We start from the raw sequence: 54,332 nt of genomic DNA, 5'->3' as shown, positions 1-54,332 counted from the left end.
GAGCCGACCTTCTCGACCTGCTTTGGCGCACCCTTCATGCCGCGCCGTCCAGAGGTCTACGGCAACCTGCTGCGTGAAAAGATTGCCACCCACGGCGCATCTTGCTGGTTGGTAAACACAGGCTGGACTGGCGGGGCCTACGGGACTGGATCACGCATGCCCATCCGCGCCACCCGCGCTTTGCTGACTGCGGCGTTGAACGGCGACCTCAACGAGGGTGAATTCCGCAAGGATCCAAACTTCGGGTTTGACGTTCCGGTGGCATGTGCAGGCGTGGCCGACTTGTTGTTGGACCCCAGACGCACATGGGACGACGCTGCGGCTTATGATGCCCAAGCGTCCAAACTGGTGGAAATGTTCGCCGAAAACTTTGGCCAATATGTGCCCTTCATCGACGCCGACGTGAAAGAAGCCGCTATCGGATGAACGGCTCAACGCTCATCGCAGCCCTCATAGTTGGCGCTTTGAGCGTGACACAACAATTGCAGGCGCAACACAGGGATCGTGTTGCGCCTGAAGTCCTTTTTGATGACACTCTCTTCTCCAGCATCGATTACGGGATCGTCTGCCCGTCGGGGACAGCTAAACGGCTTCCCGCCCCAGACACCCATTTAGGGTTCATCACCCAACGCGACCGCACTCAGCAGATCGAGCACACAACACAGATCATCCCACTGTCTAAAGGGATTGGCTTTGGCGTTGACGCAAAGCTGCCCACAGGCGTCAGCATTCATGACGTTGAGATTACCGTTTTGCATCCACCCTATCACGGCACGGACGTCTCTGACGAACGTTGGCGAAGCGATCTCAGAGCGCGGAGATCAAACTTAAATTTCTTCCTCTTTGAATTCCCGTTCGAGATGGTTCCAGGTGATTGGACAATGCAGGCCAACTACCAAGGCAAAATGCTCTATTCGGTCAGTTTCAAGGTAGTTCCGCCATCGCAGGTCACCAATCTATCGAGCTATTGCTCAGGCGCCTTGCTGTCTTAACCCAGCAAACCACGCCTGATTAGATTTAGGCCCGCGATGATCAATACACAGGATGTCGCCCTACGAAACATCGCCTGATCAATACGGTCTTGCACCTTGAATCCCAGCCAAACCCCAATGACAGCTGGCAGCACCAACAGGGCAGAGAACGGGACTGTCGCGGCAATCAAAATACCGGATTTGATATGCGCCGCCAGCAATAGAAGCGCTCCTAACCCGTAAACAACCCCTTGGATACGCATCTGGTCTTGTTTCGGCGTATTAACAGCGTTCAGGAATAAAACCGTTGGCGGGCCCCAAATACCTGAGACGCCCCCAGCCAAACCCGCACAGGTGCCAGCGATCAGTTCTGCGCCAGTCGCGTTTCCCGATAGCTTTGGCCGCCACCCCCACAATTGAAGCGTCGCAAATAGCATCACGAAGGTGCCAATCGCCAAATACAGCGCGCTCGACGGGATGACACTTACAAGTTGCGCACTCATGACCAGCATAACCCCTCCAACACACAAGAATGCCTTAAGCTTTTTCATCGAGGACCAAGCCGCGCCCAGCCCCTGCCTCAAGCCTTGCATCCCGTTGGTCACCACAGTCGGCAAAATCAAACCTGCCAGTGCCAGTTCCGGCGAGATAAAGCTGCTTAAGCCCGAGATAAATATCATAGGCATCGCGAAGCCCACGACCCCTTTCACGAAGCCGGCCGCCACACCAACCACCATAGCAAGCACCAGTAGTTGAAACGAGATTATATCTGATAGAAACTCCACTCCTCTTGGTAACCTGCTTGGTCACCGAGCACAGCCCAAAATTACCCTGCGACACATTTGTTCATTAATGGTCATTTTTTCGCATTAAAGTTGCGCTGCACTTGCAAAAGGATTATCCCATTGAAAAGCCCTATAAAGGATTCGTGACATGGCCCATGATGGACAAGATATGACCCTCGCGACCACAGACGACGCGGTTCTACCAGACCTCTTAACCTTGACCGCCGCGACCATAGCGCCGCTGGACGATTTGCTAGGCAAGGCCAAAGAAGTGGTACGCACCGAGCTTACTGAAAACGGGCGCATTTCCGGCTCATTACTTGAGAAAAACCAAACCGCCGCCCACGGCTTGGCGTGGCTCGCAACCTACGTGCAATCCCTCACGCAGATGCAAAAATGGGCTGAGAAACTTACCGCTGACGGTCGCTTTACCGAAGTGGAGCAGCTCATCCACCAGATCGCTTTTGGCGAATACCTTTGGCAGTTATATGGCGGCATCCCAATGTCGCAGGGCGAAATTCTGCGACTGCAAGATATCGGGCTTACCCAAGACGACCAACGCGCGATGATGGCACCAGAGATCATGACGCTGACCCAAGGCGGCAACACTCAAGCCGCCCGAACGCGCCTTGTTGAGTTGATGCAAGAACGTTCAGCGGAAATCATCGTCGGCGCATCCGGCCTTGATGATGAATTGGAGATGATCCGCGAACAGTTCCGTCGTTTTGCGGTTGAGAAGGTAGAACCGCACGCCCACGATTGGCACCTCAACGACGAGTTGATCCCGATGGAAATCATCGAAGAGCTCGCGGAGATGGGTGTCTTCGGCCTGACGATCCCTGAAGAATACGGCGGGTTCGGCCTGTCCAAAGCGTCTATGGTTGTTGTCTCGGAAGAGCTGTCGCGTGGCTACATCGGTGTTGGCTCCCTCGGCACACGCTCCGAAATCGCGGCCGAATTAATCCTGTGCGGCGGCACTGAGGAGCAAAAGGAAAAGTGGCTCCCCAAACTGGCCTCTGCCGAGACATTGCCCACGGCGGTGTTTACAGAACCCAACACAGGCTCCGATCTAGGCTCCTTGCGCACCCGAGCAGTAAAGGACGGTGACGACTACAAGGTGACGGGCAACAAAACATGGATCACCCACGCTGCGCGCACCCACTTCATGACTTTGCTGGCGCGCACGGACTCTGAGACGACCAACTACAAAGGTCTGTCGATGTTCATCGCCGAAAAGACCCCCGGAACCGACGAGCACCCCTTCCCGACTGACGGCATGACTGGCGGCGAGATCGAAGTGTTAGGGTATCGCGGCATGAAGGAATACGAATTGGCCTTCGATAACTTCCACGTCAAAGGTGAAAACCTGCTTGGCGGCGCGGAAGGCCAAGGCTTCAAGCAACTGATGCAGACCTTCGAATCCGCCCGTATCCAAACCGCTGCCCGTGCAATCGGCGTGGCGCAATCGGCCATCGATGTGGCGATGCAATACGCGCAAGAGCGCAAGCAGTTTGGCAAATCTCTTATCGATTTCCCTCGGGTATCCGGCAAAATCGCGATGATGGCAGTGGAGACGATGATCGCACGCCAACTGACCTATTTCTCTGCCGAAGAGAAGGACAACGATCGCCGTTGCGATCTAGAGGCAGGTATGGCGAAGCTGCTTGCTGCACGCGTCGCTTGGGCGAGTGCAGATAACGCGTTGCAAATCCATGGTGGGAACGGTTTCGCGCTAGAGTATAAAGTCAGCCGCATTCTGTGCGATGCCCGTATCCTCAACATTTTTGAGGGTGCCGCCGAAATTCAAGCGCAAGTGATCGCACGTCGGCTTCTCGACTAAAAATAGGGATTAAACATGAGGTGCAGCCCCTGTAAGCTGCGCCTCATGAAATACATAGCCCTCATAGCACTGACACTTCTGGCGTACTGCAAAGACGAGACCATTTCGGGCTACGCCGAGGAAGACGTTGTCTGGCAATTGAAGACGGTGAATGACCTCCCGTTCCCAGCAAACGCCACCATCACGTTTCCTGAAGCTGGAAAAATCGCGGGGCAGGCACCATGCAACCGCTACTTTGGCGAGCAGACGGCCCCCTACCCTTGGTTCCAAGCAACCGCCATCGGGAGCACCAAAAAGGCCTGCCCCGAGTTGGACGCCGAGACTGCCTATTTTGATGCGCTCAGGGCCATGACCCTATCCGAGGCGGTGGGCGAGACACTTATCTTGTCAACTGACGACGGGCAGGAGATGGTCTTCAAGGCTGTGACGAAATAGCGCCAAGCGCCTCGACCAAGCGCGCCCTCGCGGGCGGCAGGGGTTTGTTGCCCAATTGCGGGGCCATCCAAGTGGTCAGGAAATGCCCCGTCGTGGCCAATGCATCTGGCACCCCGTCCAATGATCCGTCCCCGACCCCGCGCAAGCAGTTCGGCAAACTTAGCAAACGAGACGCCCATTCCCCCGCCCCTTGGCGCGAGACGGCCCGCCCCGTGCGTGGCGACACATAGATCAGCTCTTGCATGCCGCCGGTTACCGCGCAGCTCGACAGGTCCAGCCCGAAACCCAACTCTTCCAGCAAGGCCAGCTCCCACTGAACATATGCCAACGGCCAAGCCTCGCTTTCGCCAAGTAGGTCGAAGACCAGCAGCGTGCGCTCGTATAGGTCAGGGTGTGGGTCGCGTTCTGCCAAGGCGAACTGAAGCAAGCCGCATAGCGCGTTCAAACCCGCCAAGGACTTGCGATCCCCCATCACTGAGGCCGCGCGTGACTTGATCGGCTCAACCGTAAACGCGCCAAGGTGCCCTTCCAGCCTAGCGCGCCACGACACATCCAACTGCGCGCCGGGTTGCAAAACGGGGGCCAGCTTTCGCCCAGCCCCACCGCGCACAACACCCGCATGGCGGCCATATTCAGGGGTGAACACATCAATGATGGCCGCGTGCTCGCCGTGGCGGCGCGCCGATAGCAAAACCCCTTGGCTACGCCAATCCATCATTCATGCTCCGTTAGGCAAGACCGTCTTCATCTAGCAGATGTCGGCCCAATTTGTCTTCGACTTCAATGACCCAAAGGTCTGGATCGAAACTGCGCTGCTTGGCGATGGCGTCGTCCACGTCCCGCTCGGCGCCGTCACTCAGGACCACCCAAGCGCGTGTGCCGGTCATCAGGTCAAAGGATCGCTGATACGCCACCGCCTGCCCGTCCAACGTGTTCAGCTTCACCATTACAACGCCAGCGGTCAGGTCGCCTTTGGACGTGACAAACACCGGAATGTTCGCCAGCCGTAGCCGGTTTAGGTAGGCCGAGACCCAAAAATCTGTGGTCAGGCGATCAGACATTACCGTCTTTAAAGTCCAAGCCCATCTCGGAGTAGCGTTCGCTTTCCTCCAGCCAGCCCGGGCGGACTTTTACTTGCAAGAACAGGTGAACCTTACGGCCAAGGAATTCCACAAGCTCTTCGCGCGCAGCCTTGCCTACCGCCTTAATAGTCTCCCCCTTGTTGCCCAAAACGATGCCCTTATGGCCGTCGCGGACAACGTAGATCAGCTGCTCAATGCGGGCGGAGCCGTCGTCTTTTTCTTCCCAGCTCTCCGTCTCAACTGTCATTTGGTAAGGCAGTTCTTGGTGCAGGCGCAGGGTCAGTTTCTCGCGGGTAATCTCCGCCGCGATGTTGCGCATGGGCGCGTCGGCCAGTTGATCCTCGGGGTAGAGCCAAGGGCCTTCGGGCACTTCGCCCGCCAGCCAGCCGCGCAGGGCGTCGACGCCGTGGCCTCGCTCGGCGGAGATCATGAACGTCTCCTGAAACGCGAAACGTTCGTTCAGTTCTTTGGTTAGCCCAAGCAACACGTCGGATTTCACGCGGTCAATCTTGTTGATCGCCAAGACCACAGGCGCGCCGCTCGTGCGCTCGGCCAAGCCGTCAAGGATGGCGCTGACCCCTTCGGTAATCCCGCGGTGCGCTTCAATCAGCAACACCACGATGTCTGCGTCCGATGCGCCGGACCAAGCGGCTGCCACCATCGCACGGTCCAACCGGCGGCGCGGACGGAACAGACCCGGCGTATCAACGAACACCAATTGCGCCTGACCTTCCATCGCGACACCGCGAATACGTGCGCGGGTTGTTTGCACCTTATGGGTCACAATCGACACTTTCGCGCCGACCATCCGGTTCAGCAGTGTAGATTTGCCAGCGTTCGGTTCCCCGATCAGCGCGATGAACCCCGCGCGGGTTGCTTCAGTCATGTGTCTAGCCTTTCCAAAAGCGCCTTGGCCGCGGCCTGTTCCGCCTGCCTCTTGGCCCCTGCTTTCGCTTGTGCGCTCTCGCCCGAGGCAAGTGTCACTGCGATGGTAAATACCGGCGCGTGGTCGGGGCCTTCGCGCTTGATAATTTCATATTTCGGGGCCTGCTCGCCACGCGCTTGCACAAACTCTTGCAAGGCCGTCTTAGGGTCGCGGGCATCGTCATCGACTTCATGGACCCGCTTACCCCACAGGCGCAAGATCAAGTCGCGGGCGTCATTGAAGCCCCCGTCGCGGTAGACCGCGGCGATCAAGGCTTCCATCCCGTCACCTAGCAAGGCTTCTTTACGGCGCCCGCCCGAAACCATTTCTGATTTCCCTAGTTTCAGCACGGCCCCCAGTTCGATGTCTCGCGCTACGGCCGCACAGGTCTCTTTGCGCACCAGTGCATTGTAGCGTGGAGCCAAAATGCCTTCTGTCGCCGCAGTATCCGCATCCAGCAAGGCTTCCGCCATGACCAGCCCCAACACACGGTCTCCAAGGAACTCTAGCCGCTGGTTGTCGGGCCGCGTTGCTGACGATATTGAGCCATGGGTCAGCGCGCGCACGAGCAGCTCCGGCTCCTGAAACCGGTATCCGATCCGGTCGCAAAAAGCCGATAGTTCACCCGACAGTTTCATAGCTGGCCTACTCAATCGCTTTAAAGAAGCGGTCGCCGCGCCAAGTCCAGAAATACAACATACGTGACCCAGCGGACGAGAAGATCACGCGGTCCGCACGGCCCAGAAGGTTCGCGAATGGCACCATGCCAACGCCGCCACCGGCCTGAGCAAAGCGGCTATCGATAGAGTTGTCGCGGTTATCGCCCATAAAGAAGAAGTGGCCTTCCGGCACGTCAAACACAGGGGTGTTATCCGCCCCCAAACCGTCGCGAATATTCAAGATCGAGTGGCTAACACCACCCTCAAGTGTCTCAATGAAGCGTTCTTTCACGCACTCGCCGCCAAGGCCAACCGCGCCATTGCCACACGCGGGGAAGCCGCCAACGGAACCTTGCGCCTCATAGGTCTCGACAAACGGCTCGACGGGCTCTTGCTTTTGCGCTTGGCCATTGAGGAACAAGACGCCCTCCTTCACCTGCACCTTGTCACCCGGCAGACCGACTAGGCGCTTGATGTAGTCTTGGCCGCTCACTGGGTGGCGGAAAACAACCACGTCGCCACGCTCTGGATCCGATCCAAAAATGCGGCCTGAGATTGGGCACGCGCCGAATGGGCAGCTATATTGCGAGTAGCCGTAGGCCATCTTGTTCACGAACAAGAAATCACCAACCAGTAACGTGTCTTTCATCGACCCTGACGGAATCCAGAACGGCTGAAAGAACAAGGTGCGGAACACGGCGGCAATCGCCAAGGCGTAAACCACCGTCTTCACGGTTTCCATTATGCCTTCGGGTTCTTTTTCGCTGCTGAGTGCCATCAATTTTCTCTTATTTTAAAGGTTGGTTGCTACATGCGGCGGGCTAGGTTCGGAGTCAAGCCGGAGCCTGTACAATTGGTCGTGCTTCTATGACCACAAATGCCTGCGCCCAAGGATGATCGTCAGTTAGGGTGACATGGATTATCGCTTCATACCCAGCGGGCGTCATCTCACGCAATCGCTCCGCGGCCCAGCCCGTGACCTCCATCACGGGCTGCCCCGTACGCAGGTTGCTCACGGCCATATCTTTCCACGAAATCCCCATGCGCAGCCCTGTGCCCAACGCCTTCGAGCACGCTTCCTTCGCCGCCCAACGTTTCGCATATGTACCGGCGACATCCTTGCGACGCTCTGCCTTGAGTTGCTCCACATCCGTAAACACGCGGTTGCGGAACCGGTCGCCAAAGCGTTTCAGTGTGCCTTCGATCCGTTCAATATTGGCCAGATCGGTGCCCACCCCAAGTATCATGTCAGCCTCGCGGTTAGGATTTTGAAGCCCGCGTATCCGAACATGAGACCAAAGCTAATCTCAAACCACCGGCGCATCTTTTGGTAGCCACGGATGAACGCGGCGGTCGAGAACATCAGCGCGTAGCCGAAGAACACAAGGTTTGATACGATGAAGAGTGCGCCGAATGCTTCCCAAACCGCGCGTGGGTCGGACCCGGGTGGCACCGCGATTGCAAAAATCGCCCCCCAGCCAAAGATCGCTTTGGGGTTGGTCAAGTGAAGCAGTAGCCCTTTGAGGTAGACCGCACGCAGTCCGCCCCGTTTCGCTTGCACCTTGGTTAACGGCTTGTCCGATAAACCAGAGCGCAACGCTTTGAAGCCCAGAAACATCAGATAGGCCGCGCCAACATAACGCAAAACTTCAACCAACCACGCGTTGGCAATCATCAACGCGCTCATACCCAATGCGGCCGCAACGCCCCAAGAGGCCGAGCCGCAAACGATACCAGCGGCCACGGCCAGCCCAGCCCGCCGCCCTCGCTCCATCGACGTGCCCGCAATTGCCAAGGTCGCAGGTCCCGGGGATGCCCCGCCAATGGCCCATGCGAAAAGTAACAGCCCGAACTCTACGCCCGTCATGCACGCGCCTCATCCATCAACCGGCGCATTTCTTTGATCGCGGGGCCAAGCCCAATGAAAATAGCCTCACCAATCAAGAAGTGTCCGATGTTCAACTCGACGATTTCAGGAAGGGCCGCGACAGGTTTCACGCTGTCAAAGGTAAACCCGTGCCCCGCGTGAACCTCCAAGCCCAATGAATGCGCCAGCGTCGCCATGTTGCGGAGTTTATCAAATTCGATATCGCTGTCAGCAAAGCGGCCTTCCGCAAAGGCGTCGCAATAGCTGCCAGCGTGAAGCTCAATGATATCCGCCCCGATACGTGCGGAGGCGCGAACTTGACGCTCGTCAGCGCCAATGAACAACGACACACGTGTGCCAGCAGATTTGAACGGGGCGATATATGCTGCCAAACGATTGTCATCACCCGCGACGTCCAACCCGCCTTCGGTCGTGCGTTCCTCACGCCGCTCCGGCACAAGACAAACCGCATGCGGGTTGGTGGCCAGCGCAAGTTTCTGCATCTCATCCGTCGCGGCCATCTCAAAGTTCAACGGTACCGAGATCGCATCTTTGATCGCGGCCATGTCCTCGTCGCGAATATGGCGTCGGTCTTCACGCAAATGCGCCGTGATGCCATCCGCCCCAGCCTCTTGCGCCAAAAGCGCGGCCCGCACGGGATCAGGGTTGTCGCCCCCACGGGCGTTACGGACAGTTGCAACGTGGTCAATGTTGACGCCAAGGCGCAGCTTGCTGGTCATCAAATGAATCCCTTTGGATAGATCTATATTCGGATCATAGGAGAACGCGCGGTAAGCTCAACAACGCTTATTGCGACGACTTGTCCTCGGCCTTTTTTGCCGCTTTGCGTTTGCGGATTTCCTCAAACTTCGCCTTGATCCGGCCTTTTCGGCGGTTTTGATAGGCTGCGATGAAGGGAAGGCTCACGTAATAAATAATCGTCGCCACAACGATACCTGGGATGAGGCTACCGATCATATAGGGGAAGAAGACTTCATCATAAAAGCCCTCTAGGCGGCTCCAATGGGCCACATCATCGGTGAACATCGCGACGAAATTGTCTTTCAGGTCGCGCCAAGCCCCCGCGAAACGGCGGCCTATATTCATGTTCTCTTCGAACTCTGTGCCCAGCAGAAAGTGGCCCGTTTTCAAAGAGACTACCCCGATAGGGAGGTAAGTCAGCGGGTTCCCAAAAAACGTCGCCATCAACGCAGCCAAGATGTTGCCGCGCATAACCTTCGCGATAAAAATCGCGATAAAGAAGTGAAAGCCATAGAAAGGTGTGAATGTCGTGAACACGCCCGCGAAGATGCCGCGTGAAATCCTATCGGGGTTGTCGGGAAGCCGGCGTACACGATGTTTTACGTAGTCAAACGCCCTGCCCCACCCGCCTTGCGGCCAGAGCAAATGCAGTGCCCAAAGGGCCCAGCTTTTTGGCGTTCTACGTTTGAACACGTTGGTATTTCACCTCTTCATCCCGCTCGACGGGGGTACTCGCTATGGTTTTCGGCTTAGATCCCTATGCCGCTCTAGCATTGCCACATCACTGTCTGCCTCGATGGCGGTCATAACGCCGTGCAAATGCTCGGCGTCACGCACGTCTACATCAACCAACAGTTGAAAATAGTCAGGCTTGCGATCAACGAAATGCATGTCGGAGATATTCGCCTTCTGCTCCCCGATCAATGTGCAAATACGCCCTAGGACGCCAAAACTGTTTCCGATTGTCAGCGACAAAGTTACGGCATTACTCGCGGAGTGACGCCCGCTATGCCAGTGGATGTCTAACCAACGCTCAGGTTGTTCCTCAAACTCGACCAAGGCATCGCAAGCGATCGCATGCACAAAAACCCCTTGGCCCTTGTGCTTGATGCCAACAATGCGCTCACCAGGGACTGCCTGACAACAGGATGCCCGCTTAACTTGCAAGCCTTCCGGCAGGCCGACAACAGGACGCTTGGCATCGACCACATCCATATCGGCCTTCTCGACCAATTCAGGATACAGGGCAGTCACGACCTCATGTGCGGACAATTCAGTGGAGCCAACGTACTCCAGAAGTTGCAACGCATCGGTTAAGCTCAGCTCTTTGGCTGCAGTCTCTAGCGCCTTATCGGTGGCCTTCTTGTCGATATGCTCAAACGCCACCCGCGTAAGCTCCCGCCCCAACTTGATGTAGCGGTCGCGATGCTCTTCACGCAGTGACTTGCGGATCGCAGACTTAGCGCGCCCAGTGACCGCAATGTCGATCCAAGTTGGCTGCGGTTTTTGCCCCTCTGCCGTGATGATCTCCACCGATTGGCCATTCCGCAAACGAGTCCACAACGGCACCCGTAAGCCGTCAACCTTAGCCCCAACGCAGCTATGCCCGATCCGCGTGTGGATCGAATAGGCGTAATCCAAAGGCGTGGCACCACGTGGCAGCTTGATAACTTCGCCCTTCGGTGTGAAGCAGAAGACCTGATCCGAATACATCTCTAGCTTCACGTGCTCGAGGAAATCGCCGTGATCGTCGGCCTGATCGAACCGCTCGGTCATCGTTGAGACCCAAGTGGACGGGTCAACAGCAAAGGGATTTTGTACCCGTTCGCCATCGCGGTACGCCCAGTGCGCCGCAACACCGGCTTCGGCCACGTCATGCATCTGGCGGGTACGGATTTGGATTTCGACCCGCTTGCCATCGCGCCCCGACACAGTCGTGTGGATGGAGCGGTAGCCGTTACTTTTCGGCTGGCTAATGTAGTCCTTAAAACGGCCGGGGACAGAGCTCCAACGGCGGTGAAGTACACCCAACGCGCGGTAGCAGTCGTCTTCGGAATTGGTGATCACCCGAAACCCGTAAATATCCGACAACCGCGAGAAGCTTTGCTTCTTCTCTTCCATCTTGCGCCAGATAGAATACGGCTTCTTCGCGCGCCCATAAATCTCTGCCCCAATATCTTCGCGTGAAAGCTCCGTGCGGATGTCGTCGTTAATCTTTGGAACGACGTTGCCGGTTTCTTTTTGCAGCGTGATAAAGCGGCGAATGATCGACGCACGCGCTTCAGGGTTCAGCACGCGGAAGGCCAGATCTTCCAGCTCTTCTCGCATCCAATGCATCCCCATGCGGCCAGCCAGCGGCGCGTAGATGTCCATGGTTTCGCGGGATTTCTGAATCTGTTTCTCAGTGCGCATGTGCTTAATGGTGCGCATGTTGTGCAACCGGTCGGCGAGCTTCACCAAGATCACCCGCAGGTCTTTGGACATCGCCATGAACAGCTTGCGGAAGTTCTCGGCCTGCTTGGTCTCGGTGGAGCTCAGCTCAAGGTTGGTAAGCTTGGTGACGCCGTTTACGAGCTCGGCAATCTCGCTGTCGAAACGGGTTTCGACTTCCGAAAAGGTGGAACCTGTATCCTCGATTGTGTCGTGCAAAAGCGCCGTCACAATCGTGGCGTCGTCCAACCTCTGCTCAGTTAGCAGGGCGGCAACTTCAACGGGGTGGGTAAAGTAGGGCTCACCGGAATGCCGCGTCTGCCCCTCGTGCATTTTTGCACCGTAGGCGTAGGCATCCTTAATCAAGGCTTCGTTTGTCTTAGGATTGTAGGCGCGGACCAATGCGATCAGGTCGCTGTCAGAAATCATCCGTGTGGTCCGTCGCCATTCTTGAGGGCCTTATTTAGGCCCTTGTGCTTCCATCAACGCCCGAAGCAGCTTTTCTTCAGACATGTCATCTTCAGCAGGCTTGTCCTGCTCAACGCCCATGAGAAGTGCCATTGCATCTTCTTCTGGCTCGTCAACTTCGATCTGTGTCTGGTTGCTTTCGATCATGCGCTCGCGCAGCTCGTCAGCGGTTTGGGTCTCGTCAGCGATCTCGCGCAGCGATACGACAGGGTTTTTGTCGTTGTCGCGATCCACTGTAAGTGCGCCACCGGACGCAATCTCACGGGCACGATGGGACGCCAACATAACCAGCTCAAAGCGGTTAGGAACTTTGTCTACGCAATCTTCAACCGTCACGCGGGCCATTGGGGACTCCAGTCATTCACAGGGGATGTCAGACCGCACAATTAGGACCCTTAAAGCGCGAATACAACCTCAAAACCCAACGAAGTGATCACTCCAAAGGGGAAATTGCGTCTTTTTGAGCGTCCGGCAAGGCAGACAGCAGCTCTTGAAGCGATTCACCTGAAATTGGATGCACCCAGTCCGGGGCAACATCAGCCAAAGGAATCAGTACGAAAGCGCGGTCTTGTATCCTTGGATGAGGCAAGATCAATTGCTCTGGTGCTTCAACCATCTGTTGTCCCAACGGCAGGTTGATCCAGTTCCTAGCCGTTGCAACATCTGGGGCAATCTGACCATCAAAGTCTAATAGGTCCAGATCAACTGTTCGTGCAGTCCAGCGGCCATTCCTCTCACGTCCAAAATCAGCTTCGATACCGTGCAAATGCGCCAATAATTCATCCGCTGACAGCGTCGTTTCGATGGTGATTGCGGCATTTACGTAGTCCGGCCCGCTGCCCTCTGGAAAGGCAGGGCTTTGAAAAAAGCGGCTTCCCGACAATACGCTAACAGATTCGCAAGAAATGACCGCCATAACTCTGCGCAGCGTTTCAGAAGGCGTTCCAAAGCTTGACGTGGCGTTAGAACCCAGCGCAACATAGGCTATTATCAGCTCTTTGTGACCCCCCGTGGGTTGCGGCATAGGTATTTATCCTTATGTTCGTTGAGGCGCGTTCGCCTACGCCTCTCACTCGGGGTTATTAATTGGGTTGAGCGTTTATCGGAAGGACAATTAATGTTTTATAAAGACGAACGATTGGCATTGTTTATAGACGGGTCGAATCTATACGCTGCCGCCAAGTCTTTAGGGTTTGATATTGACTACAAACTCCTAAGACACGAATTCATGCGGCGGGGCAAAATGCTTCGCGCATTCTACTACACAGCTTTGCTGGAAAACGACGACTATTCCCCAATACGGCCACTTGTCGACTGGCTGCATTACAATGGCTTCACCATGGTCACCAAACCGGCCAAGGAATACACAGACCGTGAAGGTCGCCGTAAAGTCAAAGGCAACATGGACATTGAGCTTACCGTCAATGCGATGGAGCTGGCGCCGCACGTAGATCACATCGTGATCTTCTCGGGTGACGGCGACTTCCGCCCATTGGTCGAAGCGGTACAGCGCAATGGGGTGCGCGTCTCCGTGGTCTCGACCATTCGCTCCAACCCACCAATGATCTCCGATGAGTTGCGCCGTCAGGCCGACAATTTCATCGAGCTCGACGAACTACGCGATGTCATCGGCCGCCCACCTCGTGAGGGCGACATGAGTTTCAGCAGAGAACGAGACCGCGAAACAACAGAATAACACATCAAACGCCGGGGCAATGCTCCGGCGTTTTTCGTATCAGCCTTCGACATCCATATCATAGGTCACCCAAGACGTTCGCTTTGCCAATTGGTCATACACCCCACGCGCGCGATAGTTGTCGTCAGCGGTAATCCAACGCACAATACCCCAACTTCGATTGCGGGCCTCGACCTTTATGGCAGCAATCAATGCATCACCGACCTTCAAGCCACGTGCATTGGGGCTGACGAACAAGTCGTCCAAGAAGCCGCCTAACCCCGCTGCCAAAGGCCGCGCGAATTGACGGTAATGCGCCAAACCCACCAGCTCACCGTCAACGACAGCGACGAATGCGTTCACCTCATGGGCGCTATCCATCAGCCACTCCCAAACAGCACCGCGCATTTGCGCCGTTTGCTCCACCTGATAAAATTCGGCATAGCTGGCATAAAGAGCATCCCACGATGTCCGGTCTGTATTTTCAATTGCCCTGATAAGAACCGTCATAATTCGCCTCGCATTCCTTGAAGCCGCAGAATGCACACTGGACCCCAGCTCGACCAGACCTTAAATCTGATAGCAAGCAGGAGTGCCAAGACATGACCAAATCCCCGTTGACCCTTTACCTTGCCGCGCCGCGCGGTTTTTGCGCAGGCGTTGATCGTGCCATCAAGATCGTTGAGATGGCTTTGGAAAAATGGGGCGCACCTGTTTATGTGCGGCATGAAATTGTTCACAACAAATACGTGGTCGATGCCCTGCGCGACCAAGGCGCCGTCTTTGTCGAAGAGCTGGAAGAATGCCCAGACGACCGCCCCGTCATTTTCTCGGCTCATGGGGTGCCAAAATCCGTCCCCGCCGCCGCACAACATCGCGAGATGGTCTATGTGGACGCGACCTGCCCGCTTGTCTCCAAGGTACATATTGAGGCCGAACGCCACCATGCAAACGGCTTGCAAATGGTCATGATCGGGCACGAAGGCCACCCCGAAACAGTGGGCACCATGGGGCAGCTTCCAGAAGGCGAGGTCATCTTGGTTGAAACAGCCGAAGACGTCGCGACGATCACCCCGCGCGATCCAAGCAAGCTTGCCTTCATCACCCAAACGACCCTTTCTGTGGACGACACAGCAAGCGTCGTGGCGGCGTTGAACGAGCGTTTCCCAACTATCATTGGCCCACATAAAGAAGACATCTGCTACGCGACGACCAACCGTCAGGAAGCGGTGAAAGCCATGGCCGCAAGAACCAAAGCCATGTTGGTCATCGGTGCCCCGAACTCCTCCAACTCAAAACGTTTGGTCGAGGTCGGCGCGAAGGCCGGATGCTCCTACGCGCAGTTGGTCCAACGAGCAGCTGACATCGACTGGCGCGCTTTGGAGGGGATCGAAAGCATAGGCATCACCGCAGGGGCCTCTGCGCCAGAGGTGCTGATCAATGAGGTTATTGACGCCTTCAAATCGCGTTACGACGTTACCGAAGAAATCGTTGAAACAGCCGTGGAAAACGTGGAGTTCAAAGTCCCCCGCGTCTTACGCGAAACCGCCTAACCAACGCCAACGCACCTCGCAACTTCCCAGGATCTCGACATGAGCGACAAAGAAACTCTCGCAGTCTACGCCGCCAAAGCAGAGGATTACGCGAACCTTGTCTCGCACACTGCGCCCGACGACGACTTACGGGCTTTCCTAGACTTGGTAGCAACGGGCGGACGCGTATTAGATCTAGGCTGTGGCCCCGGAAACTCAGCACGTATGATGCAGGACGCGGGGCTCGTCGTCGACGCATCCGACGCGTCGCCCGAGATGATCGCGATTGCCAAAGCCCGCCACAACATAGACGCGCGGCTAGAGAGCTTTGACGATCTGACAGCGCGTGACTGCTACGATGGAATATGGGCCAACTTCTCTTTGTTGCATGCCCCGCGCGCAGACATGCCGCGTCACCTCCGCTCTATTCATAGGGCTCTTAAATCCCGCGGAGTGCTTCACCTTGGCCTAAAGACAGGCGATACCGAGGGACGCGACGAGGTCGGGCGTTTCTACACCTACTACTCCGAGACCGAAATACGCGGCCTGCTAAGCGATGCAGACTTTACCTTCTACACCATTCGCCACGGCGAAATGGCCGGCCTTGTTCGCAAGACGGCTGAACCCTTTATGATTGTGACCGCCTATGCCTGATCTATTTGCCTATACAGACGGAGCCTGCTCCGGAAACCCTGGCCCCGGTGGCTGGGGCGCCATTCTGATCGCGCGTGAAGACGGTGCCGTTGTGAAAGAGCGCGAGCTGAAAGGCGGCGAGGCTGACACGACGAACAACCGCATGGAAATGTTGGCAGCGATCAACGTGCTGGAGACCCTAAGCCGGTCGTCATCCCTAACGGTTGTAACTGATAGCTCCTACGTCAAAGACGGTATCACCAAGTGGATACACGGATGGAAAGCCAAGGGCTGGAAGAAGAAAGGCGGCGAGATCAAGAACATCGATCTGTGGAAACGCCTAGACGAGGCCCAGTCGCGCCATTCAGTCAAATGGGAATGGGTCAAAGGTCACGCAGGCCACCCCGAGAACGAGCGCGCTGACGAGTTAGCCCGTGCAGGCATGGCCCCGTTCAAAAAATGAGTGCGCTGACGCTCCTCGATTACACTGCAGTATTCGTCTTCGCGTTGACGGGAGCGTTGGTCGCAAGTCGCGCACAGCTTGATATCGTAGGTTTTGTGTTCATTGCTTGCCTCACGGCTGTGGGTGGCGGGACTATGCGCGATGTCATTCTTGACCGAACGGTATTTTGGATCGCCGACCCCAACGTCATCTTGGTCGCATCAGTAGCCGCCTTAATCGTCTTCTTCACCGCGCATTTACTCGAGTCGCGGTATCGCGCGATCCCGTGGATTGATGCCTTCGCGCTGGCTGTTGCCGTCCCCGCAGGGGTAGCAGCCGCAGTGGCCACAGGCGGCGTTTGGTCGATTATTTTGATCATGGGGGTCGCCACAGGATGCTTTGGCGGTCTCATGCGCGACGTCGTGTGCAACGAAGTGCCGCTGGTCCTAAAACAGGGTGAGCTTTACGTCACCTGTGCTTTCGCAGGTGCGGGGGCCGCCGTGATACTTCTGCACTTTGGCCAAGCACTACCCGTCGCCTTGATCGGCTGCGCGCTTGTCACCTTGGCATTGCGCATCGGGTCCATCGCCTTCGGGTGGAGTTTGCCTGTCTACAAAAGCCGCCCGCCCCGCGCTTAAGAAAAGCAGCGCGGCGGCGTCCAACCTTGGGTCACAACCGCTGTGATGGCTGCTTTCTTTCCGGCCCGTTGCAAACTCAGCACTGAGACCGCCCCCGCGCCGCAGCCCACGGACAGCTCTTTGCCGGACAGGCGCACCTCACCAGCAGCCAAATCGGACGTGATAGTCGACGCCTGCAACAGCTTCACCCGCTCGCCGTCCGCTTCAGTCCAAGCACCAGGAAACGGTGACAGTCCGTTGATCAATCGCGATACGTCTTCGGCGCTACGCGACCAGTCAATCCGCGCCTCGGCCTTGTCGATCTTGGAGGCGTAGGTCACCCCAACTTCGGGCTGAACCTCAGCTGTCAGCGACGGCAAACGCGCCAGAGCATCGATAATCAAACGAGCCCCCATGCCACTTAAACGGTCATGCAACGCGCCGGTGGTCTCCGTCGGCTCAATTTTCGTCGCGTCGCGCAGCAACACGGGGCCGGTATCAAGCCCAGCTTCCATCTGCATGATACAAACACCCGTCTCGATGTCGCCCGCCATAATGGCACGGTGAATGGGCGCAGCCCCTCGCCAACGCGGCAACAAAGACGCGTGGATGTTCAAACATCCAAGCTTCGGCGCATCCAAAATGACTTGCGGCAGGATCAAGCCATAGGCCACGACAACCGCAACATCCGCGCCAAAGCCCGCGAATTCTTCTTGCTCCGCTGCGCCCTTCAAGGACACCGGGTGGCGGACTTCTAGACCTAGTTCTTGCGCACGGGCTTGCACAGGCGACGGGCGGTCCTTCTTGCCTCGACCCGCTGGACGTGGGGGCTGTGAATACACCGCCACAACCTCGTGCCCCGCCTCCACCAACGCATCCAGCACTGACACCGAAAAGTCCGGCGTGCCCATGAAAACAACTTTCATCGCGCCACCTTCCCAGCTTTCTTGATCAGCATCGCACGCTTGGTGCGGCTTAGGTGATCGAAATACATCTTGCCCTTAAGGTGGTCGATCTGGTGCTGCACAGAGGTGGCCCAAATGCCTACAAAGTCGCGCTCTTGCGTCTCGCCCGCCTCATTCATAAAGCGAACAGTCACCGCACGGGGGCGCTCGATCACCGCGGAAACCCCGGGTAAATTGGGTGAGGCCTCGTCATGCTCGCGCATCTGCCCGCTGGCATGAAGCACCTCAGGGTTCGCCATCAGCACCGCTTGCCCACGGGCATCCGACGCATCAACCACGGCCAAACGCTGCATCACGCCAATTTGGACGCCCGCCAGCCCAACTCCGGGCATGGCGTCCATGGTCTCGACCATGTCGGCCCAAATCGCGCGGGTCTCGTCGGTGACCGATGTCACATCCTCGGCCACGCTGCGAAGTCGTTTGTCGGGCCACATCACAAATGCACGGTTCATTCTTTGTCCTCGTAATCCACGATCAGCACGCCATCGAGGTGGTCTATTTCGTGTTGCACACAAGCGGCTGCAAACCCTTCAAACGCGCCGCGTTGCTGCATGCCCGCCTCATCGGCCCACATCACTTCCACACGTGAAGGGCGGGCCACCCGAACAGGGTGATCCTCAATCGACAAGCAGCCCTCGTCGTTGTGTTGCAACTCGGGTGATTTGGACAAGATTTCAGGGTTAATCATCACAACGGGCGTCCGTTCCCCCTCCTTCCACGTGCAATCCATCACGAACACGCGGATAGGGCGATCCACTTGCGGGGCGGCCAATCCGCGTCCCGTGGCGGCATACATGGTCTCGAACATATCAGGGATAAGGCTACCTAAACTCGTCACATCCAACACAGGCTGACACAGCTTGCGCAGCGTCGGATGGGGATGCTGCACAATCGGTAGGATCATCAGCCGCGCGCCAGTTCGCGTTTTAGTTTCACCATTTTGCGGGTGATCATCTGCCGCTTAAGCGGGCGCAGGTAGTCGATGAACAGCTTACCCTCAAGGTGGTCGATCTCGTGCTGCACGCAGGTGGCCCAAAGCCCGTCAAAGGTCTCGGTTTGCTCGGCCCCGTCGCGGTCCATCCACCGCACGGTGACATCTTTAGGGCGGGTGACGTCTGCGTATTGGTCTGGGATCGACAGGCAGCCCTCCTCATAGGTGTTTTCCTCGTCGGAGGAGGCAATCACTTCAGGGTTGAACATCGCAATTGGGCGCGGCGTGTCCCCGTCGTTCTTTTCGCAGTCCACCACAATCAACCGGTCCATGACCCCAATCTGTGGAGCCGCCAGCCCAATCCCCGGCGCGTCATACATGGTTTTCAACATATCGTCGGCCAAACTGCGCAGCGCGTCGGAGACGTCAACAACAGGCTTGGCTACCTTTTTCAGGCGCGGGTCGGGGTGGATCAATATCGAACGTTTCATGCCGCTCAGATAGCCCGTCCGCCATTGCGGAACAAGGGTATCGAGCCGCGAACCACACGGGTTATCATTTACAGGGCACATTCAGGCGCTTTTCGCCCTTGCGGCGCACGCAATTTCCCGCGACGTTGACCTCACAAACAAGGAGAGCTGTTCCATGAGTTTCGACACCCCAATCGACCGCCGCGACACCCATTGTGTGAAATGGGATAGTATGGAAGCGCTCTACGGCGTCTCTCCCAGCGAAGGCATTGCGATGTGGGTTGCAGACATGGAGTTCCAGCCCCCCCAATGCGTCCAAGACGCGATCCAGAAGATGCACGACCACGGCGTCTATGGCTACTTTGGCGACGAAGGCCCCTACCGCGCGGCAATCCAGTGGTGGATGGAAGCGCGCCACGGCTGGACGCTGGACCCCGACCACATTTTCACCACCCATGGCTTGGTCAACGGCACCGCAATGTGCATCGACGCCTTCACCAAGCCCGGCGATGGGGTGGTGGTGTTCACACCCGTGTATCACGCCTTTGCCCGCATCATTAAGTCGGCAGGTCGCGAGGTCGTGGAATGCGAGCTGGTAAACTCCGATGGCCGCTACGAGATGGACTTTGATGCCTATGACGCCCAAATGACGGGCAAAGAGTCGATGTTGATCCTCTGCTCCCCGCACAACCCAAGCGGGCGCGTCTGGACCAAGGACGAGCTGCAAGGCGTCGCCGCTTTCGCCAAACGCCACGACTTGATTCTGGTCTCGGATGAAATCCACCACGACCTTGTCTTCGCGGGCAACACCCACACACCGATGGCCAATATCGACGGCATCGAGGACCGTTTGGTCATGATGACCGCGACGACCAAGACCTTCAACATTGCGGGCTCGCACTCGGGCAATGTCATCATTGCCGACGATAAGCTGCGGGCGCGTTTCGCCGCCCGCATGGCGGCGATGGGGCTAAGCCCCAATAGCTTCGGGCTGTTCATGGCCACGGCGGCTTATTCCCCCGAGGGGGCCGCTTGGGTGGACGGGTTGGTGGAATACCTCGACACGAACCGCAAGATTTTTGACGAGGGCATCAACGCCATCCCCGGCCTGAAGTCTATGCCAATGGAATCGACGTACCTCGCGTGGGTGGATTTTTCCGGCACCGGCATGACCCGCGAGGAGTTCACCAGCCGCACGCAAGACGCCGCTAAAATCGCCGCCAACCACGGCCCTACCTTCGGCAAGGGGGGCGACGACTTCCTGCGGTTCAACTTCGCCGCACCGCGCGCGGTGATTGAAGATGCGGTGGCTCGTATGCAGGCCGCGTTCTCGGATCTGCAGTAACTTATTCGCGGGCTCGCAAGACCCGCGCTGGCCGCGTAGCCAAGGGGCGCCAAGCAAACATTAGCCCCGTCAGCAACGTGGCCAGAATGCCGCCTGTGATGATCGTCGCAGCCGAGCCGATGGCGACTTGGAACTCCGTTTCCATCACGAACACCATGACGCCCCAGCCAGCCGCAACCCCCGCAAGCAGCGCGATGCCGCCCGCCGTTAGACCCAATAGAACCGAGCGCAGTGCGAAGTTGCTTAGGACCGCCGCACGCGACGCGCCCAAGGTTTTCAGCACGGCCCCCTCGTAGACCCGCGCCTTCTCGCCTGCTGCTGCCGTCCCGATCAACACAATGCCGCCCGTGACTAAGGTGGCCAAGGCGCCGTAAGTAATTGCGGCGGCGATACCTTCCAGCACCTCGCTAACGCGGTTGATGGCATCGCGCACGCGGATCGCCGTGATGTTGGGGTAGGCCTTTGCCATATCACGCAGAATGGCCGGCTCGTCGGCCTCTTCGGCATAAATCGTGGCGATATGCGTGTGCGGCGCTCCGCGCAGTGCGGCGGCGTTCATCGATACCACAAACCCAAGCCCGCCGGTGGAGAAATTAACCTCGCGGAAGCTGGTAATCGTGGCCGTGATGTCGCGCCCAAGGATGTTGACGGTCAGGCTATCGCCCAAGCGCAGACCCAACTCCGCCGCTTCTTCCGCCGCGAAGCTGATCTGTGGCTCGCCCTCATAGCCTTCGCCCCACCATTGCCCAGCAGTGATTGTCGTGCCAGCGGGAACCGCATCGGCGTAGGTTATCCCGCGGTCGCCGCGAACAACCCAGTGATCGCCCGCCACATCCAAGGCCCGTTGCCCGTTGATCTGCGTGATCACCCCGCGCAACATCGGCGCGCTTTCAATCTTAGAAACACTGTCGCGCGCTTCTAACGAGACTACGAGGGGCTCCAACTGATCCGGCTGCACATCCACCACAAAATAGCTTGGCGCGATATCCGGCAAGTCCCCCGCGATGGCGTTGCGCAAGTTCCAGTCAATCTGCCCAACGGCGGCCAAGACTGACAGGCCAAGCCCCAAGGAGACCACAACTGCCTGCGCTTCTCGGCTTGGACCGCCAACAGCCCCCAATGCGAAACGCAAGGTCCGAAAGCCCCGCAGATGCCGTGCCAACCAGCGTGCCAAAACCTGAATACCCAACGCCGCGAGGACCAGCAGCACGAACGCCGCCATGATCCCGCCAGCGGCCCAAAGCGTCAGCATCACCAGTCCGGACAGCCATGCTGCAGCCCCGATCAACGCGGCCAAAATGGCGGCGCAAACGATGATCCAAATGGGGCGCGGCCAGCCTTTGACCCCGCTTTGCGCATCACGAAACAAGGTCGCGGCGCGGATATGTTCGGATTGTCCCAAGGGCCACAAGGTAAATAGCGCCGCCGCCAAGCTGCCGTAGAGTGCGGCCTCGGCCAACGGGCGCACCCTGATTGCCAGTTCAACCGGAACGGGAAGGCTTGCCTCCAAGATCGGACCAAACGCCAGCGGCAATATACCCCCAAGGAACAGCCCCATAACGATGCCAAGCGCCGCCAAAACGCCGACTTGCAGCAGGTACACCCGAAACACCAACCCGCCGGACGCCCCAAGGCTGCGCAGCGTGGCGATGACTTCTGTTTTGCTCGCCAAATAGGCCCTAACGGCAGCAGAAACGCCGACGCCGCCAACCGCCAAGCCGGTCAAACCAACCAGCACCAAGAATGCCGATAGCCGCTCTACAAAACGCGAAATGCCCGGTGCGCCATTGCGCCGGTCTCGCCATCTGTATCCGGTGCCGTCCAGCACCGTTATCGCTTGGAACTTTGCAAGCTCTAGGTCAAATGCTTCAGGGGTTTTGATCCGGTATTCCGTCTCAAACAAGGTGCCGGGAATAAGCAGGCCCGATGTCGCCAACGCCGCGCTGGACACAAGTGTCGGCGGCCCCAGCGAGAAACCTCCGCCAGAGCTGTCCGGCATACGGTCAAGCGCGGCCATCACCACAAATTCCGACACGCCCAATTGCACCCTATCGCCTACGTCCAATCCCAATCGCGCCATCAAAACCGGATCGATAGCAGCCCCCGGAATGCCGTCACGTCCCGCCAATGCGTCTGCCAGCGGGATTTCTGGCGTCAATTTCACAGTGCCGTAGAGCGGGTAAAATTCGTCCGCCCCCTTCACTTGGGTCAAAGCCCGCTCGTCGCCCGAGGCCAACATGGAGCGGAAATCGACCAGCTCGGACACCTCGCCCATGCTCTCGAAAAACGCACGTTCATTTGGCTCTGCGTAGCGGTAGGTCAATTGTACCTCAACGTCGCCACCAAGGATCACCGCGCCCTGCTCGGTCAATCCAGCTTCAATGGCACCGCGCACGGTGCCGATTGCCGCGATCGCTGCGACACCAAGCGCGAGGCAGGCCAAGAAAACCCAGAAACCACGCAATCCGCCACGCAATTCGCGGCGCGCGGTCCGCCATGCAAGGCTCATTGTGCGGCCACCGCCACGTTGTCACTTAGCACCAGACCATCGCGCAGCTGAATGACGCGGTCGCAGCGCGCGGCCAGCTCGGACGCGTGGGTGACAAGGATCAAAGTCGCGCCAGTGCGGTCGCGCAGGTCAAACAGCAAATCCATCACCAACTCGCCGGTGGCCGCGTCCAAATTCCCCGTTGGCTCATCCGCCAAAAGTATCTTGGGACGCCCCACCACGGCACGCGCTAGTGCGACGCGTTGCTGCTCGCCACCTGACATCTGCGACGGGTAATGGTTACCTCGATCACCCAAGCCCACGGCCTCCAACTCGGTGGCGGCGCGCCCGAATGCATCCGCCTCTCCCGCCAGTTCCAGCGGCAGTGCCACGTTTTCTAAAGCAGTCATTGTGGGAATTAGGTGGAAGGATTGGAAGACCACCCCCATATTGTCCCTACGAAAGCGGGCCAACGCATCTTCCCCCATTGGGGTTAGGTCATGGCCCAACGCAGAAATAAGCCCCGAGGAGGCGCGCTCCAGCCCGCCCATCACCATCAGGAGAGACGACTTGCCCGAACCCGAAGCGCCCGTAAGACCCAGTGTTTCCCCTTGCATCACATCAAACGAAATCCCTTTCAGGATCTCGACCATCCCCGCGTTGCCATCCAGTGATAAGGTCAAATCTTTCAAGCGCATTACGGGATCGGTCATTCGTTGGTCCTTGAGGCTGGGGCGTTCCCCTCTAGATAGAGGGTTCAAAGGGTTACGCAACCTCACGATCCTGTCATTTTTAGCGGCCCCCGCAATAGCGGAACCCATTACCATCGCCGCCTTAGGTGATAGCCTCACCCAAGGTTACGGATTGATCCCGGAAGACGGTTTCGTCCCGCAACTCCAAAACTGGCTGACAGAGCACGGAGCCGAGGTCACGCTGATCAACGCAGGCGTCTCCGGCGATACCACCGCCGGTGGGTTGTCGCGCATTGATTGGACCCTGACCCCTGACGTTGATGCGGTCATTGTCGCCTTGGGTGGGAACGACGTATTGCGCGGGCTCCCCCCCGAGCAAGCCAAGTCGAACATCGATGCTATCCTCACAAAAGTTGAAACTCGAGGCCTACCTGCCCTTTTGGTGGGCATCGATGCTCCCCCCAACTTTGGCCCCAGCTATAAGGCAGACTTCGATGCCCTCTACATAGATCTGGCCGCGAAGCATGATGTGCTGATCTTCCCCAATATCTTGGAAGGCCTAACCAAGATCGAGGACCGCGCCATGGTTTTGCGCGAACACATGCAGGACGACCGCATTCATCCCAATGCATCCGGCGTGTCCTTGGTCGTGGAGGAGATCGGTCCAAAAGTACTGGAGTTGGTCGCGAAGACACTACCCTAGGAACAATTTGCCGCAGCGCAGCGCTTGTGTAGCTCCACGCAATATAATAACACTATAGCTACACATCATGAAACTTCCTTACTCGAGAGAATCGAACATGAGCTTCCGCCTCCAGCCCGCCTCCCCTGCTCGCCCAAACCGTTGCCAATTGTTTGGCCCCGGCTCTCGCACCGCGTTGTTCGAGAAAATGGCAGCGTCAGATGCGGATGTGATCAACCTTGATCTGGAGGATTCTGTCGCCCCTACTGACAAAGACACTGCCCGTGCCAATGTCATCCAAGCGACCCACGACGTGGATTGGGGCAACAAATACCTATCCGTGCGCATCAATGGCCTCGACACCCCATATTGGTACCGCGATGTGGTTGACCTGCTAGAACAATCCTCTGAGCGGCTCGACCAAATCATGATCCCCAAGGTGGGGTGTGCTGCGGACATCTACGCCGTCGACGCATTGGTCACTGCGATTGAGGTCGCAAAAGGCCGTAAAAAGAAAATCAGCTTCGAGGTCATTATCGAAAGCGCGGCAGGTATCGCACACGCAGAAGAAATCGCGGCCTCATCGCCCCGCTTGCAAGCCATGTCGCTGGGGGCCGCAGACTTCGCGGCATCCATGGGTATGCAAACCACCGGCATCGGCGGCACGCAGGACAACTATTACATGCTGCAAGGCGGCAATCAGCACTGGTCCGACCCATGGCACTGGGCGCAGGCTAAGATCGTGGCCGCCGCCCGCACACACGGTGTTTTGCCCGTCGACGGCCCGTTCGGGGATTTCTCCGACGACGAAGGCTTCCGCGCACAAGCTCGCCGCTCCGCGGTATTGGGCATGGTTGGCAAATGGGCCATCCACCCCAAACAAATCGCCCTGTGCAACGAGGTGTTCACCCCGTCCGAAGAACAGGTCAATGAGGCTCGTGAAATCCTGGCAGCGATGGAATCCGCCAAGGCCAACGGCGAGGGCGCCACAGTCTACAAGGGCCGTCTGGTCGACATCGCGTCTATCAAGCAGGCAGAGGTCATCGTGGCTCAGTTTGAGATGATAAACGACTAATATGCTATAAAATCGCAAACCTTCAGATCAAACCGAATGCTTGCATCAACGTTGATTTGAAGTAGCACAATCGACGGCTGTTATGCGGACCAAGCCGAGCTTTGCTCTTGCAGCTAATTCTCACGCAGCATTTCTTCGCAAGTTCAGCTGCTCACAGATGCCAGCTATCAGTTGGATTCATATGGTTAATACGTTGGACTCTGGCGAACTCACGCTCGCCAGAGGTCCTTTCGTTTGAGCTAGGTGTCATATCCTAGCTCAAAATCTTTTCATTATGTCCAAAGACAACATTATGCAGCAGCGGGTTGGAAAACCAACGAAGCGCCATTCATGCAGTGGGTCATGATCTGGTTGACGATCAAGAAGTGGCCGAGGTGGCTGCCACAGCGGCGGCAATGGATCTCAGTCAACGCGTCGTAACCAGCAGCCATAGAGCCGTATTCAGCAACAACACCATCAATGCCCATCAAAACCGCATCAGGTTCAGCATGATAGAAAAACACCCAACCTTTATCCATGACAACTTTCCAACGGCCATCAAAGCTCTTCAGATCGCAGCCTTTGCAATGATAGCTACCTGCACGTGTTTCTTCCCACAGCGGGCTAGATTGCGGGGCCTCAGTTTTACCTTCACGCATGATCAGATATTCGATCTCATCAAGTTTTGCGCGCCATTCTTCTTCTGTGCGTGTTACCTCATAAGCATAGTCGCTCAGGTGAAGCTGTTCACTGGCTTTCGCAGTAGACGCCGCGCCAATTGAAAGGGCTGCCGCACCTGTTGACGAAAAGAATTTCCGACGGCTAAACCAGGTCGTTGCTCTGTTGGTCATTGTTATCTCCTGATAAAAGATGGTTTCTTTGATTGTTCGACTTAGAAAATGGACGCAAGGCTGAGAGAGCGAAGCACCGCTCGCGCCAAAAAGTAACGTTTAGAACGTCATGCCCTTAACCATGAAGATTAGATGCGTGCGGACAGCACTTGGTTACATCTTTGTTAAATTAAGAAATTTATCGCGTCGAAGCACAACAACGACCTTCAGCGCTGAAGGGAAATCGACTTCACACAATGGGCTCGAAGCTGACCTTCACCGCATCTGCATGGATGAACTAAACTGCGGCCCTCAGTGGGGCGGGCCAGTTGATACTAACGATCAGGCATACATGTTTTTCCTGATCTGTCAGGTTCGTTAAACGGGCAGTACGCAATCAAAGCGAATGGGCCACCTCTGTCTTGAGGCAGCCCAAGCCCCTATTTCAACGGCAGACATACCTCGGTCACCAAGTCCTCTGGCGCAGTGTCAGTCGGGTCGTTTAGGTAAATCTCCATCGCGGGCGCATCGCGCGGTTCCTCGCCGCTTTCCGGCAACCAGACCCCGTAGAGGTAATCATACCCTGCCTTCAAACCCGAATACGGCCCTTTGAATGTCATCACCGCAACTTTTCCCGGAGTGATGCTTAGGTCCTCAATGTCGTCGGGCATCACGAAATCCACCCCAACCAAGATCCCAGCGTGGCTGCGTAACTCGGCCTCGTCCACCGCGTTGGGGTCATCGTAGTACACCCCCGCCATGCCGTGGGCCGAAGGCCACAGTCCGCGCGACGAGAACATCGCGGCTAAGGCTTCGAACTTCTTGCCTATCTCCATATATGGTCCCTTGTGGGCAAGGGCCGCCAATCGCCCTTCTGGGCGGGTTTTGATCTCTACTGGGTACATCGCTTGGTTTCCTTTTTTCGTCTGTGATTGCGGCGACATTAACGCCCCGCGTGCTCGAAACGCTGCCGGAGTAAGGTCAAACGCCTCGCGGAATACCCGCGCAAAGCTGGCCGCATTATCATAGCCGCACCTTGAAGCCACATCAGGCACCGACCAGTCCTTTTGCACCAGCCAGCAAGCCGCGCGATGCATACGAATACGCCGCACCGCCCCTGCACATGTCTCACCGGTCATGCCGTGAAATACGCGGTGCCAGTGAAACCTGCTCATGGCGGCAACATCGGCCAAGGCATCCAAGGACAGATCCCCGTCAGGGTTGTCGTGGATAAATTCCATGACACGCAGCAGGCGGGCCTCGTAGGGGTTGCTCATTGTTTACTCCGTTACGTCTCGAAAACAGACCTAGCCTAGCCTCACTTCACAAATCTTGCTGAGTTGCATCTCTCGCAAACCATGGTCATATAACGCCCAAGCAAATTGGAGTCCAAAATGACCAACTACCTTGAGTTCGAAAAGCCCCTTGCCGAAATCGAAGGCAAAGCCGAAGAGCTGCGCGCAATGGCCCGCGACAACGAGGAAATGGACATTGAGAAAGAGGCGGCCGCGCTGGACCAAAAAGCTGCGGACCTTTTGCAAGACCTCTACAAAGATCTGACCCCTTGGCGCAAATGTCTCGTGGCCCGCCACCCTGATCGCCCGCACTGCCAAGATTACATCGAGGCCCTGTTCGACGAATATACCCCACTAGCCGGTGACCGGAACTTTGCGGACGACCACGCCGTCATGGGGGGCTTGGCCCGCCTTGGGGATCGCTCCGTCGTGGTGATTGGCCACGAAAAAGGCAACAGCACCAAAACCCGCATTGAGCGCAACTTCGGCATGGCCCGCCCTGAAGGCTACCGCAAGGCGATCCGCCTGATGGATTTGGCCCACCGCTTTGGCCTGCCCGTGATCACTCTGGTCGACACCCCCGGTGCCTATCCTGGCAAGGGTGCGGAAGAGCGTGGCCAATCCGAAGCCATCGCCCGTTCCACCCAAAAGTGTTTGGAAATCGGTGTGCCGCTTGTATCGGTGATCATCGGTGAGGGCGGCTCCGGCGGAGCAATCGCCTTCGCAACGGCTAACCGTGTCGCGATGTTGGAGCACTCGATCTATTCGGTAATCAGCCCCGAGGGCTGCGCCTCTATCCTTTGGAAGGACGCTGAGAAGATGCGTGAAGCCGCCGAAGCTCTGCGCCTGACAGCGCAAGACCTAACCAAACTGGGCGTCTGCGACCGCATCATCGACGAACCTGCAGGTGGCGCACAGCGCGACGCGAAAACCGCGATTGAGAACGTCGGCATCGCCCTAGGCGAGATGATCGACGACCTGTCCAAGATGGACGGTGCTGAATTGATCAAAGACCGCCGAACGAAGTACTTGGAACTCGGCTCCAAAGGCTTGGCGGCTTAACCTCGCCGCCAATTCACCACATGGTTTTCTTGGCACGCGCGCCCCAATCGGCGTCGTAGGTCACACCGTCAAAGCCGTCTTTTAGCTCGGCCAGCATATCGCCAACCGTGGGCAAATCGGTTTCCGCTGCCTGCCCACGCCAGATATCCGCACGCATGATTGCTCGTGCGCATTGCGAATACACTTCCGCCACCTTGATCACGATAACCGAACGCGGGAGCTGCCCTTTGTCATTAAATCGGCCACGCAGAGTATCGTCAAAGGTCACTCGCGCCTCGCCGTTAATCCGCACCACATTGTTTGACCCTGACACCATGAACATCAAAGCGACACGCGGGTCGCGCACGATGTTGCGCAGGCTATCCATGCGGTTGTTGCCCCGCCAATCAGGCATCGCGAGGGTGAACTCATCCAGCTCCTGAACTACGGGGACGTCGTCGCCACGTGGGGAGCCATCAAGGCCTTCCGGCCCAACCGTGGACAGAACGCAGAATTTAGACGCCTCAATCCACTTGCGGTAGGTTGGCGTTAATCTGTCCGCAACTTTCACGAGTGAGGCTTCACCCGGCGTGCCGTAGGCAGCCTCTAACTCTTCGGTATTGGATATGAACTCCATTTAGGCCTCCTGCGGTACAAAACCCGCCTCGTCCAGCAATCGGTCGGATGCGGTTTCGACCTCTTGTTCTAACAGTGCAAGGAACTCTTCCTTCGGCATGCCCGGCGCAATTGGGTCTAGGAACTCCACCACCGCCACACCGGGTTGGCGGTAAATGCCACGCCGGGGCCAAAACACGCCCGCGTTGGTGGCAACGGGATAGCAGGTCTGGCCCAATTGCTCATAGAGTACGGCAGACCCGACCTTATAGGGTTTCTTCACCCCCGGTGCCAAACGCGTGCCTTGCGAATAGATGACCAACTGCCCGGGCAGTTTGTCGCCCTTTTCAACGTCCGCCAGCATCTTGGCAATCGCGGCACCACGCTTGCCGCGATTTACGGGAATGCAGCCAATGCGGTGGGCGTATTGACCCAAAATCGGCGCATAGAGCAAGATCGCCTTCATGATAAATTTGCCACGTGGAATGGCGTCATAGATCATGATGATATCAAGGAACGACTGGTGCTTAGCTGCGACCAGAACCTCGCCCGTAGGTGGGGTGCCGCGCACCTCGCTGCGCAGGTTGACCATCCACGACGCTGTCCATTTCACATAACGACAGTAGGCGTGGCAGGCGGCGGCGGCCCCATTGGGGCTCATCAACGCCCAAGGCAGGTAGATGATCGCGACCACTGGCATCGCCAAATACATCGAGAGGTTGAACACGAGGGAACGCGTCCATTGCACAGCGTATTTCATAGTCAGGTTACCTCATTCAATGTGCGCAATGCCGCGCTACGTGTGGCCCAGAATGCCACCAAAGCCGCCAGCGGCGGAATGGTCAACGGCCAAAGCCAATGCCACCCTTGAAAGCCCAAGCCGGTTAGGAATGCGCCCTCGTCAGCCGCACTTGGCAACAAGGCGATGGCAATGCAGCCCGCAGCCGATCCAACTGCCGCGCCCAACAACGCGCGTATGGTAAAGCGGCGGACAAAAGCGCGGGCGATATAAACATCCCGCGCGCCAACCAAACGGGTGACACGGATAACTTGCGCATTCGCCGCCAATGCAGCGCGGGCCGCAAGCGTAATCATCGCGGCGGTAGATAGGGCAATCAGCGCAATCGCAATCCACCCCAAGCCACGCAACCGATTGGCCGCATCAACCAAGGGGCGCCGCCAACGGGTGTGGTCATCTAAGAAAGCGCCCGGAGCCTCGCCCGCAAGCCGCAACCGCAAGCCAGCCGCGTCATAGCCGTTCTCGTCCTCAACTACCTCAATCAGTCGCGGGATCGGCAGATCCTCCAAGGGCAAGTCAGGGCCGAACCACGGCTCGAGCAACAGCATCTGCTCCTCCTCCGACATGATACGCGACCGCACCACGCCTTGCGTCGTGCGCAGCACCTCTTGTGCGGCAAGGGTCTGCGCCTCCAGCTCCTCGATAGGGGCGGATATGCGCACGGTGGAGGTTTGCGCCAACTCGCTCGCCCAACGCTCCGCCAGACGACCAGTGGCCAAGGATAGCGCCAAGGCGAAAACCGCCAAAAATGCCATCGCCCCAGCCGTGAAGGTGGTCAGAGTCGCGGTAAACCCCGTGGGCGGCACAACACGGTCCGCCGCGCGGTCACCGCTAGCCAGCTCAGAGGCCGACATGAAGCCCCCTCCAAATTTGGACATCAAACTCACAAATCTGCTCCCGCCAATTGCAATCGGCGGTCTTTAATCCGCAGTACACGTGCAGACACTTGCACCTTGGTGGTTCGGATGAGGTTCAGATCATGCGTCGCGATCAGCACCGACTTGCCCATCTTGTTCAGCTCAATCAGCAAGGACATCAGCCGCTGCGACATCTCCCAGTCAACATTGCCCGTGGGCTCATCCGCCAAGATCACATCCGGCCCCATGATTACCGCACGTGCAAGGGCGGCACGTTGGCGTTCCCCGCCTGACAATTCAGGGGGGAGCTGGTTTTGTTGCGCACTCAGCCCGACCCAGTTGATCAGGTCGGACAGGTTTTGGCTTTCCGCCGCGACATCGCGTCCCGCAACGGTCAGCGGCAGGGCAATGTTTTCGGCCACTGACAGATGATCAAGGAACGCGCATTCCTGATGGACCACACCAATGCGTCGACGCGCCAATGCGATCTGGTCTCGCCCCAAGGTCGCTACATCTTGGTCGAACACCTGTACCAATCCTTTGGAAGCCGCCAACTCCATGTAGCAAAGCTTAAGAAACGTGGACTTCCCCGCTCCGGAAGGGCCGGTTAGAAAATGGAAGGACCCCGGTTGGAGCCTTAGCGACACATCGGTCAGCAAATCGCCACCACCATAGCTGTAGGCTACGTTTTCCAATTCGATCACAGGGGATGCTCCAAAATTATCTGCGCAACAATTACGCCATAGGTGGCAACAGTTGCAATCAATTGGAAACAACAACGCTTGGATTACCCCAATTCACAGGCTACTACTTGCGATGGAGTGAGGCACGTCAAGGCTTTAGCGTGCTCGAAAGCGGGGTTTCATGCGGCTGGTTTGCCCAAATTGTGATGCAGAATACGAAGTCGACGACGGATTAGTTCCGGCGGAGGGTCGTGATGTTCAGTGTTCCAACTGCACAACAACTTGGTTCCAACCGGGGGCTGGCTCCGAAGTGGATGCACCTGCGCCTGATCTAAACGCACCTTCAGAACCAGACGAAGCGCCGACACCGGAAACGCCTGAACTCCACCCAGACCCGCCCTCGCAGCCCGACGCTGAGAACACCGAGGAAGAAGAGGGCTCTGATGACGAAACATTAGCCTCCGTTGCCGAGAACTTACCTCCCCAGATGCCTCGAGTTGCACCAGAAGCTCTTGAAATCATTCATGAAGAGGTCGCTCTAGAAACTGCCGCACGGAATGCAGAAGCTGGTGGCATTGAAACCCAAACTGATCTTGGTCTAGATGACGCTGACTCCGAAATCCGTGCGTCCGCAGCACGTGAACGAATGGCGCGCCGCCGCGGGTTGGAACCGCAGGATTCCACGATAGAAGAGAGCCAAGACGCGCTAAATGCAGCCCCCAAACGCGAAGACCTTCGTGAGAAGAGTGGGCTGTTCCCAGACATTGAAGAGATAAATTCGACCCTGTCACCCGAAGCCGCAGAAGCCGAAGCGGAGGCTGCAAAACTTGAGGCCGAGGGCGGAGACGCCGCACCTGTAAGACACAACAGCGGTTTCCGCCTTGGGTTCGGCTTGATGCTGCTCATCATTGTTGGGTTGCTGCTCCTCTACGTCTACGCGCCCCAAATTGCGCAACGCGTCCCTAGCTTGTCATCCCCTCTGGAAGGCTATGTTTCGATGATTGATAGCCTACGGTCTTGGCTAGACATGACGGCCGAAGGGCTTGTCGAAAAGATAGGGACGTCGCTGGACGATCAACCGGAAGGCTAGAACTGATCTAGCAATCGCTTCAAGTAATCGCGCTCAACCTCTGGGCGGCCCTGCTCGCCGGAACGACGGCGGATTTCATCCAACAACTCACGCGATCTGCGTTGCGCATTTTCACCCTGCAACATCTGCTCGTCCGTCCCGATGGACCCGTTAGCGCCTTGCTCACGGCCCAGCGGGTCGCGGTTTTGACGCGACGCCTGCCCTTGACCTTGCCCGGGCTGGTTCTCGCCCTCTTGCTGCCGCTCCGCAATCGCTTCGCCTAAGTTGCGCATACCTTCGCGCAAAGCTTCCATCGCGTCTGACTGTGCGCCCAGCGCCTCTGCTGTTTGCCCGTCGCGCAGCGCTTCTTCGGCGCGCTCCATCGCGTCACCTGCTCGGTCGAGCGCTTCGCGTGCCGCATCGCCTTCAGCGGATCCTTGGCCCGGTAGATTACGTTGCTGGCGCTCGATCTCATCGCGCAAGGCTTGTTGACGATCTGCGAGCGAACGTTCGGAGCCTTCGCCCCCCTGTTCACCTTGCGACTGCTGATTGCCCTGCCCTTGTTGGCCGTCTTGCTCACCACGCTCGCCACCTTGGCCCTCATGACTTTGACCTCGGCCTTGCCCGCCGTTGCGGCCCTCATTGCCATCATTTTCGCCAGCTTGAGAATTAGGGTTAAACTGCTCCTGCAAGTCGCGGAATGCTTCGTCGCTCAGGCCTTGCTGCTCGCGCAAAGAATCTTGCAGGCCTTCCATGGCTTGCTCGCCGGGGCTTTGTTGCCCTTCGCCACCTTGGCCTTCGGCGACCTGCATATTCTGCATCATTTCCATCAGTTGATCGAGCAAGGCTTGCGCTTGCTCCATCTCGCCCTCTTCCATCAGGCGCTGTATTTCATCAAGCATCTGTTGCAGTTGGTCACCGGTAATTTCTTGCGACTCACCTTGCGCTTGCTGTTGTTCTTGGCCTTCACCTTCTTGCGCCAGCTGCTCCATGTATTGCTGCATGGCTTCGTTTAACTCTTGCATCAGCTCGGCAATTTCTTCGTTGGTCGCCCCTTCGCGCATGGCGTCGGACAGGCGGTCTTGTGCCCGCTGCAACCGCTCGAGTGCATCCGACAGGCGGCCATCTTCCAACAAGGTCGCAGCGCTCCAAAGCATCTCCGCGATCTCGGCTTGCTTGTCGTCCGAGATGCCAAATTCAGTCGCCAACTCTAGCCGCGTAATTGCCATACGAACCGTCAGATAGGCAACTTCGCTGGAGAAGAACCCCTCGGGGTCATAAGTGACCGTCCGCAAGACCTGACTAATGCGTGGCGCATTCTCCCGCGACCACAAAAGGTCGCGCCGCTGCTCAACCAGCGCTTTCGCGATGGGTTGGAAGAAACGGCGCCCCGGCAACTCCGTCTCGACAACCAAAGGCTCGCTGGCCTGCTCCGACACGTCCAATACCGACAGATCAATCTTGACCGGTAACGTCGCCCAAGGGTGTTCCGACAAGTTCTCTATCAACACTTCCGAGAAGTCAGCCCGCCCGCCGGAGATCGGCATGGGCAGGTCCAATATAATCGCTTCGCGCGCTTCCGGCTCTGTAACCAATCCGTACCGGCGATCGACCGATGCCAAATCCAAGGTAATCGTCGCGGAGCCCCGCTCGATCCCGTAATCATCCTTGGCGGTGAAGGGCAGCTCCATCTCGCCATTGATCTGACGTGAGACCTCACCATTGCCGATCACAACGGGACGAACATCCGCGTTGACGGTGATCTCCCACTCTTGAAGGTCATCACCTTTAATGCGGATTACACCGTCCTGCTCAACAATCTTGCTAAATGCGGTCTGCGGTTCGGCCTCTGGCCTAACGCTTGGAACTTCTCCTGATACGGTTTCCGTCAATGTTAGGCTACCAACCTGCCCATAAAGACGCACGGTAAGGTCACTGCCTTTAGGCACGGACAGTGCGTTTGTTTTAACTTCGTTCAGGTAAAGGCTGGGCTTGCCCGTATAGGCAGGCGGCTCAATCCAGATTTCCCATGCGGGACCAGCGGCTACGGCCTGCCCCAAACCAGCGGTGGACAGATCGTCCAGAGACCCAGTGCGCGACAAACCGCCAAATCCAAGTGTCATCACCAGCAACAACAGGGCGACATAGCGCAAACTATATGGGTCTTGCGCCGACACGCGCAAATCGGGGGACACCGCCTCGGCTTCATTCAGGCGGGTTTGCATCCGCGCTTTATGCGCCTCCCAAATCGCCAAGGAGGCTGCATCTTGGCCGCCCAAAGCCTGAGTATCGAGCGTCGCCGTCACCGGACGACCTACCATAGTGGCGTCAATTCTGTTCAGCGCATCAGACTTCGACGGGGCCCTAAATTTACGCCACGCATAGACAGACGCGGCGATGAAACCGGCGGCAGCCAAGCCCACAAACCCCCACAAAACCTGCACCGGAAGGCTAACGCCGCCCACGATGATGACCGCAGCAATACTGGCGAAGATCACAGCCCAAAGCGGCCAGAACGCATGCGTAATCCGCTCTGCCCAAAGGCCCACAAGCGTCATGCGTGCAGGCCATTTTAAGGCAGATAGGTCCAGCTCGGTCTCAGGCTTGCTCATCCAGTTATCCCGTAAGGCCGACGCACCATAGCGTCACAGCCATGAGGGGATGGTATCGCGATTTATCATCTCGTCAAAGGTAGGACGTTCCCGAATGACGGCGAATTGATCCTCATGGACCAAGACTTCCGGAATTAGGGGTCTAGAGTTGTACTCAGACGCCATCACCGCGCCATATGCCCCCGCGGACCTGAAAGCGACCAAATCACCGGCACCGACAGGGGGCATGCGGCGCTGCTTGGCAAATGTATCGCCACTTTCGCACACTGGGCCGACGATATCGTATTTCACCTGCTCCACGCCGGCGGCAGGCTCGACCACGGGGATGATGTCGTGATGCGCACCGTACATCGCGGGGCGGATAAGATCGTTCATCGCGGCGTCAATAATCATGAAGCTGCGGTCCTCGCCCTCTTTGATGTAGATGACTTCGGACACAAGCAAACCGGCATTACCCGCGATAAGGCGGCCGGGTTCGATCTCGATCTCGCAGCCCAAGTGGCCAACTTTGTCTTGGACCAGTTGACCAAATTCTTGCGGCAATGGCGGTGCGTCATTGGAGCGCTCGTAGGGAATGCCCAACCCGCCACCAAGGTCTAAGCGGCGAATGTCGTGACCTTCTGCGCGTAGCATCCTGGTCAGCTCTGCCACCTTCTCAAAGGCCAGCCCAAAAGGTTCTAACTGCGTCAGCTGACTGCCGATGTGCACGTCAATGCCAATGACATCCAAGCCCGGAAGGGCGGCGGCCTCGGCGTAGACTTCTTTTGCGCGCGAAATCGGGATGCCGAACTTGTTCTCGGACTTGCCCGTCGCGATTTTTTCATGGGTTTTGGCGTCGACATCGGGGTTCACTCGGATGGTCACAGGTGCTGTGGCCCCCATCGAAGACGCGACTTCCGAAAGCACCTTCATCTCTGGTTCGCTCTCGATGTTGAACTGGCGAATGCCGCCCTCCAAAGCCAACCGCATCTCTTCTCGCGTTTTGCCCACGCCAGAGAACACAATCCGGTCGCCCGATATGCCCGCCGCCTTGGCCCGCGTGTATTCGCCGCCAGACACAACATCCATGCCAGCGCCCAGATCGCCCAGCAGCTTTAGCACCGCTTGGTTGGAATTGGCCTTCATCGCGTAGCAGACCAGATGCTCGGACCAGTCCAACGCCTCGTCGAAAAGGCGGAAGTGCCGCGCCAAGGTGGCACTGGAGTACACGTAGAACGGCGCGCCAACTTGGGCGGCAATGTCAGCGATAGCAACGTCTTCGGCATGCAATTTGCCGTTGCGGTAGAGAAAGTGGTCCATCAGTCGAGAGGCCTTGTTCGCAGGAATAAATAGAGCGGCAAGCCGCAAGAAACACCGATACAGAAGGTGGCGGGAATGGCAAGCAGTGCCACCCAGTTCCGGCGCACTGCGACCTCCGCCACAATCCAGACCGTCAAGGCAATTGCCGCGATCAACAGATCCCAAACCAGACCGGTCGTGGCAGAGTTAACCTTCCATGCCACAAACATGTCGGTTAGCGCGTAGCCATTCACATCCGCCCATTGCCAGAAATGATAGATCGGGTGAATTGCACCCCAAATGGCGAGCGCGAGGTATATCTTTCTGAGAAGTGACACATTGGCCTCCCGTTTTGACCGGATTTAACGCGATTTAGCCCATTTCGCCACAAGAAATGACGGTTTCAGCCATCACGTCACTCTGTGCGCCGTACATGTTTCCACCCAGTTCAGACCGACAGCCTGTATCTACGATTTGTTTCCCAACGCCTTAATTTCTGGACGAAGACGTTCGAATACCTGACGTCAACGACGCAACGTCGCAATTGCCACTTACATTCCTGCTTGCTTGAAGGGTTAAAGCTAATAATATTGCGAACCTAGCCCCCATTTGGCGGGATGCGAGAGGAATTGAGATATGGCCGAGATCGAACGCGAAAGCATGGAATACGACGTAGTCATCGTCGGAGCTGGCCCAGCCGGCCTAAGCGCGGCTATCCGCCTGAAGCAACTGGATGCAGACCTGAACGTGGTGGTCTTGGAAAAAGGCTCTGAAGTGGGTGCGCATATCTTGTCAGGTGCGGTTCTTGATCCATCAGGCCTAGATGCGCTGCTGCCCGACTGGCGCAACATGGACGCGCCGATCAAGACACCGGTAAAGGCCGATAACTTCTACATGCTGGGCGAAGCTGGCCAAGTCCGCATCCCGAACTTCGTGATGCCGCCACTGATGAACAACCACGGCAACTACATCGTCTCCATGGGGAACGTCTGCCGCTGGATGGCAGAGCAGGCCGAGGGCATGGGCGTTGAAATTTTCCCCGGCATGGCCTGCTCCGACATCGTCTACGGCGAGAGCGGCGAAGTAAAAGGCGTGGTTGCCGGGGTCTTTGGCCTCGAGGCGGACGGCTCTTACGCCGAAAACACGGAACCGGGGATGGAGCTACTCGGAAAATACGTGTTCCTGTCCGAGGGTGTGCGCGGCTCGCTGTCCAAGCAAGTGATCGAAAAGTTCGATCTAGCCAAAGGTGCCAGCCCACAGAAATACGGACTTGGCATGAAAGAAATCTGGGAGATCGACCCAGCCAAGCACAAGGAAGGCACCGTCACCCACACAATGGGCTGGCCGCTGAACAGCAACGCAGGTGGCGGCTCCTTCATCTACCACCTCGACAACAATCAGGTTTACGTGGGCTTCGTGGTGCACCTGAACTACGAGAACCCGCATCTGTTCCCCTACATGGAATTCCAGCGCTTCAAGCATCACCCGATGGTGGCGGACTTGCTGGAAGGCGGCAAACGGGTGGCCTACGGCGCGCGCGCCATCACCGAGGGCGGCTGGCAGTCCTTGCCAAAAACCGCCTTCCCGGGCGGCGCGTTGTTGGGTTGTTCGGCGGGCATGGTCAACGTGCCGCGCATCAAGGGCAACCATAACGCAATGTTGTCGGGCAAAGCCGCGGCGGAAGCGGCGTTTGAGGCCATTGGCGCGGGTCGCTCCGGCGACACTTTGGACGGCTACGACACGGAAGTTCGCACAGGCGCTATCGGCAAGGACCTCAAGCGCGTGCGCAACGTCAAACCTTTGTGGTCGAACTACGGCCTGACGGCCTCGCTGGCGATTGGCGGCGCGGACATGTGGATCAACAACATCTTCGGCACCTCGCCGCTAAACCTCGCCCACCGCAAGTCGGACGCGGAGGCCACAGGCAAGGCCGCAGACTTCACGCCAATCGATTACCCCAAACCAGATGGCAAGCTATCCTTCGACCGGCTAACCAACGTGTCCTTCGCGGCGACCAACCACGAAGAAAGTCAGCCCTCGCACCTGCAACTAAAGGACGCGAGCATTCCGATGTCCGTCAACGTCCCCGAATATGCAGAACCCGCGCAGCGGTATTGCCCCGCGGGCGTTTACGAGGTCGTCGATGACGCCTTCGTGATAAACTTTCAAAACTGCGTGCACTGCAAGACCTGCGACATCAAGGATCCGTCGCAAAACATTGTTTGGACAACGCCTCAGGGCGGCGACGGGCCGAACTACCCCAACATGTAAACGTCATTTGACGCGGCAAGATAACACCTGCCGCGTCAAACCTATGAAACGGGTCATGGACAACCCGAAGTCCCCCCCCTACCTTCATCTGCAACACATGATGAATTGGGCCAGACCGTTATGATCAAGACACGCATCCAACGCCGCGTCGCACTGCTGTTGCTTTCGCTTGCAGCAAGCACAGCGCCAGTTATCGCAGCCGAGCACGGGTTTGCTGGGCCGTATCTTGCTGCAAGGCAAGCTTCAATCTCATCTAATTACAACGAGGCGGTTCGCTACTACCGCCAGGTCATTACGGCTGAGCCGGGCAATCTCCTGCTGAAAGAAAACGCGATTGTAGCGTTGATTGGTCAGGGCGATATTGAGGGTGCCATTGAGGTTGCGACCCAACACGAAGCAGCGGGCGGCGAGAACCAAATCGTTGACCTCGTACTAGACACAGACGACGTCGCGAGCGGTAAATTCAGCCGCGCCGCGCAAGAAACCACAGAAGAAACCGGCTTGGCCCCTCTTTTGGGCGGATTGACCCGCGCATGGGCATTGCTCGGCGAAGGCAATATGACCGACGCGACAGCGGTATTCGCCACAATTGCCGAGACCGAAGACTTCGCGTCATTCTCTTATTACCACAACGCCCTAGCGCTGGCTTCGGTTGGCGATTTTGAGGGCGCTAATAGCATTCTTAGTGGTGAGGCCTACGGCCCGCTTGTGCTGAGCGCACGAGGGATAGAAGCCCATGCGCAAATCCTAGCACAGCTCGACCGCGAACAAGACGCCCTAGATTTGCTCGAAGCCACAACCGCGAACGGGTTCAGTGCTGAGCTTGAGGCCCTGAAAACCAAACTGAACGCGGATGAGCCCCTAGCCTACGACTTTGTCACAAATGCCAGCGAAGGCATCGCGGAGGTTTACTTCAACCTGTCCGCTATTCTGGACGGTCGTGCTGCACCTGAACATGTACTGTTGTATGTGCGCATGGCTCAATATCTTCGACCCGATCACGCATCGGCGGTTCTGATGGCCGCTGAGATACTCGAGGAGATGGGCCAATATGATTTGGCAACGCAAGCCTATGCGTCGCTGGGATCAGAATCCCCCGCTTACGTCCTTGCCGAGATTGGCCGCGCCAATGCTTTGTACTCGGATGATCGCAAAGACGCCTCGGTAGAGGTTTTGACGGCTCTGTCAAAGTCACACGGTGATATTGCACTGGTGCACTCCACCCTTGGCGACATTCTCAGCCGGACCGAAAAGAACGACGAATCCATCGCGTCTTACACGCAGGCGCTAGCGCTCAATGGCGCTGGAAGCCGCAACAACTGGCGCATTCTATATGCTCGCGGCATCGTCAAAGAACGCCAAGACGATCTGATTGGAATGGAAGCCGATTTCCGCGAGGCGCTTGAACTGTCACCAAACCAACCCGACATCCTAAACTACTTGGGTTACTCTTTGGTGGAGCAACGCATCAAGCTGGATGAAGCGTTGGGCATGATCCAAACCGCGGTTAAAGAAAGCCCGGACAACGGCTACATCACCGATAGCTTGGGTTGGATCTACTACCGCTTTGGCCGCTTTGACGAAGCCGTGGCCCCGATGGAACGCGCGGTTGAATTGATACCCGTTGATCCGATCGTAAACGACCATCTTGGGGACGTGTACTGGCAGGTCGGACGTGAGCGTGAAGCCGAGTTCCAATGGAAGCGTGCTTTGTCGTTCGAGCCAGAGGAAGCTGACGCAGAACGTATTCGGGCAAAACTCGCCCGAGGATTGACCGCCGTTCTGGAAGAAGAAGCCAGCGCAGGAACGACCCAAACCGCCAACGAATGATGATTGACGAATTTGCACCTGCAAAGGTCAACCTGACGCTGCACATCACGGGGCAGCGCGAGGATGGCTACCACCTGCTTGATAGCTTGGTCATGTTTGCCTCGGTGGGGGATAAGCTGGCGCTCACTCCTGCACAATCGCTTGGGCTATCCGTTGATGGCCCTGAAGGCCGCGCCGTGCCGACAAACCGAAACTCGGTCCTTGATGCGGCTGCCCTGCTTGACCCGTTGCGCAGCGCGCATATCCAGCTCACCAAGGTCCTTCCTGTGGCATCCGGCATAGGTGGCGGCACCGCAGATGCCGCCGCGGCTTACCGAGGGCTATCAAGGCTGTGGGGCATCCCCTTGGCATCCCCCTCTGCAAACACGTTCACCCATATCGCCGCCTTAGGTGCGGACGTGCCTGTGTCTTTGTTTTCCAAAACAGCACGCATGTCTGGGATTGGCGAAGAGATCGAGTTTCACCCGCAGCTCCCCCTTCTCAATGCCGTTTTGATCAACCCGCGCGTGGAGGTCTCAACCCCCGCCGTTTTCAAATCGATTGCATCCAAAACGAACCCCGCAATGAGCATGATACCTAAGTTCGCCACAGACGCGGATTTCATCAAATGGCTTGGCTCCCAACGCAATGACATGCAGGAGGCAGCGATTGCGCAGGCCCCGATCATTGCGGATGTGCTCGAGAGCCTATCGTGCGCACAGAGCTGCCAATTGGCACGCATGTCAGGCTCAGGTGCGACGTGCTTTGGGTTGTTCCCAGGCGCGTCGTCTGCACAAGACGCCTGCGCCGCGATAGAAGCTCAACACCCTGATTGGTGGATCAAGCGATGCACCCTAGGTGACGCCTCTTTTTAGTGCAGCCGCTCGACCACGTAGTCAGCAAGTTCGCTTAGCATATCCGTCAGTTCCCCTTGGGGAACCGCCTTAAGTGCTTGTTTTGCTTTCTCCGACCACGCCAAAGCTTCAATTCTGGTCTGCTCTATCGCGTCGTATTTCTTCAAAAGGGCAACCGCGTGATCAAGATCACCGTCTTCCTGTTTCCCCTTCTCAATGGTGCGAACCCAGAAATCGCGGTCTGCGTCACCGCCCGCCGCGATAGCCTTGATCAGTGGTAAGGTCAGCTTGCGCTCGCGGAAATCGTCGCCGATGTTCTTGCCAGTCTTGGCAGCATCCCCTGCAAAATCCAAAATGTCGTCTGCGATCTGGAAGCTCACCCCAAGGGCGTCACCGTAAGTGTAGAACGCCTCAACGATCTCATCCGGTGCATCTGCAACCATCGCGCCCACCTGAGTCGCCGCCGAGAACAGCGCGGCTGTTTTGCCTCGGACCACCTGCAAATACACCTCTTCGGTGGTCGACAGGTTTTGGGCGGCTGTCAGCTGCAACACCTCGCCCTCCGCGATCACGGCTGAAGCGTTCGACAGAACCTTCAGCACATCCAGACGCCCCGCCTCCGTCATCAATTGGAACGACCGCGCAAACAGGTAATCCCCCACAAGAACCGAGGATTTGTTATCCCACAAAAGATTGGCCGCTGGGCGCCCGCGGCGTTGCCCGCTGCCATCCACAACATCGTCGTGTAGCAAGGTCGCCGTGTGAATAAACTCAACCGTTGCGGCAAGATGGACATGATACGGTCCCTCGTAGCCACAAATTTTCGCGGCCGCCAAAGTCATGATTGGCCGAACCCGTTTCCCCCCAGCCTCGACCAGATGCGCAGTGACTTCAGGGATGCGTGGGGCATGCTCGGATGCCATTCGTGTGCGGATAAGGGTGCCTACGCCATCAAGTTCATCGGCGAGCGCTTCTGTAAGGCGGTCATGGGGTTTCACAGTTAGGTTATCCAAACTCATTTAGCTCTGCCTCGCATCTCGACAAACATGTGCGCCTGTCGTTAACTCCGTCACATGAAAGAGCTTTTGCGCAGCAACGATCCTACAGTCATAGCCTTCTCTAAAGCCCTACTGTCGGGAGAAGATATAGGCGTGTTCGAAATGGACGTCCATATGAGTGTTCTCGAGGGGTCCGTTGGCATATTGCCTCGCCGCCTCATGGTACGCGAGCAGGATTTGTTTATGGCACGTGCAATTTTACGTGACAATGACATCCCCCTAAACGGTTGAGGACTTATGAGTTTTTGCCCTGACGAGCTCACTCATGATGCGTTTTTGGGTGGAAAACTCCATCTCTGGCAGCCGAAAAAAGGGTATCGAGCGGCCACTGATCCGGTTTTGCTTGCGGCGATGTGCCCCGCCTCAGCCGGGCAATCCGTTCTGGAAATTGGCTGCGGCGTCGGTACAGCATCCCTTTGCATAAGGTCGCGCGTAGATGTGCAGCTTACTGGTGTGGAGTTGCAACCTGACTATGCCGAGCTGGCCCACCGCAATGCCCAAGAGGCTGGCTACGAGATGACGGTGGTTGATGCAGACCTGACAGATATGCCCCTTGAGCTTCGCATGCGCAGCTTTGACCACGTCATTTTAAACCCTCCCTACTACGGCCCCGGCACGTCCTCCCCCAATGAAGGGCGCGATACGGCTATACGCGAACAAACCTCCCTATCGGACTGGGTCGATACCGCCCTTCGTCGCGCTGGCCCTAAGGGAATTGTAAGCATCATTCATCTTGCTGAGCGGGTCGGCGACCTTATCGAATTGCTCAATCCGCGTGCAGGTTTGATCGAAATAAAGCCAATTTCGGCGCGAGAGGGGAAAATTGCCGGTCGGGTTTTGCTGCGTGCGCACAAAGGCCGCGCCTCGCGGAGTATCTTGCATAACCCTTTGGTCTTGCACGACGGACAACACCATATTCGCGACGGAGACGATTACTCCAAGGTGGCCACAGACATTCTTCGCCACGGAAAATCGATCGAATTGTAGGTTCTATTGCCGCAATGCCGCGACGCATTTTCGTGACTTGGAGCGCTATATGTGCTGCTATTGGGGTCTAAACCACACAACAAGGAGTTATGCCCATGACGATCAGTTCTCACCTGTCTGAGCTGAAACGCAAACACGATGCATTGTCTCAACGAGTGGAAGACGCACAACGAAGCCCTGGATATGATGACTTGGCCGTTGTTGATCTGAAGAAGCAAAAATTACGATTAAAAGAAGAAATAACTAAGTACGCGAACTAGATTTTCGCGACCCAAGCGCCGCAAGTCCGGCACCTACAGCAATTAGGACTGCCGCCAACAAAATGACAACCGTCGCTTGGGTAATACCCGCCACAATCAAGACGCAGGTGGACAGCAATGGGGCTGCATAAGACGCGGTACCAAGTAGCTGAATGTCCCCTTTCTTAACCCCCACATCCCATAGGTAGAACGCCGCACCAACAGGCCCAGCGCCTAGGCCTATGATGGAGACCCACGTCATAACCCCGCTTGGCGTGACCGTTTCCTCAAACAAGAGATGCGCGATTACAGATAAAACGCTGGTCGCAAAGCAAAAGAACGTCACAATCTCTGTTGGAACCTCGCTGAACTTGCGCGATAGAACCGAGTACCCCGACCACGTCAGCGCACAAAGAACGGCCAATGCGTACCCGGGGGCATAGGCCCACTCAAAGCCCGCGCCGCCACGTGCGACAATCAACCCAGCACCCGCAAATGAAATTAATGCGCCAATGATATGCAACGGGCGTAATCGCTCGTTCGGAAGCAGCCCCGAGAACAACACGATGAGCAATGGCCATAGGTAAGCGATCAAGCCCGCCTCAGCCGCTGGTGCCATCCGAAGCGCGAAGAAGTACAGAGCGTGGTAGCCAAACAACCCACCAACTCCCAATGCCCAAACGATGGGTGGTGTCGATGTAAGTGTAGACCTCATCCGGCCACCGCGATGTGTGAAGGCAAGCCCAACTGCCCCTCCGATTGCGAAGGCCATAGCACTTAATTGGAAGGGCGGGACCGGATCGGAACCCACAGTCAACAACGCAAGAACGGACCACAAAAGGACCGCGCCAAACCCCAAGAATGTCGCCAAGGACTTCTCCATTTGTACACCTTGCCCCCAAAGTTGAGTGTCGAGCTATGCCTGAATAAAAAAGGGCGGCGCACGAATGCACCGCCCCGATAGCTACTGTGGTTTTGTACTTAAGCCAAGTATTGGCCGCCGTTTGTCGACACTGTCGAGCCGGTGATGAAGCCCGCATCATCAGAAGCCAAGAAGACAACCGTGCGTGCAATCTCCTCAGGCTCACCCAAGCGACCCACTGGAATTTGCGGCAAGATCACCTCATTCATGACTTTCTCGGGGATAGTGCTCATCATTTCGGTGTTAATGTAGCCTGGGCAAATCACGTTCACGGTGATCCCGGCGCGCGCACCCTCTTGGGCCAATGCCTTAGTGAAGCCAATGTCACCCGCTTTCGCGGCGGCGTAGTTGGCTTGCGCGAACTGCCCTTTTTGACCATTGATCGAGCTAATTGTTATGACGCGGCCGAACTTGCGATCACGCATTCCGGGCCAAATCGGGTGCGTCATGTTGAACACGCCCGACAGGTTGGTGTTCATTACTTCTGACCATTGTTGCGGCGTCATTTTGTGGAACGGTGCATCGCGTGTAATGCCAGCATTGTTCACAAGCACTTCGACCGGACCAAGGTCCGCCTCAACTTGAGCGATACCAGCGGTACAGGCATCATAGTCGGCGACATCCCACTTGTATGTTTTGATACCGGTTTCGGCGGTGAAAGCCGCAGCTTTTTCGTCGTTACCAGCGTAGGTTGCGGCAACGGAATAGCCTTCGGCCTGCAGAGCTTTAGAAATGGCAGCGCCGATTCCGCGCGATCCGCCGGTAACAAGTGCAACACGGGGCATAATGGTTCCTCCAGTACGAAAATGAAATTTTATGTCTAAAGAAGTATAGGTTGCGCAATTTTCATGCGCAACCGTGTTTCTTTGGGAAATTAATCTCGTTCAACGCAAACTGCCACGCCCATGCCGCCACCGATGCACAGAGTTGCGAGACCTTTTTTAGCGTCACGACGCTGCATTTCAAACAACAGGGTGTTCAACACGCGGCAACCGGATGCGCCAATTGGGTGACCGATAGCGATTGCGCCGCCGTTCACGTTTACGATTTCTGGATCCCAGCCCATGTCTTTGTTCACCGCACATGCTTGTGCCGCAAATGCCTCGTTCGCCTCAACGAGATCGAGATCAGACGCCTTCCAGCCAGCTTTTTCCAACGCCTTGCGCGACGCGTAGATCGGGCCAACACCCATGATTGACGGGTCGAGACCAGCAGTTGCGTAGCTAACGATACGCGCTAAGGGTTGGACACCGCGCTTCTCGGCGTCATCCGCGCTCATCAGCAAGGTGGCCGCAGCACCGTCGTTCAAGCCCGACGCGTTTGCCGCGGTGACCGAACCATCCTTCGCAAATGCAGGGCGCAATTTCCCCATCGCATCCATGGTCGCGCCATGGCGGATGTATTCATCGCTTTCCATCGTGATATCGCCCTTGCGGGTTTTGATCGTGAAGGCCGCGATCTCGTCGGCGAATTTACCTGCTTTTTGGGCAGCTTCCGCTTTGTTCTGCGAAGCGACTGCAAATTCGTCCTGCATTTCGCGGCTGATCTGCCATTGATCTGCAACATTTTCAGCAGTTTGACCCATGTGGTAACCATTGAACGCATCCCACAGACCATCGCGGATCATGCTGTCGATGTACTTCATGTCACCCATCTTTTGACCTTGGCGAAGGTTCGCCACATGCGGGCTCATGGACATATTCTCTTGGCCACCGGCAACCACGATCGACGCGTCACCTAGCATGATGTGCTGCGCCCCCAAGGCAACCGCCCGCAGGCCGGAGCCACACACTTGATTGATGCCCCAAGCCGAAGCCTCCTTTGAGAGCCCAGCGTTGATGTGCGCTTGACGCGCAGGGTTTTGGCCCTGTCCACCGGTCAGAACTTGCCCGAGGATCGTTTCGGACACCTCAGCCTTGTCGATCCCAGCACGCTCCACCACAGCTTCGATGACTGCAGCACCAAGATCATGCGCGGGGGTGTTAGCAAAAGAACCTAGAAAGCTACCGACACCTGTACGGGCAGCGGAGGCGATTACGACATTGGTCATGGACATTCCTTTCTTATGATCGGCACACCTCTATAGTTACAGGATTCACCGATCTGACATAGCAAAGTTTTATAAGCTTGCTTTGGGTATACTTTTGTACACCGTGGCTCACATCTTGCCGATGAGCAAGGGCCAACCCGACGCTTTCGCAAATCGCATCGCAATTTGGCTCAAATTAGCGGTGAGCTTCTCGGCGTGAGCTCAATTTCCACGGCTCGGAAATTGACGGCACGCCAAACAGGTATCCTTGCAGGCAATCCACTCCAGCCTTGGCAAGATAATCAGCCTCCTGAGGGCGTTCTACACCTTCGGCGACTGTGAACATGTCGAATTGCTGTGCTATCGTTACCAACGCCTGCATGAGGACCTGATTGTCTGCATCGAGGTCGATATTACGCGTAAAAATCGCATCTATTTTTACAATGTCAAAGTAGAGCTCTTTGAAATGCCTAAACGCCGTGTAACCCGCACCAAAATCGTCGAGCGCAAAGGAAATGCCCCTGCGCTGCATACGCGTCATGAAATCTGACACGAGATCAGGCATCAGTAAGGCGGATGATTCGGTGATCTCTATGATTAACCGCTCGCCTACGGTTGGATCGCACAGCAACCCTTTCTCAAGAGCCTGCTCCCAAGACGGGTGCCCGATTGAACGGGGCGACATATTGATTGAAAGCCTTAATCCGGGATGTGCGATGAGGCTCTCCACCCCCAATTCGACCGCAAGGCAATCGATCATGCGACCTTCATCACGCGGCTCAATTGTCTCAATGAATTCTTTGGCGGGGATAATGCGCCCCGTTTCATCCATGACTCGCATCAGGCCCTCATAGAAGGCGACGCGCCCCACGTCAGATGAATTTATGATGGGCTGAAACGCCAAGGCGACATCGCGTTTGCGCAAAGCATCCCGCACCATGTCCAAGATGTGGGCGTCACGCTGGGCTACCGCCGCAGAGAGAGGATCACTCGCGAAATTTTGGTTCCGTGCCATCTGGTCCATTCTCTCAATTGCGATAAAGCACACCTAGTGGAGGAGCGCTTAATTGCGAGTTAATGTTCCAATTTTGTTCCAATTAGAGTAAACAACGATTCAACCTTTAAAACCGTTGAAATGCAGGTGAATTATATGGGCGAACGTTGCGGCTGGTGTGGCACGGAAGAAATTTACGTCAATTATCACGACACCGAATGGGGTGTTCCCGAATATGACAGCCGCGCACTTTGGGAAAAGCTGATCCTAGACGGCTTTCAAGCCGGCCTTAGCTGGATCACCATTTTGAAAAAACGTGACGCGTTTCGCGAGGCGTTCGAAGGGTTTGACCCGAACATTATCGCCGGATGGGGCGAAGCGGACGTGGAACGCCTGCTGCAAAATGCGGGCATCGTGCGCCACCGCGGCAAAATCGAAGCCACCATTGGCAACGCCCGCGCATGGCAAAAGATTGAGCAGCGCGAAGGGTTCGACAACTTTCTATGGAACTACTTCGACGGCAAGCCCCTGCAAAACCAGTTCACCACACTAAGTGAGGTTCCCGGTTTTACCCCGCTTAGCACCCAAATCTCCAAGGATCTAAAGAAGGAAGGCTTCCGCTTTTGCGGCCCAACAATCGTCTACGCCTTCGCGCAGGCATGCGGGCTGATAAACGATCATTTGGTTACCTGCCCGCGCCATAAGGAAGTTCAAAAGCTCGCGCGTTAGGAGCCCCAAGGGCCGTGATGCGCGCCCTCTTTGTCGGTCCGCTCAAAGCTGTGCGCCCCGAAGAAGTCGCGCTGCGCTTGGATCATGTTCGCAGTGGAGCGCCCAGTGCGCATCGCGTCATAATACGCCAGACCAGCGGAGAGTGCAGGCACCTGCAAACCGTGCGTGATAGCCGTCGCAACGACCTTACGCAGCGCCGGCATGCTGTCCTCGATCATCTTAGAGAAGAACGGCGCGAACATCAGGTTGTCTTGCGGAGCCGCCGTCAGCGCATCGGCCATGTCATTGAGCATGGTGGAGCGAATAATGCAGCCCTCGCGCCAAACGCGTGCGATTTCCGGCATGGGCAGGTCCCAATTGAACTCGGTGCCAGCGGCGTTCAACAGGTGGAAACCCTGCGCGTAGCACATGATTTTGCCCGCAATAAGCGCCTGTTCTAGGTCGTCGGAGCTTAACGCATCGTCTGCCAAAACCACAGGGGCTGCACCGAATGTTGCCTCGCCGCGTTCGCGCTCAGATTTGATCGCGGACAGGTTGCGGGCTGCGACAGCGGCCTCGATCACTGGGATTGGCGCGCCTAGGTGTTGGGCTTCAATTACAGTCCAACGGCCCGTGCCTTTTTGGCCTGCGCGATCCAAGATAATGTCGAGAACGGCGTTGCCGCTTTCTTCATCCGTTGCCGCAGAAACCTTGCCGGAAATCTCGACCAAATAGGATTGCAGCGGGCCTTTGTTCCACGTCTCGAACGCTTGGGCGCAAGTGGCAGCCGTAGCGCCCTGACCGTCGCGCATGATGCCGTAAACCTCGGCAATCATCTGCATGTCGGCGTATTCGATACCGTTGTGAACCGCCTTCACGAAGTGGCCCGAACCACCCTGCCCCATCCATGTCGCACAAGCCGTACCGTCATAATCAGCAGCAATAGCCGTGAGGATATGGCCCACTTGGTCCCAGGCTTCCTTGCGGCCACCACCCATAATGGAGGGGCCGTGGCGCGCGCCTTCTTCGCCGCCCGACACACCAATGCCCAAGAACGGCACGCCATCAGCTTCAGCCTGTGCCGCGCGTGTTTCAGTGTTGCGGAAGTTCGCGTTGCCTGCGTCGATGATCAGGTCGTCCTTGCCCAACAAGGGGCGCAATGCCGCGATTTGCTGGTCCACGGCGTCGCCCGCGGGAACCATCAGAATGATCGCGCGTGGCTCCGCGATAGAGGCAACCAAGTCTTCAAGCGTGTCACAAGGTGTGATCCGCTGCGCCAGATCACCGGCGTCATCAAAGAATTCTTTTGTGCGGGAGGTGGTGCGGTTGAACACCGAAATCGCGAAACCCTTCTCCGCGATGTTGAGGGAGAGCATTGCCCCCATCGTACCAAGTCCGATTAGGCCAATTTCAGATTTCGACATTGCAATACACTCCTCTGTCTGCGTTCATCAGTTATCGCTAACAACCCTAGGCGTCAAACTAGTCTCGGGATTGCCCACAATTTAGCAGGGACTCACATGCGTGACATTGATCTGACGGAAGGGTTCATCTTGGGCCACTTCAAAAGCTTGGCCGTTCCCGCCGCCTTGGGCATGTTGTTCACCACGCTCTACAATGTCGTCGATGTATATTTTGCGGGCCAAATCTCCACTCAAGCCCAAGCAGGGTTGGTTATTGGCTTCCAAGCATTCTTTGTGACGATGTCGGTTGGGTTTGGCCTTGGCTCTGCGATGAGCGCATTGGTCGCCAACGCACGCGGCAAGAAGGACGACGAAACGGCCCGAAGATTGGCGTCGCAAGGCATGAGTTTTGGTATAACCGCCGTGCTTGTATTGATGATTGGCGCTGTGCTGTTGGGGCCAAAAGTTATCGCCGTTTTGTCAGAACCCGGTGAGTTCCGCGACGCCGCGACCTCTTACTTCTTGTGGTTGGTGGTGGCCCTACCAGGTTTTTTGCTGGCCTACGGGGGCAATGGCATCCTGCAGGCGCATGGCGATACCGTATCCATGCAACGCGCGATGATGGCTGCCTTCTTTGCCAACATCGTCCTGAACCCCTTGTTCATTTACGGCATCCCCGGCGTTGTCTCTGGCATGGGGTTGGACGGCATCGCCTTGGCCACCATCGTTTCCCAAACCGGCGTCGCGATATGGATCCTACGACAAGTTCTTGCACGCCGGATCATGGACAGGTTTCAGCTTCAATGGCTCACCCCAAATCTGGCCAGCTACCGCGAAATTCTAGATCAAATGCTGCCAACCACAACTGCGTTCATGGTAATGTTCTCATCGGGTTTTATGGTGCAGTTCACACTAAAGAGCTTTGGCGCTGAGGCCGTCGCGGCCTATGGCATCGCCTTGCGTGTGGAGCAAATATTGCTGTTGCCTGTACTAGGTATGACGGGGGCCTTGCTGCCAATTGCGGCCCAAAACTTCGGGGCGGAGCAATTTGAACGAGTGCGTGCTGCGGTATTTTCATGCTTGAAAATTGGCTTCATCATGACTGCCATTGCCTTCCCGATTTTGTGGTTCGCCTCCCCCTTCCTTTTGTCACTCTTCAATGATGATACAAAGGTCATTGACATCGGGGTCAGCTACCTTCGCATCGACAGTTTCCTTTTCCCGATCTACATGGTGCTTTTCTCCATCAACTCGTTCCTACAAGCGCTAAAAAGGCCCATCTGGACCCTATGGATCAGCATTTATCGCCAAGGGATTGGTGTTGCCTTGTTCCTTTGGATATTTGTCGGCGTCATCGGAATGGGCCTTTGGGGTGTCTGGATTGGCATCGCGACGTCAGTGATCACGGGGGGAATAATTGCCGTCCTTGTGGCCCTGCGCATTGCAGATCAAAAGATCGGCGGGCTTCGAGCTTAGGCGCATGATCGACCTTCGGAAATATCTGGCATAGCTGGATGGCGCTGTGATCATGTGTTAATGCTGCCGCGCCAACTTGAAGAATTTATGTCCTGTTGAACTGGGGTGCAAAGCAGCCCTCGATGCGAAGTGAAGTCAACAAATGCCGGAACATGAAAGCAAATATCGATGACACGGGACTATTCCGAATTATTCCCCAGCAACGATGCGACGTCCAATGCACACCCGCTGGCGGCGTTGGGGTGGCAGCCGTTCTTTGCCCAACAGATTAGCGTAGAACAATTGGAAGAAACGCCCCCGCTACGCGTTACCGAAGTGCACCGCAACGGCTTGCAAGCCCGTGGCGACGACATCGACATGCACATCCCCCACGGGCCTGATGCAACGGTCGGCGACTGGATATTGCTCAACCGTGAATTGCCGTCATCCAGCGAAGTACTCACCCGAAAGAGCCTGATCAAACGGCGCGCACCGGGAAAAACCTTGGGCGTCCAACATATCGCGGCCAACCTTGACACCGCCTTCATCGTGTCATCCTGCAACGACGACTTTAACGTCGCGCGGATGGAACGGTTCATTGCCCTCGCCTTTGAGGCGGACCTGTCGCCCGTCATTGTTCTCACGAAGATCGACACCTGCAGCGCCCCAGAAGAGTACATCAAACAAGCTGAAGCGCTTTCCTCAATTGTGCCTGTCGTGGCGTTGAACGCCAAAAGCGCTGAGCCGCAAGAAAAGCTGGCCCCATGGTGCAAGCCCGGTCAAACGGTTGGCTTTTTGGGGTCGTCGGGCGTGGGAAAATCCACGCTGACAAATGCACTTGCGGGAGGCACCGAAATTACGACGCAAGCCGTACGCGAAGACGACGCCCGAGGCCGCCATACGACCACTCGGCGGAACTTGTATTTCCTACCCTCTGGCTGCGCGGTTCTAGACACGCCGGGCATGCGTGAGTTGCAGCTCACGGACGCAGCCTCTGGGGTGGCAGAGATGTTTTCCGACCTCGACGAGTTGGGGGCGCAATGTAAGTTCAACGATTGCAAACATACGGTCGAGCCAGGGTGTGCCGTCATGGCGGCTGTCGCGTCGGGCGAAGTGGATGCCCGCCGTGTGGCGCGCTGGCAAAAACTAGTAGCAGAGGATCTGCACAACTCCGCCACCTTGGCAGAGCGCCGCATCAAGGACAAAGGGTTAAGCAAATCCATTCGCAGCGCGCAGCAGCGAAAGAAGAAAAAGTAGCCAGCGCATTTCTCGGCACGCACACGCCGCAAACGGACGTTGCGACAACTAGCTTTCTATCTGATGGCCTTAACTGCGCTGCGCGTTCATCTGCATCTTTCGTCCATCTATGCCAGCGAAGGGCGGAGAGAGACCTTGCGCGCACTCATACTGTAGCAAACCCGTAACATTCGCGATGCGGAAATACGCTTAGCCCGCTGGCGTTTGCCCAATCACTATGGCAAGAGTCTCATTGCAGCACGCAACGGGAATAGTATTGTGAAAAAAGCGTTAATTACTGGTGTAACTGGACAAGATGGCTCTTATTTGGCCGAATTTTTGCTTGAAAAAGGCTATGAAGTACACGGTATCAAACGCCGCGCATCATCCTTCAACACGCAACGCGTCGACCACATCTACCAAGACCCTCACATTGATGATGCGCGGTTCAAACTGCATTACGGCGATCTCGCGGACAGCTCCAATCTGACGCGGATCATCTCTGAGGTGAAACCTGATGAGGTATACAACCTCGGGGCCCAATCCCACGTAGCCGTCAGCTTTGAGGCCCCCGAATATACCGCCGATGTGGATGCGATGGGAACATTGCGCCTCCTCGAAGCCATCCGCTTTTTGGGGCTGGAGAAAACCACCCGTTTCTATCAGGCCTCTACGTCCGAGCTATATGGCCTAGTTCAAGAAACACCGCAGACGGAAACGACCCCGTTCCATCCGCGCAGCCCCTATGCTGTCGCGAAAATGTACGCCTATTGGATCACCGTGAACTACCGCGAAGCTTATGGCATGTATGCCTGCAACGGCATCCTGTTTAACCACGAAAGCCCTCGCCGAGGCGAAACCTTCGTGACCCGCAAAATCACTCGCGGTTTGGCGAATATCGCCCAAGGTCTTGAGGACTGTTTGTACATGGGCAACATCGACGCCCTACGCGATTGGGGCCACGCCAAAGACTACGTCCGCATGCAGTGGATGATGCTGCAGCAAGATACGCCGGACGATTTCGTCATAGCGACTGGCAAACAGTACTCGGTTCGGCAATTCATCATCTGGTCTGCAGAGCAACTGGGCATCACATTGCGATTTGAAGGCAAAGACATTGACGAGGTCGCGGTAGTCGAAGCGATTGAGGGTGATAAAGCCCCCCACCTGAACGTCGGCGACACTGTCTTGCGTATCGACCCGCGCTACTTCCGCCCTGCGGAAGTGGAAACCCTCTTGGGCGACCCTGCCAAAGCCAAGCGTGAACTGGGGTGGACCCCAGAAATCACCACGCAGGAAATGTGCGCAGAGATGGTTGAGGCAGACCTAAGAGAAGCCCGCCGCATGGTCGCTATTAAAGCACATGAAAACGGGCAAGCGTTGTCGTGAAGCAGATTTCGGACAAACGCATTCTGCTAACCGGCGGCCGTGGAATGGTTGGGCAAAACCTTCTAGAAGCGGCAAAGGGCCTGCAGGTAGATCACCCCAGCAGCCAAGATTTGGACCTGACACAGGCCAAAGACGTGTCCACCTACATT

The 54,332-nt window shown here is 56.9% G+C and carries 60 protein-coding genes (2 of these 60 cut by a window edge); 25 read left to right on the top strand and 35 right to left on the bottom strand.

The window, feature by feature from the left end; genetic code table 11:
* Window positions 1-426 carry the 3' end of a phosphoenolpyruvate carboxykinase gene (locus ABJN86_RS15865; RefSeq protein WP_348363981.1) on the top strand. The gene continues 1,173 nt to the left of window position 1, outside the view, so the window shows 426 of its 1,599 coding nt (coding positions 1,174-1,599); its start codon lies off the left edge, out of view; the stop codon is at window positions 424-426.
* A complete protein-coding gene (locus ABJN86_RS15860; protein ID WP_348363980.1) occupies window positions 423-992 on the top strand; it encodes a DUF3859 domain-containing protein in 570 nt (189 codons plus the stop codon). Before ABJN86_RS15865 ends, ABJN86_RS15860 begins: the two co-directional genes overlap by 4 nt.
* Here ABJN86_RS15860 and ABJN86_RS15855 read toward each other — a convergent pair.
* Window positions 989-1,756, bottom strand: a complete 768-nt coding sequence (locus ABJN86_RS15855; RefSeq protein WP_348363979.1) for a sulfite exporter TauE/SafE family protein — start codon at window positions 1,754-1,756, stop codon at window positions 989-991. The genes ABJN86_RS15860 and ABJN86_RS15855 overlap by 4 nt on opposite strands.
* Before the next feature lie 148 nt (window positions 1,757-1,904).
* On the opposite strand from ABJN86_RS15855, the gene ABJN86_RS15850 reads away from it, so the two are divergent.
* Together ABJN86_RS15850 and ABJN86_RS15845 are read left to right on the top strand one after the other, a co-directional pair.
* On the top strand, window positions 1,905-3,596 hold the full coding sequence (locus ABJN86_RS15850; protein ID WP_348363977.1) for an acyl-CoA dehydrogenase family protein: 1,692 nt from the start codon (window positions 1,905-1,907) through the stop codon (window positions 3,594-3,596).
* A 45-nt stretch (window positions 3,597-3,641) separates the two neighbouring features.
* A complete protein-coding gene (locus ABJN86_RS15845; protein ID WP_348363976.1) occupies window positions 3,642-4,031 on the top strand; it encodes an META domain-containing protein in 390 nt (129 codons plus the stop codon).
* Here the strand turns inward: ABJN86_RS15845 and recO are convergent.
* From recO to folK, 12 genes are all read right to left on the bottom strand, one after another.
* On the bottom strand, window positions 4,012-4,746 hold the full coding sequence (gene recO / locus ABJN86_RS15840; protein WP_348364018.1) for a DNA repair protein RecO: 735 nt from the start codon (window positions 4,744-4,746) through the stop codon (window positions 4,012-4,014). The genes ABJN86_RS15845 and recO overlap by 20 nt on opposite strands.
* A gap of 13 nt (window positions 4,747-4,759) precedes the next feature.
* On the bottom strand, window positions 4,760-5,092 hold the full coding sequence (locus tag ABJN86_RS15835) for a DUF1491 family protein (RefSeq protein WP_348363974.1): 333 nt from the start codon (window positions 5,090-5,092) through the stop codon (window positions 4,760-4,762).
* Entirely contained in the window at window positions 5,085-5,999 is a 915-nt protein-coding gene (gene era, locus ABJN86_RS15830; RefSeq protein WP_348363972.1) for a GTPase Era, read from the bottom strand. Before era ends, ABJN86_RS15835 begins: the two co-directional genes overlap by 8 nt.
* Window positions 5,996-6,676, bottom strand: coding sequence for a ribonuclease III (gene rnc, locus ABJN86_RS15825; RefSeq protein ID WP_348363970.1), 681 nt, complete (start codon window positions 6,674-6,676; stop codon window positions 5,996-5,998). Before rnc ends, era begins: the two co-directional genes overlap by 4 nt.
* A gap of 7 nt (window positions 6,677-6,683) precedes the next feature.
* Entirely contained in the window at window positions 6,684-7,475 is a 792-nt protein-coding gene (lepB, locus tag ABJN86_RS15820) for a signal peptidase I (protein WP_348363969.1), read from the bottom strand.
* A gap of 55 nt (window positions 7,476-7,530) precedes the next feature.
* Window positions 7,531-7,944 carry a holo-ACP synthase gene (gene acpS / locus ABJN86_RS15815; RefSeq protein WP_348363968.1) on the bottom strand — a complete coding sequence of 138 codons (414 nt, stop codon included), beginning with the start codon at window positions 7,942-7,944 and terminating at the stop codon, window positions 7,531-7,533.
* Window positions 7,941-8,564, bottom strand: coding sequence for a LysE family translocator (locus tag ABJN86_RS15810; protein WP_348363966.1), 624 nt, complete (start codon window positions 8,562-8,564; stop codon window positions 7,941-7,943). The genes acpS and ABJN86_RS15810 overlap by 4 nt, the downstream gene beginning before the upstream one ends.
* The gene (locus tag ABJN86_RS15805) at window positions 8,561-9,304 is read right to left on the bottom strand and encodes a pyridoxine 5'-phosphate synthase (RefSeq protein ID WP_348363964.1); all 744 of its coding nucleotides are present in this window, start codon (window positions 9,302-9,304) and stop codon (window positions 8,561-8,563) included. The genes ABJN86_RS15810 and ABJN86_RS15805 overlap by 4 nt, the downstream gene beginning before the upstream one ends.
* Before the next feature lie 67 nt (window positions 9,305-9,371).
* Window positions 9,372-10,019, bottom strand: coding sequence for a DUF2062 domain-containing protein (locus ABJN86_RS15800; RefSeq protein WP_348363963.1), 648 nt, complete (start codon window positions 10,017-10,019; stop codon window positions 9,372-9,374).
* A 42-nt stretch (window positions 10,020-10,061) separates the two neighbouring features.
* Entirely contained in the window at window positions 10,062-12,185 is a 2,124-nt protein-coding gene (locus ABJN86_RS15795) for a bifunctional (p)ppGpp synthetase/guanosine-3',5'-bis(diphosphate) 3'-pyrophosphohydrolase (RefSeq protein WP_348363961.1), read from the bottom strand.
* A gap of 30 nt (window positions 12,186-12,215) precedes the next feature.
* Window positions 12,216-12,569 (bottom strand): DNA-directed RNA polymerase subunit omega, encoded by a 354-nt coding sequence (rpoZ, locus tag ABJN86_RS15790; protein WP_348363959.1) that lies wholly within the window; start codon window positions 12,567-12,569, stop codon window positions 12,216-12,218.
* Between the two features lie 88 nt (window positions 12,570-12,657).
* Window positions 12,658-13,248 carry a 2-amino-4-hydroxy-6-hydroxymethyldihydropteridine diphosphokinase gene (gene folK / locus ABJN86_RS15785; protein ID WP_348363958.1) on the bottom strand — a complete coding sequence of 197 codons (591 nt, stop codon included), beginning with the start codon at window positions 13,246-13,248 and terminating at the stop codon, window positions 12,658-12,660.
* Between the two features lie 93 nt (window positions 13,249-13,341).
* Here folK and ABJN86_RS15780 point away from each other — a divergent pair, with 93 nt between their 5' ends.
* On the top strand, window positions 13,342-13,920 hold the full coding sequence (locus ABJN86_RS15780) for an NYN domain-containing protein (protein WP_348363956.1): 579 nt from the start codon (window positions 13,342-13,344) through the stop codon (window positions 13,918-13,920).
* A gap of 39 nt (window positions 13,921-13,959) precedes the next feature.
* Here the strand turns inward: ABJN86_RS15780 and ABJN86_RS15775 are convergent, their stop codons facing one another.
* A complete protein-coding gene (locus tag ABJN86_RS15775; RefSeq protein ID WP_348363955.1) occupies window positions 13,960-14,409 on the bottom strand; it encodes a GNAT family N-acetyltransferase in 450 nt (149 codons plus the stop codon).
* A gap of 92 nt (window positions 14,410-14,501) precedes the next feature.
* Between ABJN86_RS15775 and ispH the strand changes: the two genes are divergently transcribed.
* Genes ispH through ABJN86_RS15755 form a run of 4 tightly spaced genes read left to right on the top strand, consistent with a single transcriptional unit; the run spans window position 14,502 to window position 17,144 of the window.
* On the top strand, window positions 14,502-15,452 hold the full coding sequence (gene ispH / locus ABJN86_RS15770; RefSeq protein WP_348363953.1) for a 4-hydroxy-3-methylbut-2-enyl diphosphate reductase: 951 nt from the start codon (window positions 14,502-14,504) through the stop codon (window positions 15,450-15,452).
* Window positions 15,453-15,491: 39 nt separating this feature from the next.
* Window positions 15,492-16,085: a class I SAM-dependent methyltransferase gene (locus tag ABJN86_RS15765; RefSeq protein WP_348363952.1), complete on the top strand. Its 594-nt coding sequence runs from the start codon at window positions 15,492-15,494 to the stop codon at window positions 16,083-16,085.
* The gene (gene rnhA / locus ABJN86_RS15760) at window positions 16,078-16,527 is read left to right on the top strand and encodes a ribonuclease HI (RefSeq protein ID WP_348363950.1); all 450 of its coding nucleotides are present in this window, start codon (window positions 16,078-16,080) and stop codon (window positions 16,525-16,527) included. Before ABJN86_RS15765 ends, rnhA begins: the two co-directional genes overlap by 8 nt.
* Entirely contained in the window at window positions 16,524-17,144 is a 621-nt protein-coding gene (locus ABJN86_RS15755) for a trimeric intracellular cation channel family protein (RefSeq protein ID WP_348363948.1), read from the top strand. The genes rnhA and ABJN86_RS15755 overlap by 4 nt, the downstream gene beginning before the upstream one ends.
* Here the strand turns inward: ABJN86_RS15755 and fmt are convergent.
* From fmt to def (ABJN86_RS15735), 4 genes are read right to left on the bottom strand one after another with little or no spacing between them, the layout of a single operon-like run.
* Window positions 17,141-18,049 carry a methionyl-tRNA formyltransferase gene (gene fmt / locus ABJN86_RS15750; protein WP_348363946.1) on the bottom strand — a complete coding sequence of 303 codons (909 nt, stop codon included), beginning with the start codon at window positions 18,047-18,049 and terminating at the stop codon, window positions 17,141-17,143. The genes ABJN86_RS15755 and fmt overlap by 4 nt on opposite strands.
* Entirely contained in the window at window positions 18,046-18,540 is a 495-nt protein-coding gene (def, locus tag ABJN86_RS15745; protein ID WP_348363944.1) for a peptide deformylase, read from the bottom strand. Before def (ABJN86_RS15745) ends, fmt begins: the two co-directional genes overlap by 4 nt.
* Entirely contained in the window at window positions 18,537-18,992 is a 456-nt protein-coding gene (gene def / locus ABJN86_RS15740) for a peptide deformylase (protein ID WP_348363942.1), read from the bottom strand. Before def (ABJN86_RS15740) ends, def (ABJN86_RS15745) begins: the two co-directional genes overlap by 4 nt.
* Window positions 18,992-19,510, bottom strand: a complete 519-nt coding sequence (gene def, locus ABJN86_RS15735) for a peptide deformylase (RefSeq protein WP_348363941.1) — start codon at window positions 19,508-19,510, stop codon at window positions 18,992-18,994. Before def (ABJN86_RS15735) ends, def (ABJN86_RS15740) begins: the two co-directional genes overlap by 1 nt.
* A gap of 154 nt (window positions 19,511-19,664) precedes the next feature.
* Here def (ABJN86_RS15735) and ABJN86_RS15730 point away from each other — a divergent pair, with 154 nt between their 5' ends.
* The gene (locus ABJN86_RS15730; protein WP_348363939.1) at window positions 19,665-20,834 is read left to right on the top strand and encodes a MalY/PatB family protein; all 1,170 of its coding nucleotides are present in this window, start codon (window positions 19,665-19,667) and stop codon (window positions 20,832-20,834) included.
* A 1-nt stretch (window position 20,835) separates the two neighbouring features.
* Here ABJN86_RS15730 and ABJN86_RS15725 read toward each other — a convergent pair whose 3' ends face one another.
* The gene (locus ABJN86_RS15725; RefSeq protein WP_348363937.1) at window positions 20,836-23,343 is read right to left on the bottom strand and encodes an FtsX-like permease family protein; all 2,508 of its coding nucleotides are present in this window, start codon (window positions 23,341-23,343) and stop codon (window positions 20,836-20,838) included.
* The gene (locus ABJN86_RS15720) at window positions 23,340-24,035 is read right to left on the bottom strand and encodes an ABC transporter ATP-binding protein (protein ID WP_348363935.1); all 696 of its coding nucleotides are present in this window, start codon (window positions 24,033-24,035) and stop codon (window positions 23,340-23,342) included. The genes ABJN86_RS15725 and ABJN86_RS15720 overlap by 4 nt, the downstream gene beginning before the upstream one ends.
* A 10-nt stretch (window positions 24,036-24,045) precedes the next feature.
* On the opposite strand from ABJN86_RS15720, the gene ABJN86_RS15715 reads away from it, so the two are divergent.
* Window positions 24,046-24,717, top strand: a complete 672-nt coding sequence (locus ABJN86_RS15715) for an arylesterase (protein WP_348363934.1) — start codon at window positions 24,046-24,048, stop codon at window positions 24,715-24,717.
* 97 nt (window positions 24,718-24,814) lie between these two features.
* The gene (locus ABJN86_RS15710; protein ID WP_348363932.1) at window positions 24,815-25,771 is read left to right on the top strand and encodes an L-malyl-CoA/beta-methylmalyl-CoA lyase; all 957 of its coding nucleotides are present in this window, start codon (window positions 24,815-24,817) and stop codon (window positions 25,769-25,771) included.
* A 290-nt stretch (window positions 25,772-26,061) separates the two neighbouring features.
* Here the strand turns inward: ABJN86_RS15710 and ABJN86_RS15705 are convergent, their stop codons facing one another.
* A complete protein-coding gene (locus ABJN86_RS15705; RefSeq protein WP_348363930.1) occupies window positions 26,062-26,601 on the bottom strand; it encodes a peptide-methionine (R)-S-oxide reductase in 540 nt (179 codons plus the stop codon).
* A gap of 419 nt (window positions 26,602-27,020) precedes the next feature.
* Window positions 27,021-27,857 carry an AraC family transcriptional regulator gene (locus tag ABJN86_RS15700; RefSeq protein ID WP_348363928.1) on the bottom strand — a complete coding sequence of 279 codons (837 nt, stop codon included), beginning with the start codon at window positions 27,855-27,857 and terminating at the stop codon, window positions 27,021-27,023.
* Window positions 27,858-27,974: 117 nt separating this feature from the next.
* On the opposite strand from ABJN86_RS15700, the gene ABJN86_RS15695 reads away from it, so the two are divergent.
* Window positions 27,975-28,937, top strand: a complete 963-nt coding sequence (locus ABJN86_RS15695) for an acetyl-CoA carboxylase carboxyltransferase subunit alpha (protein WP_348363926.1) — start codon at window positions 27,975-27,977, stop codon at window positions 28,935-28,937.
* 13 nt (window positions 28,938-28,950) lie between these two features.
* On the opposite strand, the gene ABJN86_RS15690 is transcribed toward ABJN86_RS15695, so the two are convergent.
* From ABJN86_RS15690 to ABJN86_RS15675, 4 genes are read right to left on the bottom strand one after another with little or no spacing between them, the layout of a single operon-like run.
* Complete coding sequence (locus ABJN86_RS15690; protein WP_348363925.1) at window positions 28,951-29,553, bottom strand: pyridoxamine 5'-phosphate oxidase family protein; 603 nt, start codon at window positions 29,551-29,553, stop codon at window positions 28,951-28,953.
* The gene (locus tag ABJN86_RS15685; RefSeq protein WP_348363923.1) at window positions 29,554-30,291 is read right to left on the bottom strand and encodes a lysophospholipid acyltransferase family protein; all 738 of its coding nucleotides are present in this window, start codon (window positions 30,289-30,291) and stop codon (window positions 29,554-29,556) included. It lies immediately after the preceding gene.
* 2 nt (window positions 30,292-30,293) lie between these two features.
* Window positions 30,294-31,208 carry an FtsX-like permease family protein gene (locus ABJN86_RS15680; RefSeq protein WP_348363921.1) on the bottom strand — a complete coding sequence of 305 codons (915 nt, stop codon included), beginning with the start codon at window positions 31,206-31,208 and terminating at the stop codon, window positions 30,294-30,296.
* 5 nt (window positions 31,209-31,213) lie between these two features.
* Window positions 31,214-31,891 carry an ATP-binding cassette domain-containing protein gene (locus ABJN86_RS15675; protein WP_348363920.1) on the bottom strand — a complete coding sequence of 226 codons (678 nt, stop codon included), beginning with the start codon at window positions 31,889-31,891 and terminating at the stop codon, window positions 31,214-31,216.
* 160 nt (window positions 31,892-32,051) lie between these two features.
* Between ABJN86_RS15675 and ABJN86_RS15670 the strand changes: the two genes are divergently transcribed.
* Window positions 32,052-32,960 (top strand): zinc-ribbon domain-containing protein, encoded by a 909-nt coding sequence (locus ABJN86_RS15670; protein WP_348363918.1) that lies wholly within the window; start codon window positions 32,052-32,054, stop codon window positions 32,958-32,960.
* Here the strand turns inward: ABJN86_RS15670 and ABJN86_RS15665 are convergent.
* Genes ABJN86_RS15665 through ABJN86_RS15655 form a run of 3 tightly spaced genes read right to left on the bottom strand, consistent with a single transcriptional unit; the run spans window position 32,957 to window position 37,167 of the window.
* Window positions 32,957-35,551 (bottom strand): TIGR02302 family protein, encoded by a 2,595-nt coding sequence (locus ABJN86_RS15665; RefSeq protein ID WP_348363917.1) that lies wholly within the window; start codon window positions 35,549-35,551, stop codon window positions 32,957-32,959. The two genes, ABJN86_RS15670 and ABJN86_RS15665, sit on opposite strands and share 4 nt — an antisense overlap.
* A gap of 33 nt (window positions 35,552-35,584) precedes the next feature.
* On the bottom strand, window positions 35,585-36,850 hold the full coding sequence (lysA, locus tag ABJN86_RS15660; RefSeq protein ID WP_348363915.1) for a diaminopimelate decarboxylase: 1,266 nt from the start codon (window positions 36,848-36,850) through the stop codon (window positions 35,585-35,587).
* Complete coding sequence (locus tag ABJN86_RS15655) at window positions 36,850-37,167, bottom strand: DUF2834 domain-containing protein (RefSeq protein ID WP_348363913.1); 318 nt, start codon at window positions 37,165-37,167, stop codon at window positions 36,850-36,852. The genes lysA and ABJN86_RS15655 overlap by 1 nt, the downstream gene beginning before the upstream one ends.
* A gap of 298 nt (window positions 37,168-37,465) precedes the next feature.
* Here ABJN86_RS15655 and ABJN86_RS15650 point away from each other — a divergent pair, with 298 nt between their 5' ends.
* The 3 genes from ABJN86_RS15650 to ABJN86_RS15640 all read left to right on the top strand — a co-directional run bounded on the left by ABJN86_RS15650 (window position 37,466) and on the right by ABJN86_RS15640 (window position 41,784).
* A complete protein-coding gene (locus tag ABJN86_RS15650; protein WP_348363911.1) occupies window positions 37,466-39,100 on the top strand; it encodes an electron transfer flavoprotein-ubiquinone oxidoreductase in 1,635 nt (544 codons plus the stop codon).
* A gap of 120 nt (window positions 39,101-39,220) precedes the next feature.
* Window positions 39,221-40,930: a tetratricopeptide repeat protein gene (locus tag ABJN86_RS15645; RefSeq protein ID WP_348363909.1), complete on the top strand. Its 1,710-nt coding sequence runs from the start codon at window positions 39,221-39,223 to the stop codon at window positions 40,928-40,930.
* Complete coding sequence (locus ABJN86_RS15640; RefSeq protein ID WP_348363908.1) at window positions 40,927-41,784, top strand: 4-(cytidine 5'-diphospho)-2-C-methyl-D-erythritol kinase; 858 nt, start codon at window positions 40,927-40,929, stop codon at window positions 41,782-41,784. Before ABJN86_RS15645 ends, ABJN86_RS15640 begins: the two co-directional genes overlap by 4 nt.
* On the opposite strand, the gene ABJN86_RS15635 is transcribed toward ABJN86_RS15640, so the two are convergent.
* On the bottom strand, window positions 41,781-42,782 hold the full coding sequence (locus ABJN86_RS15635; RefSeq protein WP_348363907.1) for a polyprenyl synthetase family protein: 1,002 nt from the start codon (window positions 42,780-42,782) through the stop codon (window positions 41,781-41,783). The genes ABJN86_RS15640 and ABJN86_RS15635 overlap by 4 nt on opposite strands.
* A gap of 54 nt (window positions 42,783-42,836) precedes the next feature.
* Here ABJN86_RS15635 and ABJN86_RS15630 point away from each other — a divergent pair, with 54 nt between their 5' ends.
* The 3 genes from ABJN86_RS15630 (at window position 42,837) to ABJN86_RS15620 (ending at window position 44,068) form a co-directional block, all read left to right on the top strand.
* Complete coding sequence (locus ABJN86_RS15630; protein WP_348363905.1) at window positions 42,837-43,052, top strand: DUF2007 domain-containing protein; 216 nt, start codon at window positions 42,837-42,839, stop codon at window positions 43,050-43,052.
* A gap of 6 nt (window positions 43,053-43,058) precedes the next feature.
* Complete coding sequence (locus ABJN86_RS15625; RefSeq protein ID WP_348363903.1) at window positions 43,059-43,808, top strand: methyltransferase domain-containing protein; 750 nt, start codon at window positions 43,059-43,061, stop codon at window positions 43,806-43,808.
* Between the two features lie 95 nt (window positions 43,809-43,903).
* Window positions 43,904-44,068, top strand: coding sequence for a DUF465 domain-containing protein (locus ABJN86_RS15620; protein WP_348363901.1), 165 nt, complete (start codon window positions 43,904-43,906; stop codon window positions 44,066-44,068).
* Here the strand turns inward: ABJN86_RS15620 and ABJN86_RS15615 are convergent.
* From ABJN86_RS15615 to ABJN86_RS15600, 4 genes are all read right to left on the bottom strand, one after another.
* Entirely contained in the window at window positions 44,052-44,930 is an 879-nt protein-coding gene (locus tag ABJN86_RS15615; protein WP_348363899.1) for an EamA family transporter, read from the bottom strand. The two genes, ABJN86_RS15620 and ABJN86_RS15615, sit on opposite strands and share 17 nt — an antisense overlap.
* 98 nt (window positions 44,931-45,028) lie before the next feature.
* Complete coding sequence (phbB, locus tag ABJN86_RS15610; RefSeq protein WP_348363897.1) at window positions 45,029-45,754, bottom strand: acetoacetyl-CoA reductase; 726 nt, start codon at window positions 45,752-45,754, stop codon at window positions 45,029-45,031.
* 89 nt (window positions 45,755-45,843) lie between these two features.
* Complete coding sequence (locus tag ABJN86_RS15605) at window positions 45,844-47,019, bottom strand: acetyl-CoA C-acetyltransferase (protein ID WP_348363895.1); 1,176 nt, start codon at window positions 47,017-47,019, stop codon at window positions 45,844-45,846.
* A gap of 175 nt (window positions 47,020-47,194) precedes the next feature.
* Window positions 47,195-48,013, bottom strand: coding sequence for an EAL domain-containing protein (locus ABJN86_RS15600; RefSeq protein ID WP_348363894.1), 819 nt, complete (start codon window positions 48,011-48,013; stop codon window positions 47,195-47,197).
* 135 nt (window positions 48,014-48,148) lie between these two features.
* Here ABJN86_RS15600 and ABJN86_RS15595 point away from each other — a divergent pair, with 135 nt between their 5' ends.
* Window positions 48,149-48,721, top strand: coding sequence for a DNA-3-methyladenine glycosylase I (locus ABJN86_RS15595; RefSeq protein ID WP_348363892.1), 573 nt, complete (start codon window positions 48,149-48,151; stop codon window positions 48,719-48,721).
* On the opposite strand, the gene gndA is transcribed toward ABJN86_RS15595, so the two are convergent.
* Window positions 48,718-50,124 carry an NADP-dependent phosphogluconate dehydrogenase gene (gene gndA / locus ABJN86_RS15590; RefSeq protein WP_348363891.1) on the bottom strand — a complete coding sequence of 469 codons (1,407 nt, stop codon included), beginning with the start codon at window positions 50,122-50,124 and terminating at the stop codon, window positions 48,718-48,720. The genes ABJN86_RS15595 and gndA overlap by 4 nt on opposite strands.
* A gap of 96 nt (window positions 50,125-50,220) precedes the next feature.
* On the opposite strand from gndA, the gene ABJN86_RS15585 reads away from it, so the two are divergent.
* From ABJN86_RS15585 to ABJN86_RS15570, 4 genes are all read left to right on the top strand, one after another.
* On the top strand, window positions 50,221-51,579 hold the full coding sequence (locus ABJN86_RS15585) for an MATE family efflux transporter (protein WP_348363889.1): 1,359 nt from the start codon (window positions 50,221-50,223) through the stop codon (window positions 51,577-51,579).
* Window positions 51,580-51,747: 168 nt separating this feature from the next.
* Entirely contained in the window at window positions 51,748-52,815 is a 1,068-nt protein-coding gene (gene rsgA / locus ABJN86_RS15580) for a ribosome small subunit-dependent GTPase A (protein ID WP_348363888.1), read from the top strand.
* A gap of 258 nt (window positions 52,816-53,073) precedes the next feature.
* Window positions 53,074-54,183, top strand: a complete 1,110-nt coding sequence (gene gmd, locus ABJN86_RS15575) for a GDP-mannose 4,6-dehydratase (protein WP_348363886.1) — start codon at window positions 53,074-53,076, stop codon at window positions 54,181-54,183.
* Window positions 54,180-54,332, top strand: the 5' end (the start) of a protein-coding gene (locus ABJN86_RS15570; protein ID WP_348363884.1) for a GDP-L-fucose synthase. It continues 780 nt past the right edge of the window; 153 of the gene's 933 nt are visible here — the first part of the coding sequence; the start codon lies at window positions 54,180-54,182; the stop codon falls past the right edge of the window. Before gmd ends, ABJN86_RS15570 begins: the two co-directional genes overlap by 4 nt.

It is taken from the genome of Litoreibacter sp., assembly GCF_039974535.1.
Lineage (GTDB): Bacteria > Pseudomonadota > Alphaproteobacteria > Rhodobacterales > Rhodobacteraceae > Litoreibacter.
Note: the sequence above shows the minus strand (reverse complement) of the source record. Positions and strands in the feature narration are given on the sequence as shown.

What these genes read in the sequence shown, in the direction of transcription:
- ABJN86_RS15860 (WP_348363980.1), top strand. Translation starts at nt 423, where the DNA reads ATGAACGGCTCAACGCTCATCGCAGCCCTCATAGTTGGCGCTTTGAGC.
- ABJN86_RS15850 (WP_348363977.1), top strand. Translation starts at nt 1,905, where the DNA reads ATGGCCCATGATGGACAAGATATGACCCTCGCGACCACAGACGACGCG.
- ABJN86_RS15845 (WP_348363976.1), top strand. Translation starts at nt 3,642, where the DNA reads ATGAAATACATAGCCCTCATAGCACTGACACTTCTGGCGTACTGCAAA.
- recO (WP_348364018.1), bottom strand. Translation starts at nt 4,746, where the DNA reads ATGGATTGGCGTAGCCAAGGGGTTTTGCTATCGGCGCGCCGCCACGGC.
- ABJN86_RS15835 (WP_348363974.1), bottom strand. Translation starts at nt 5,092, where the DNA reads ATGTCTGATCGCCTGACCACAGATTTTTGGGTCTCGGCCTACCTAAAC.
- era (WP_348363972.1), bottom strand. Translation starts at nt 5,999, where the DNA reads ATGACTGAAGCAACCCGCGCGGGGTTCATCGCGCTGATCGGGGAACCG.
- rnc (WP_348363970.1), bottom strand. Translation starts at nt 6,676, where the DNA reads ATGAAACTGTCGGGTGAACTATCGGCTTTTTGCGACCGGATCGGATAC.
- lepB (WP_348363969.1), bottom strand. Translation starts at nt 7,475, where the DNA reads ATGGCACTCAGCAGCGAAAAAGAACCCGAAGGCATAATGGAAACCGTG.
- acpS (WP_348363968.1), bottom strand. Translation starts at nt 7,944, where the DNA reads ATGATACTTGGGGTGGGCACCGATCTGGCCAATATTGAACGGATCGAA.
- ABJN86_RS15810 (WP_348363966.1), bottom strand. Translation starts at nt 8,564, where the DNA reads ATGACGGGCGTAGAGTTCGGGCTGTTACTTTTCGCATGGGCCATTGGC.
- ABJN86_RS15805 (WP_348363964.1), bottom strand. Translation starts at nt 9,304, where the DNA reads ATGACCAGCAAGCTGCGCCTTGGCGTCAACATTGACCACGTTGCAACT.
- ABJN86_RS15795 (WP_348363961.1), bottom strand. Translation starts at nt 12,185, where the DNA reads ATGATTTCTGACAGCGACCTGATCGCATTGGTCCGCGCCTACAATCCT.
- rpoZ (WP_348363959.1), bottom strand. Translation starts at nt 12,569, where the DNA reads ATGGCCCGCGTGACGGTTGAAGATTGCGTAGACAAAGTTCCTAACCGC.
- folK (WP_348363958.1), bottom strand. Translation starts at nt 13,248, where the DNA reads ATGCCGCAACCCACGGGGGGTCACAAAGAGCTGATAATAGCCTATGTT.
- ABJN86_RS15780 (WP_348363956.1), top strand. Translation starts at nt 13,342, where the DNA reads ATGTTTTATAAAGACGAACGATTGGCATTGTTTATAGACGGGTCGAAT.
- ABJN86_RS15775 (WP_348363955.1), bottom strand. Translation starts at nt 14,409, where the DNA reads ATGACGGTTCTTATCAGGGCAATTGAAAATACAGACCGGACATCGTGG.
- ispH (WP_348363953.1), top strand. Translation starts at nt 14,502, where the DNA reads ATGACCAAATCCCCGTTGACCCTTTACCTTGCCGCGCCGCGCGGTTTT.
- ABJN86_RS15765 (WP_348363952.1), top strand. Translation starts at nt 15,492, where the DNA reads ATGAGCGACAAAGAAACTCTCGCAGTCTACGCCGCCAAAGCAGAGGAT.
- rnhA (WP_348363950.1), top strand. Translation starts at nt 16,078, where the DNA reads ATGCCTGATCTATTTGCCTATACAGACGGAGCCTGCTCCGGAAACCCT.
- ABJN86_RS15755 (WP_348363948.1), top strand. Translation starts at nt 16,524, where the DNA reads ATGAGTGCGCTGACGCTCCTCGATTACACTGCAGTATTCGTCTTCGCG.
- fmt (WP_348363946.1), bottom strand. Translation starts at nt 18,049, where the DNA reads ATGAAAGTTGTTTTCATGGGCACGCCGGACTTTTCGGTGTCAGTGCTG.
- def (WP_348363944.1), bottom strand. Translation starts at nt 18,540, where the DNA reads ATGAACCGTGCATTTGTGATGTGGCCCGACAAACGACTTCGCAGCGTG.
- def (WP_348363942.1), bottom strand. Translation starts at nt 18,992, where the DNA reads ATGATCCTACCGATTGTGCAGCATCCCCATCCGACGCTGCGCAAGCTG.
- def (WP_348363941.1), bottom strand. Translation starts at nt 19,510, where the DNA reads ATGAAACGTTCGATATTGATCCACCCCGACCCGCGCCTGAAAAAGGTA.
- ABJN86_RS15730 (WP_348363939.1), top strand. Translation starts at nt 19,665, where the DNA reads ATGAGTTTCGACACCCCAATCGACCGCCGCGACACCCATTGTGTGAAA.
- ABJN86_RS15725 (WP_348363937.1), bottom strand. Translation starts at nt 23,343, where the DNA reads ATGAGCCTTGCATGGCGGACCGCGCGCCGCGAATTGCGTGGCGGATTG.
- ABJN86_RS15720 (WP_348363935.1), bottom strand. Translation starts at nt 24,035, where the DNA reads ATGACCGATCCCGTAATGCGCTTGAAAGATTTGACCTTATCACTGGAT.
- ABJN86_RS15710 (WP_348363932.1), top strand. Translation starts at nt 24,815, where the DNA reads ATGAGCTTCCGCCTCCAGCCCGCCTCCCCTGCTCGCCCAAACCGTTGC.
- ABJN86_RS15705 (WP_348363930.1), bottom strand. Translation starts at nt 26,601, where the DNA reads ATGACCAACAGAGCAACGACCTGGTTTAGCCGTCGGAAATTCTTTTCG.
- ABJN86_RS15700 (WP_348363928.1), bottom strand. Translation starts at nt 27,857, where the DNA reads ATGAGCAACCCCTACGAGGCCCGCCTGCTGCGTGTCATGGAATTTATC.
- ABJN86_RS15695 (WP_348363926.1), top strand. Translation starts at nt 27,975, where the DNA reads ATGACCAACTACCTTGAGTTCGAAAAGCCCCTTGCCGAAATCGAAGGC.
- ABJN86_RS15690 (WP_348363925.1), bottom strand. Translation starts at nt 29,553, where the DNA reads ATGGAGTTCATATCCAATACCGAAGAGTTAGAGGCTGCCTACGGCACG.
- ABJN86_RS15685 (WP_348363923.1), bottom strand. Translation starts at nt 30,291, where the DNA reads ATGAAATACGCTGTGCAATGGACGCGTTCCCTCGTGTTCAACCTCTCG.
- ABJN86_RS15680 (WP_348363921.1), bottom strand. Translation starts at nt 31,208, where the DNA reads ATGTCCAAATTTGGAGGGGGCTTCATGTCGGCCTCTGAGCTGGCTAGC.
- ABJN86_RS15670 (WP_348363918.1), top strand. Translation starts at nt 32,052, where the DNA reads ATGCGGCTGGTTTGCCCAAATTGTGATGCAGAATACGAAGTCGACGAC.
- ABJN86_RS15665 (WP_348363917.1), bottom strand. Translation starts at nt 35,551, where the DNA reads ATGAGCAAGCCTGAGACCGAGCTGGACCTATCTGCCTTAAAATGGCCT.
- lysA (WP_348363915.1), bottom strand. Translation starts at nt 36,850, where the DNA reads ATGGACCACTTTCTCTACCGCAACGGCAAATTGCATGCCGAAGACGTT.
- ABJN86_RS15650 (WP_348363911.1), top strand. Translation starts at nt 37,466, where the DNA reads ATGGCCGAGATCGAACGCGAAAGCATGGAATACGACGTAGTCATCGTC.
- ABJN86_RS15645 (WP_348363909.1), top strand. Translation starts at nt 39,221, where the DNA reads ATGATCAAGACACGCATCCAACGCCGCGTCGCACTGCTGTTGCTTTCG.
- ABJN86_RS15640 (WP_348363908.1), top strand. Translation starts at nt 40,927, where the DNA reads ATGATGATTGACGAATTTGCACCTGCAAAGGTCAACCTGACGCTGCAC.
- ABJN86_RS15635 (WP_348363907.1), bottom strand. Translation starts at nt 42,782, where the DNA reads ATGAGTTTGGATAACCTAACTGTGAAACCCCATGACCGCCTTACAGAA.
- ABJN86_RS15630 (WP_348363905.1), top strand. Translation starts at nt 42,837, where the DNA reads ATGAAAGAGCTTTTGCGCAGCAACGATCCTACAGTCATAGCCTTCTCT.
- ABJN86_RS15625 (WP_348363903.1), top strand. Translation starts at nt 43,059, where the DNA reads ATGAGTTTTTGCCCTGACGAGCTCACTCATGATGCGTTTTTGGGTGGA.
- ABJN86_RS15620 (WP_348363901.1), top strand. Translation starts at nt 43,904, where the DNA reads ATGACGATCAGTTCTCACCTGTCTGAGCTGAAACGCAAACACGATGCA.
- ABJN86_RS15615 (WP_348363899.1), bottom strand. Translation starts at nt 44,930, where the DNA reads ATGGAGAAGTCCTTGGCGACATTCTTGGGGTTTGGCGCGGTCCTTTTG.
- phbB (WP_348363897.1), bottom strand. Translation starts at nt 45,754, where the DNA reads ATGCCCCGTGTTGCACTTGTTACCGGCGGATCGCGCGGAATCGGCGCT.
- ABJN86_RS15605 (WP_348363895.1), bottom strand. Translation starts at nt 47,019, where the DNA reads ATGACCAATGTCGTAATCGCCTCCGCTGCCCGTACAGGTGTCGGTAGC.
- ABJN86_RS15600 (WP_348363894.1), bottom strand. Translation starts at nt 48,013, where the DNA reads ATGGCACGGAACCAAAATTTCGCGAGTGATCCTCTCTCTGCGGCGGTA.
- ABJN86_RS15595 (WP_348363892.1), top strand. Translation starts at nt 48,149, where the DNA reads ATGGGCGAACGTTGCGGCTGGTGTGGCACGGAAGAAATTTACGTCAAT.
- gndA (WP_348363891.1), bottom strand. Translation starts at nt 50,124, where the DNA reads ATGTCGAAATCTGAAATTGGCCTAATCGGACTTGGTACGATGGGGGCA.
- ABJN86_RS15585 (WP_348363889.1), top strand. Translation starts at nt 50,221, where the DNA reads ATGCGTGACATTGATCTGACGGAAGGGTTCATCTTGGGCCACTTCAAA.
- rsgA (WP_348363888.1), top strand. Translation starts at nt 51,748, where the DNA reads ATGACACGGGACTATTCCGAATTATTCCCCAGCAACGATGCGACGTCC.